Raw genomic sequence first — 57,671 nt, forward strand, 5'->3', positions numbered from 1 at the left:
CACCCTGGGCTTGCGCGGAGCAGGACTGCGCAGCGCAATGTTGGTCGGAGCAGCAGCTACAGGGACGTACAAGCAGGCCGACACGCGATAGCGTGTCGGAGGCGGGTGCGCGGTGCCGGGAGGAGGTAGCACCCCCTAGCCTGCGCAAACCACCAACGCCCTCTTACTCCGCCCTCTTACTCCGTTCTCTTGGCCGCACTAACAACGACCTGCACGCGACGAAGCGAGGCATCTTCAACGCCCTTCGCCCGCTTCACCTCATCCTTCCAATGCACGTCGTATTTGACGTCAACCAACCCGGCGCCCCGAAGAAGCTCCGCCACCTGCTCCGCCCGCCGACGCCCGATCTCCTTGTCTTCCTGCATCAGCTGACCATTGGAAAGCAACGTAGCCGCCCGATAGCCAGTGATAGAAATATTCGTAGCGCCCGTCTGCTTCGCGTGTTCGAAGATCTGCTGTAACGGCTGGGCATGCCGGAACATCACCATGGAATCGAACTCATAGCGCAGTTCGAACGAGCGCGGGCCAGCGGCCTGCTCCGCCTTGGGCTTCATCACGGGATCACCGAAAGCAAGGCGGCCTTTGCTGGGCCCGGGCGGGCGGGGTGCTTCGAAGGGTAAGTTGTAGCGCTCTTCCGCGGGCAGGATCGTGTTGCATGAGCCATCGAGCTCGTGCATCACCGACAGTGTCACCGGCTTGAGCACGATGCCGCCGCAGATATTCGGCTCGTTGCTGATGGTCCCCTCCACCAGCACCTTGTGCCCCAGCCAAGGCGGATTCACCGGCGCACTCACGTCCGTCTGAATCGTGAGGAAGTACGTCTGACCTTCATACTCAGCCAGCCAGCACGGCACCGTGCTGGTATCTCGCACGATGGGGCAAGCAACGAAATTCCGATGATTCGCCGGCGGCGCAGCCGCCGAAGCAACGCCGATACAAGCGAACAACGCGAGCGAAACGACACGCCTGATCATAGTGCGCTCAAGAAATTGATCAGGTCGTCACGCTCCTGATCGGTATAACCGATGTTGAAGCGCCGATCGTAAAAATCGACCAGCTCACGCAACGACGACGCGGAGCCATTGGAGAAGTACGGCGCGCGAGCCGCGAGCCCACGGAACTGTTGCATGACGATCGCGCCGACGTCGTTGCACTTGCCAGAGATCAAACCTCTGCCCGGATCCTGTGTATAGAACACTCGACCCAGGAACGGATGCGGCGGCACGCCCGGCTTGCAGGTGATCTTGAACAGCGGCATCTGCGGCTTGCGCTCGTTCCATGGATTCAGCGGCTCCTCGCGAGCCCAGGGCAGATTGGTCGTGCCCAGATCCATCCAGCCGTTCACGATGTCCATGCCCATCATGTGCATGCCGTGACAAGTGGAGCACGTGCGCTTGGTTGGATTCCCCAGCCCGACTGTGTTCAAGTGCATGGTGTCCTTGATCCAGAACGTGCGGAACATGAACACATCGTGGCCGCGAGCGATCGACGCTCGCATTCGATTGCGATGCTCGATTTCCGGATCGGAGGAAGGAGCGGGATTCTTCCACTCCTCGCTCATGGGAATCACGAAGTTCGTGATGTTGTTACCGAGCAGCCCCTCGCGTCCCTTGACGAGGTTGTACACGCCCAATCCCGGCGGACTGTCCGGCTCGATAAGGCTGCCCGCTCCGACGTGCATGATCTGCGCTGTATAGAGCTGGCTCTCAAAGCTGACGATCTTCGCTAGTCGATCGTTATCCAACTTGCCGTTGAACTGCAGATGCGTGATCGCCGCCTCCACCGCCTGCGTCTTGAGCGTCGGCTGCCGAGCATCCGACAAGATGTTCATGCCAGACGGCAGACCTGTCTCCGGATCGCGCGTCGCCGGCAGGCCGTTCTTGCCGATGAACGAGAACACCCCGAAGCCCTGGTGCGTGAAGTATTTGGTGTTCGCCACCACCCGCGGACGGCGGTAGATCGACACCATCGGGTTCTCGCTGTGCAATCCATACTTCGGATGCAGATTGCAGCCGGTCGGGTCGCGCACCACTTCGATGGTGAACTCGGGCTCGATGGAGGTACCGTCAGCCGCCTTCGGCGGCCACGGCAAGAAGATTCGAAACAGCCCTCGCTCCAATAGAAGCGAATGTGACTTCCTATCTTCGGGCGGCAGATCCGGGCAGTTCATGCCGTCGATCGGCGCGAAAATCGGATCCTTGCCCTGCGTCTCGCGCCAGCGCTGCTGGATCATCTCGACGGACAGCGACATTGCATTCGCCGGCTGGTGACAGCTCACACACGCACGACCGTTCTCGCCGATCGGCTCGAAGAACGGATGACCCTGGGTCTCGACGACGCCGGCCGTGTTCAAGATGCCGACCTGGCCGAACGTGTTCGGATAAGGAATCAAAGGCGCAAGCGGCGTGCCCTCGCCCGGCGACCACCATCGATTCGCCGGCGGCGATTGCGAGTCCGTCACCGGCGCCTGCTGAGCCTGCCGGTTTTGATCGGGCACATGACCCGCGACGCTCCGCTTGCTCGCGCCCGGAACGTTACTGTCGGCGACTCGATCGACGGGCTGAGCAGCAAGCACGGCGCCGGCCAAGAGGCCGGCGCCGACGGACATCGCGATTCGAACGAACTCAGAAATCATACTTGGCGCGAACGCCGTACTGCCTCGGTGCGCCGTAGATGATACCTCCCCGCGCGCTGCTCGCATCCTGCACCTGCGCTGAGATGTACTCCTTGTCGAGCACGTTCGTGGCAAACGCTTCGATGCGGAGGTTCTCCATCGGCACGAGCGTCACGCGCAAGTCCGTTATCGTGCGCGACGGAACCGTGGTCGCGACGTAGCGGAACGGCGTCGACAGCTGCTCATCGAGGTACGACACCTGGATGCGCGGCGTCAGCGTCATATTGCCGAGCAGGAATTCATATTGAACGCCGGCGTTGGCGGTGAACTCCGGTGCGAACGGTACGATCGAGCCTTCGGGCACCAGTCGGTTCGTGTTGGTCTGCGAGTCGGTGAGCAGCGCATCCTCGGTGAACTCGCTCTGCAGCGCGCTCAAGCCCAGATTGAAGCCGAAGCCGCCGAATTGCCCGGTGAGCTCCAGCTCGGCGCCGTAGATCTCTGCCGGCGCTGCATTCAACGTGTTGGGAATGAGCGTCGACCCCAGAGGCACCAGCGCCGAGAGTTGAATGCCGTCGTACTCCGAATAGAACACGGCGCCGTTCACGCGCAGGCGGCCGTCGGCCAGCGTCGTCTTCGCGCCCAGCTCGGCCACTTCGTTGGTTTCGGGATCGTAGTTGGGCAGGCGCGGATCGAGATTGATGCCGCCTGCCTTGTAACCACGCGATACCGTGCCGTAAAGCATCACGTCGTCGCTCGCGAAATACTTCAAGCCGACGCGACCCGTCGTCTCGCTGGAATCCACGTCGGTGGTGCAAGGGAAGCAGCCCGGAGGCGGCGCGCCCGGAATCAGGAAGCGCGTGTACTCCTGTTTGTCTTCGGATTGGCGCAAGCCCACATCCACGGCCCAGCGATCGTTGAAGCGGTAGTCGACCTGACCGAACAGCGAGATCGATTCGTTGGTCAGCTCGGTGTCGATGGTCGAATTCGATTGCCGGAAGGTGTCGGTATTTCGATTGTCGCGATACACCTGGACGGGGCTCGTTTCATCCATGTAGAAACCGCCAACCACCCACTGCAAATCGCTCTCCCCGCGTGACAGGAAGTTCACTTCGGTGACGAACGTTTCGAGCTCCTGATGCGTGAAGCCGATGCGGCCCGGATAGAGAGTCGTATTCGCGCCGGAGGTTGGCAGATTCGCCGGCACCGCCGGCGAGGTGGCCGTGCGATCCCCATCCGCCTGATCGGACGTCTCGGCATCGAAGTACGACGTGAGCACGCGCAACTGCGTGTCTGCCGGCAGATCGAAGCGGCCTTCGAGCGATGCGCGGAAGCCATCCTGATCCAGGAACGAAATCGCATCTTCTTCGATGGTGAACGGATCGTTCGTCACCGCGTCGGCGCGGTTCTTGATCGCATTGTTGTCGGTCTCGCGCTCGAAGTACTCATAGCGCAGATCGAACGTCGCGCCTGGCGTCGGCTGATAACGCAGTGCTGCGCGCACGGCGCGATCTGTACCGCTGCCCGGCTCGCTCGCGCTGGGTCCGATGTTCTCGGTGAAGCCGCCGCGCTCGTCATAAACACCTGCCACCCGCAGTGCCAGCGTCTCGCCCATGGGCACGTTCACCGCGCCAACGGTTCGATACCAATCGTAGTCGCCGATGGTCTGATCGATGTAGCCGGAGAACTCATCGAAGTCCGGCGTCGGCGTGCGCACATAGATCGCGCCGCCGGTGGAGTTCTGGCCCGTCAACGTGCCCTGCGGACCACGCAGCACTTCGATGGATTCGAAATCGAAGAACGACTGCGCGATGAACTGCTCGTGCGGAATGAACACCCCGTCGATGTAGTATGCAACGCCCGGATTGGAGGTCGGGGCCGACTGACTGATGCCCACGCCGCGGATATTGATGAACGTCGAGCGATTGTATGTATTGATCGCCACGCTCGGTGCGACCTGCTGAATCTCTGCGACGTTGTCGATACCCTGCTCGGCCAGTGCATCCCCGGTCAAAACCGTCGCCGATGCAGGCGTATCCTGCAAGCTGACTTCACGGCGCTCGGCGGTGACCATGATCTCCTCCAGCACCGCTTGGCTTGGCGCCGCATTCTGCGCCAGCGCCGCGTTGCCGAGCACCGTGGCCACGACGGCGGCCAATGAGATCGAACGAGGTGACGTCGAATGACGGAACACGGAGTGCGCCGCCTTGCTGTAACCAACCATAGATTCCCCCGGGGCGAGGTTTATCGGCCGCCCTTGTCCGAATAACAAACCTTTGCTGCTGCGAGCGCCGGCCATGGCGCATTCCGCCAGGCGATTGTAGGAAGCGCGCACCGCACAGGAGTAACACCGAATTTGTCTGAAGCCATAAGCCGCGCCGATGTCTCTTCCATCTCACAATTTGCTAATGCGCGGCTTTTTCCGGCTCTTCCACGCGCAGCTCGGTGGCGATTTCACGCAACACGTCATAGACGAACTGCGCTGGCCGTGACAGGGCGGGTGTGCGCCGATGAGCCAGGAACATGGGGCGCATCGGGGACACCTGGCCCAGCGGCCGGCATTTCACCGTGCCCGCGTCCAGATCGGCCTTCACGGCATCGGCGACCATCGCGGCCACACCCAGGCCGCGGCGTACTGTTTCGATGACGTTCTGTAGCGAGTCCAGCTCGACCACGACATACGGCGACAGGCTCGCCGCCGCGAACACGCCATCCACCACGGCTCGAATCGAATGCGGACGCCGAGGCACGATCCAAGGCAGGGCCGCCAGATCTTCCAGTGGCGCATCGTTCGCGATGCTCCAGCTCGCCGGATACATCAGCATCAACGGCTCGCTCAGCAACTCCTCACCGACGATGAGCTCGTTGTCCGGCCGGGTCGGCGAGATCGACAATTCGATGCGGCCGTTGATCAGCAGCTCGTTCAGCACGGCGCTGCCTTCTTCGCGGATCTGCAGATGCATCTCCGGATGCTGGCTGCACACCTTCTCGATCAACGGAAGCGCGAAGCGAGTCACCATGGTTGGGGACATGCCCAGGTTGACCGCGCCCGACAGCGGCTGCATTTCGCGGTGGACCGCGTGCCGCATGTCTTCGACCTGACGCAGGATGGTCTGCGCGTGCGCGTAGAGAATCTTGCCGGCCGGCGTCGGCGTCACGCCGGACACCGAGCGATCGAGCAACTTCACTTTGAGCTCATTCTCGAGCACCGCGAGCTGCTGGCTCAGAGCCGGCTGCGCGATGCCGGTGACAGCAGCGGCGCGCGTGATGCTGCCGCTGTCGACGATCTGCACGAAATATTTCAGCCGCCTGCTATCCACGGATCGCCCTCCTCTCACTGACCCGCAACGACGCGAGCAGCAATGTGCCCGCGCCCATGACTGCAGCGACGAACCAGATCGGCGCCGAGAACGAGCCGCTCTCGGCGCGAATGACGCCGATCACGTACGGCCCGGCGAGGCTGCCGACGTTGCCGACGAGATTGATCAGCGTGATGCCGGCCGCCGCGGCCGCTCGATGGAAGAACGAAGTGGGAATGGACCAGAACACGCCCTGCGCGCCGCCCAGACCCAGGCCACCGATGAACAGCATCAGCAACGACCAGGGGCTCGGCGGAATCGCCGACGCCGTCAGCAGCGCCACCATGCCGATCGCCAGCGCGATGCCGAGGTGTCGATAACGCTCCTGCGTTTTGTCCGAGTGCCAGGAGTTGAGAACCATGCCGAGTGCCACGCCGACCCACGGCAGTGCCGACAGTACGCTCACGGCGAGCGGACTCAAGGACGACATTTCCTTGATGACTTGAGGCAACCAGAAGATCAGGCCATTCGCGCCGATCAGCGTCGTGCACCACACGCCAGCGGCGAGCCAGGCCCGAGGATCGAGGAGCGCCGTCTTGATGGAGGAGGATGCGGGCGCCTTCGCTTCTTTCTGCTCTTCGGCGAGCGCGTTCGAGATCCAGTTCTTCTCGTCGTCGCTCAGCCAGCGCGCATCGGCCGGCTTGTCGACGAAGATGAAATACGCAACGCCTGCCATGGCGACCGTGACGAGTCCTTCCATCAGCAGCATCCAGCGCCAGCCCGGCATGTCGAGCGGATTGCTCACGCCCATCAGCCAGCCGCACAAGGGTCCACCGATGATCACGGACGCGGGAATCGCAAGCATGGTCACTGCGATGGAGTTCGCGCGATAGCGCTTCGGCATCCAGCCGCTGCAGTAGTAAACGATGCCGGGCGCAAAGCCCGACTCCGCGCAACCCAACAGGAATCGCAGGACGAACAGCTCTTCGGAGCTGCGCACGAACGCCATGGCCGCGGCCACCGTGCCCCAGATACCGACGCAACCTGCGATCCAGCGACGTGCGCCAACGCGCGTCAAAACCCAGGTGCTCGGAAATTGAAACAGCAGGTAGCCGACGAAGAACATGCCGACGGCGAGCCCGTAGATGTGAGGATCCAGGCCGAGGTCCGCGTTCATCTGTAACGCGGCGAAGCTGATGTTCACGCGGTCCAGCGAGCTCAGGACGATCAGCAGCACGATGGGCGCCAGTACCCGCCACTGGAACTTGCTTCGCGCCGACTGTTCGACCGCCTGGCTCATCGATCCCCCCTCTGGCCGGCTCAGTCGATCTGTACGACTTGGGGCGGCGGCGTGGCTGCGTAGAGCGCAGCGACGCAAGCCGCGCGGTGACTCAACACCGCGCGCTGATTGATCGACCCCTTGTCGGTGATTTCTCCTTGATCGAGCGATGGCGGCGTGGGCAGCAACATCGCACGGCGCACGCAGCGCGTGCTGGCCGGATTCTGCTTGGCGTGGGCCGCCAGGCGTTGCTGGATCACGGCCAACAGGTCGCGATTGCCAGCGAGCATGTCGTAGGTCGGCGTGTCACTCGATCCGAGCACATGGCCACATCCCCGAAGCTCAGGGACGATGAGCACGGCGAGATGCTCCTCGTTGAGACCAGCGATGACGACATCCTGCGCCATCGGCGACAACGCAGCGATCAACTCGGCGCGCAATGGTCCAACGCTGACCCACGTGCCGTTAGATAGCTTGAAATCTTCGCCAATGCGGCCGTCGAATTGCAGGCCCCGCGTGGGATCGCTCTCGTCGAGCAATCGAACGGCATCGCCCAGGCGATAGAACTTTTCTTCGTCGAAAGCCGCGGCGGTCAGCTCGGGTTGGCGCCAATACCCCGGAGTGACATTCGGGCCCTGCACGCGAAGCTCCAGTTTTTCCGCGACCGGCGCGAGCTTCACGATGTTCCCTTTGGCCGGCAGACCAATGACGCCGGCGCGGCCTGCAGAAGGTGTCGTGAACGTCACAGACGGTCCTGTCTCGGTGGCGCCCAGCCCGGCGAGCATTGGAATGCGCACACCACGCTCCTTGAGGGCCGCCTCATCGAGTGCATCCCATGTGTGTTGAGCCAACGCCGCCCCACCGAAGAAATAGGCGCGCAGGCGGCTATAGAAGATGCGGCGCAGCTGCGCGTCATTGCTCAGATGATGCGCGAGCATTTCAAAGCCCTTGGGCACATTGAAATACACGGTGGGCGCGATCTCACGCAGATTGCGCAACGTCTCTTGAATTCCGGCGGGGGTCGGCTTGCCATCGTCGATGTACAGCGAGCCGCCATTGCTGACGACCAAACCCACATTGTGACTGCCGCCGAACGTATGATTCCAGGGCAGCCAGTCGAGCAGCACGGGCGGCTCCTCGACCAGGAACGGCATCGCTTGTCGCAACATGTGCGCGTTACTGCACAACATGCGATTGGTCGTGATCACCGCCTTGGGCTGCCCCGTGGAGCCGGAAGTCAATAGAAACTTTGCGATCGTATCGACGTTGGTGCGTGCGTGGCCGGCATCGAGCGTAGCGGTCGGCTCTGCTTCCAATGCCGCGAGCGTCGTCACTTTCCGGCCGGCAACGTCCGCATCGCCAACCACTTCAGTGGATGCCGGCACGCCTTGCAGCGCCCGTTGAAACATCGGCGTGTCGAACGCAACGATCAGACCTGGCGTCAGCAGCTCCAGCACGTACTTCAGTTTCGACAGGTCGCTGGACACTTGCGAATACGACGGCGAAACGGGGCAATAAGGTATGCCCGCCCACATCGCCGCGAACGCCAGCGTCAAATGCTCGATGCTATTGCCGGAGAGAATCGCAATCGGTCGCTCAGCAGACAAATCGCGCAAGAGCAAGCCCGCCGCGATTCGCCGTACACGAGTCAGCATCTGACGGTAGGTCACGGTCTGCCATTCGCCACCGCCAAGCCTTCTCGCAACGAGCACACGATCCGGCGCGAGCTTCGCCCAGTGCTCGAGCGAATCCATCAGCCTCTCGGGAAACGCCGACAGCGCCTCGGCCGGACGCAGATACATCGTGCCGTCGGATCGGCGCTCCACCTCCGTGCGGAACGGATCCGGCGTCCACGATAACGGTCCGGGCAACTGTTCGGCGTGCATGGCCACTCGGTCACCCCTGCGACAGACCCGCTTTATCCAAGCCGAGGGCCTTGATGGCGTTCTGCTTCAGGATCAGATCGTGCACCTCGGGCTTGAAGCCCGCTTCCTTGAAATCCTTGATCCAGCGGTCCGGGCTGATCAGCGGATAATCCGAGCCGAACAGCATCTTGGTCTTGAGCTGCGAGTTGGCGTACTGGATCAGCTGCGGCGGGAAATATTTGGGCGACCAGCCCGACAAGTCGATATACACATTGGGTTTGTGCAGGCACACCGACAACGCCTCGTCCTGCCACGGCCAGGACGGGTGCGCGATGATGACGGTCATGTCCGGAAAGTCCGCTGCGACGTCATCCACGTGAATGGGATTGGAATATTTCAATTTCAGTCCGCCGCCGCCCGGCATGCCCGTGCCGATGCCGGAATGGCCGCTATGGAAAATCGCCGGCAGCTTGTGCTCGGCGATGACCTCGTACAGCTGATACGCCATGCGGTCGTTGGGGAAGAAGCCCTGACACGTCGGATGAAACTTGAAGCCGCGAATCACGCCATCCTTGATCAGCGCGCGCGCTTCGCGCACGCCCATCTTGCCCTTGTGCGGATCGATGCTGGCGAACGCCAGCATGATGTCGCTGTTCTCGCGGGCCGCATCGGCCACTTCCTGATTGGGAATGCGCCTGGCGCCGATCTGAAATTCGGAATCGACGGTGAACATCACCAGGCCGATCTTGCGCTCCCGATAGTAGGCGATGGTCTCGGCAATCGTGGGCCGCTTGCCGGCCTTGAAGTACTTGCCCGATGCCTCCTCGAAGGGCTTCCACGCCTCGTCCGGCTCCTGCCGGCACGACACCTCGGCGTGGGTGTGGACGTCAATTGCAATCAGCTCGTCGATCTTCATCGCGCGGATCCTCGCTGCTGAGCTTCCCATTGGGAGATGGTAAGCCCGCGCTCGACTAATTCCACCAGCAGCGGCGCGGGCTGCCAGTGCATGGGACCGAAAATGTCACGATACTTGCGCATGCCGGCGAGCAGCACGTCCAGGCCGATGGTCTCGGCATAGAACGTCGGGCCGCCGCGATAACGAGGGAAGCCGTAGCCCGCAGCCCAGACCACATCGATATCGGAGGCGCGCAACGCCACGCCTTCGCCGAGGATGCGCAGGCCTTCGTTCAGCAGCGGATACAGGCAGCGCTCGAGAATTTCATCTTTGCTGTGCTGACGCTGCGGCACCTTCAACTGTTTGGCGCGCTCCTGCAGGATCGCAATCGCCTCCGGATCGTCGAAGCGCGCGCGATTGCCCGGCTCGTAGCGATAATAGCCTTTGCCATTCTTCTGACCGAGGCGGCCTGCATCATGTAATGCGAAGTCTGCCTGGTAGTACGCCGGGTCCAGCGGGAACTGTGAGGCATTCGCCTTGTGCACGTTCACACCGACATCGATGCCCGCCATGTCGAACACGGCGAGAATGCCCATCGCCATGCCCCACTCTTCCAGCGCCGTGTCGACCTGACGCGGCGTGGCGCCTTCGAGCACCATGCGCTCGGCTTCGCGGGCGTAACCTTCCATCATGCGATTGCCGATGAAGCCATAGCAGACTTTCGCGAGCACTGGCGTCTTGCGCAGCGGCTTGGCCAGATCCATCACCGTGCGGATGGTCTCATCCGACGTGCGGGTCGTGCGCACGACTTCGAGTAGCGGCATGACGTTGGCCGGCGAGAAGAAGTGCATGCCGATCACATCTTGCGGACGCTTGGTGGCGTCGGCGATCTGCTCGATATCGAGCGTCGACGTGTTGGTCGCAAGCACCGCACCGGGCTTCGCGACCCGATCGAGCTCGGCAAAGATCTTGCGCTTCAGGTCCATGCTCTCGAACACGGCCTCGATGATCACATCGGCATCACGCAAGGCGTCGTAGGACAGCGAGGAGCTGATCAGCGCCATGCGCTTGGCTTTATCGTCTGCGCTCAGGCGACCGCGATCTACCATCGACTGATAGGTGCGATCCACGTTCGCCATGCCCTTCGCGAGCCCCTGCTCGTTCGCGTCGAGCAAAGTCACTTTGATGCCCGCATTGGCGAAGCAGATAGCGATGCCGCCGCCCATGGTGCCGGCGCCAATGACGCCCGCCGATTTGATTGGCCGCGCTTTGATGCTGTCAGCCAGGCCTGGAATGCGGCGCGTTTCGCGTTCGGCGAAGAACACATGCACGGCGCCCTTGGACTCGACGCTCTGCTTGCACTCGTTGACGCGCTTGGTCTCGTACTCGAGCCCTTGCTGGAACGGCATCGTCGTGGCGGCCTGCACGACTTCCACTGCAACCTGCGCAGCGTTGCGATTCGGATAGAGCTTGCGCGCCTGCTGACGTTGACGCTCGAAGATCTCGGCCGTCGCACTGGCGGCCGGAACGGTCATTTCACCCGTGCGGCGCGGGCCCTTGCCCGCCTTGATCAAGGCGCGGAGATGAGTGATGGCGCCCGCACGGAGATCGCCTTCGATGATTTCATCGATGAAGCCCAGCTCGCGGCCCTTGGACGCATCCACTGGACGTGCGGTCACGATCAGTTCGAGCGCCTGCTCAGCACCGATCAGGCGAGGCATGCGCTGCGTACCACCCGCGCCGGGAATGATTCCGAGCGTGACCTCGGGCATGCCGAAGCGCGTGCCGGCAGCGGCGACTCGATAGTGGCACGCAAGCGCGATCTCCAGGCCACCACCCATCACGGTGCCATGCATGGCCGCGACGACCGGGACGCTCAACGCTTCGTACCCGTTGAACAGGAGGCGATATTCCTCTTCCTTGGGCGGGCCGCTGAATTCGCCGATGTCGGCGCCGGAAAAGAACGTGCTGCCCTCACACAGCAGCACAACGCCGCGCACGTCTTTGCTTGCCTGGATCTGAGTGAGGGCCTGTTGCAGGCCCGCCCTGACTTCCGCGTTGATGGTGTTGACCGGCGGATTGTGGACGATGACTAGCGCGAGCTCGCCGTCGCGTTCCACGCGCACGACGTTGGACGATGACATCATGAACCCCCTGATTCGGCTATGAGGCTCAATTTCGCCCGCCTCGCGCTCATTTGGAAAGACCAGGGACAGGTATATAAGATATAAGCACCATGGATATCGCAGATGCCGACCTGAACCTGCTCGTCGTGTTCGACGCCCTGCTCCGCAATCGCAGCGTCAGCGGCGCCGCACGGGCCCTCAACATGAGCCAGCCGGCGACCAGCTTCGCCTTGAACCGCCTGAGGAAAATGTTTGGGGAGCCGCTGTTCGTGCGCACCTCCCGAGGGATTCACCCGACACCTTATGCCGAGAGCCTGAGCGCGCCGCTCGAGGCCATCCTCGACCGGATCCGCTCCGACCTGCTGCAGCAGCCGACCTTCAACCCCGCCACCGAGCAGCGCTCGGTGACTTTCAACATGCAGGACATCGGCGAGTTGGTATTCCTCCCGCGCATCCTGGCGCGCTTGAACGAGATCGCGCCGGGGGTGCAATTGCGCACCGTCAACCTGCCCGCGCCGTTGATCGAACCGGCGTTGCGCTCGGGTGAAGTGGACATCGCGCTGGGGCATTTTCCGGATCTGGACAGCGCGATGCTGTTTCAGCAGCGGCTGTTTTCGCATTCGTTCGTTTGCATCGTGCGAGCCGACCATCCGACCATCAAAGACGAGATGACGCGTCGTCAATTTCTCGACGGCCTGCACGCCGTGGTGCATCCGGCCGGGCACATGAACGATTCGCTGGAAGCGGAACTGGAGGCGCAAGGGCTGCAGCGGAAGGTGTCGGTTCGCATCGAGCACTTCCTCGCCGTGCCGACCATCCTCAGTCAATCCAACTTGATCTTCACCGTGCCCTACGCGATCGGCGCGAGCCTGGCGAAGCTCGCGGATATCAAGCTGGTGAAGCCGCCGTTCAAAGCCAAGCCGCGCATCATCAAACAGCATTGGCACGCACGTTTTCAGCACGACGCGGCGAATCGTTGGCTGCGCTCGGTCGTGGCGGAGCTATTCATGGATAAAGAAACGCGGCCGCGCGTGCGGGCGCGGCGCTGATTACAGCGGCAGGCCGACGTAGTTCTCCGCCAGCTTTCGCTGAGCCGCTTCGGATGAGAACAAGTATTCCAACTCGGCGACCCGGATGCGGCTGGTAAACGGATCTTCGCCGGGGAACCGGTGCAGCAGCGACGTCATCCACCAGGAGAACCGCACTGCCTGCCACACACGGCGCAACGCCCTTCCTGAGTAGTGATCCAGGGCGACGCGCGAATCGCCTTTGTAATAACCGGTCAAAGCCTCGTGCAGATAAAACACGTCGCTCGCAGCGAGATTGAGGCCCTTCGCCCCGGTTGGCGGCACGATGTGCGCGGCATCGCCGGCAAGGAACAGTTGGCCGTAACGCATCGGCTCGGCCACGAAGCTGCGCAACGGCGCAATGCTCTTTTCCAACGAAGGTCCGATGGTCATGCGTGCGGCTACGTCTTCGCCGACGCGGCGCTTGAATTCGGCCCAGAAGCGATCGTCGCTCCACTCTTCGACCTTGTCATCCAATGAGCACTGCACGTAACAGCGCACGCGAGTCTCCGAGCGCATGCTGGCTAGTGCGAAGCCTCGCTCTGAGTCGGCGTAGATCAGTTCGTCCCAGGCGGGCGGCACGTCGGCCAGCACGCCCAGCCAGCCGAACGGATACGTTCGCTCGAACAGGGACAATGCTTCGGGCGGAATCGAACGGCGGCTGACGCCGTAATAGCCGTCGCAGCCGGCGATGAAATCGCATTCCAGGCGTTGTTTGACGCCCTTGTGAACGAAGGTGACCGACGGGTGCGCGCTCGTGATGTCGTGGAGCTCGACGGACTCTGCTTCGTAAATCGAGGGCGCCCCGCAGGCGGCGCGGGCGTCCATCAAGTCGCGTGTGACTTCCGTCTGGCCGTATACCGTAACAACTTTGCCGACGAGTTCCTTCAAGGCGATGCGATGGCGCTGACCCCCGGCGCCGATCTCGACGCCTTCATGTATCAGCGCGTGCGCATGCAGGCGCTCGCTCACGCCCGCAAGATCCAGAATGTCGACGGTGCCCTGCTCCAGCACACCCGCGCGGATGCGACCCAGGACATAGTCCGGCGTCCGCTGTTCCAGAATCACCGCATCGATGCCGGCCTTGTACAACAACTGACCCAGCAACAGTCCCGCCGGTCCCGCGCCAATGATCGCAACTTGTGCTCGCAACGCCCGTCCCCCTGAAGACGCGCACAAGATGCCGCGCCGGGGCGATCGGTGACGATGGAGAAAAAACACAACTTATTGGATATTTCCCAACCTGCCGCGGCTGACGCGAGGTAGGATGCTCGTCGAGCAAGGGTGGAGAGTGCCGGGTGGCGCGACGCGGGATTCCACAATATTTCCTGTATGGCGAGGCGACTCACGACGTCGATGAGCGGTTTCTGCACATCGAGTCCATCGCCGAGCGCAGCCGGCTGCACGATTGGACGATTCGGCCGCACGCCCATCAGGACCTGCATCACCTGCTGCTGGTGGTGAGGGGTGGCGGTGTGTTTTACGCCGAGGGCGAATCGAATCCGTTCGGTTACGCGTCGTTGATTTCAGTGCCGCTGGCGTGTGTGCACGGTTTCGACTTCAAGCCGGGGACGGATGGCTGGATCCTCACTGCGTCGGGGGCGCTGATCGAGCGCATCGCTCATGAGAATCCCGAGCTGCGGCCGGCGCTGTCGGATGCGAATGCGATGTCGCTGCCCGCGGATGCGAGCGCAGCCCTGGCTTCTCAGTTCGAATCGCTGATGGTGGAGTTCAGGAGCAATCTGCCAGGACGGCGCACGGCGGCCGAGGCGCTTCTGATCAGCATTCTGGTGGCGACTCTGCGTCGGAAGTTGCAACTGCTGCCGTCGACAGAACGCAATACGGGTGCAGACTCCGTGCTTGCTTCGAAGTATCGGGCGCTCATCGAAGAGCACTTTCGTTCGTCGCTCAAAGTGTCCGATTACGCGCGCCGCCTTTGCGTCAGCTCCGAACGGTTACGCCAGGCTTGCGTTCGCAGCACCGCCAGCTCGCCCCTCGCCTTGCTCAACGCTCGTCGCTTGCTCGAAGCGAAGCGGACGTTGCTTTATACGGGGATGAGTGTGGGGATGATCGCCGAGGCATGCGGCTTCCCTGACCCGGCTTATTTCTCGCGCTTCTTTGCACAGCGCACCGGATTGTCTCCGATGGCATATCGGACGAAGCAGCAACGCGCCGCCGCCCAAGCCTAGAGGCGTGCGGGCTCGCTCAACCGGCGCGCGGGGTTTCCTCGGTGTCGATCTCGGCTAATGTTTCTGGTGGATAACGCGGGCCACTGACGGTGTCGGCGTTGATCAATCGTTCGAGGGTGTTCAACGTTTCCGCGGAAACGCGAACCGTCGAAGCCGCCAGGTTCTCTCTCAAATGATCGAGCGACGTGGTGCCAACGATGGGCAAAACAAACGGCCCCTTGCTGAGCAGCCACGCGAGCGCCAGCTGCGCGGGCGTGCAGCCTGCTTCCCAGGCGACGCGATTGAACTGGTCGAGCAGCTTCCGGTTGCGGCCAAAGTGCGGCGACTGAAAGCGCGGCATGGCGCGTCGGATGTCCTTCTCCACGAAATCGCGCGGGTCCGTAACGCTGCCGGCAAGGAAACCTCTCGCGAGCGGCGAGAAGGCGACGAGCGCGATGCCCAGCTCGCGGCATGCAGTCATCAGATTGATCTCAGGGTTACGCGTCCACAGCGAATATTCGCTCTGCACGGCCGCGACCGGATGAACGGCATGCGCCTTGCGCAGCGTCTGCGCCGAAACTTCCGACAAGCCGATGGATCGAATGTGACCTTCCCGCACCAGATCCGCCAACGCGCCAACGCTCTCCTCGACCGGCACTCGCTTGTCCCACCGATGCAGGTAATACAGATCGATGACATCGGTTCGCAGCCGGCGCAGCGATTCCTTGCAAGTCTGCTTCAGCGTCTCGGGCCGCCCGTCGATGACGCGCTTGCCATCGACACCCGTCATGCCGCACTTGCTGGCGAGGAAGATGCGCTGACGAAACGGCTGGAGCGCCTCGCCGACCAGCTCTTCGTTGCGACCGAAGCCATACAACGCGGCCGTATCGAAATGCTCGACACCAAGATCCAGCGCCGCATGCAACAACGCCTTGCCCACCGCCGGCTCCGGCGGCACGCCGTAAGCGTGACTCAGATTCATGCAACCGAGGCCAATCTCAGCCACCGCGCGACCGGAGAGTTTTCGCTGATTCATAGGCTCAATAAATTCCACCACGCCGTCGGCGACTGTCGTCAAAGCGCAGCGGCCTATCCTTGAGCCATCAAATGTTTCTCCAACTCGTGCAGCGTCCGATAACACGGCAGCACCTGATGCACGCTCGAATTCGGCTCGCGCTTGTCGCGAATCGCCGAGAAGAACTCGCGGTCCTGAAGTTCGATGCCATTCATCGAGACATCGACTTTGGATACGTCGATCTTCTCCTCGCGGCCATTCACGAGATCGTCGTACCGCGCGATGTAGGTCCCGTTATCGCAGATGTATCGGAAGAACGTGCCCAGCGGACCATCGTTGTTGAACGACAAGGACAGCGTGCAGATCGCGCCGGAGGTGGTCTTCATCTGAATCGACATGTCCATGGCGATCCCGAGCTGAGGATGCTTCGGCCCCTGGACAGCGTGAGCGATGACGATCTCCTCGCCCGTCTGATAACGGAACAGATCGACCGTATGCGCCGCGTGATGCCACAGCAGGTGGTCCGTCCACGACCTCGGCTGACCCAGTGCATTGGTGTTCGTGCGCCGGAAAAAATACGTCTGCACGTCCATCTGCTGAATCTTCAGCTCCCCGCCCCGCAGCCGCTTGTTCAACCACTGATGCGATGGATTGAAGCGACGCGTGTGGCCGACCATGCACACCAGCCCCGTCTGCTTCTGCAGATTCGCGACCGCCTGCGCGTCCTCCCAGCTATCCGCCAGCGGAATCTCGACCTGCACATGCTTTCCCGCCTTCATGCAAGCCAGCGCCTGCGACGCATGCATCTGCGTCGGCGTGCACAGGATGACGGCATCGACATCCGACCGCGACAGGCTCTCAGCAAGCTCGGTCGTCACGTGACCCACCGAAAACTTCTTCGCCACCTCCTGGGTCTTGTCCAGCTCGCGCCCGACCAGCGAAGTCACCTGCACACCCGGAATGTTCTTGATGCCTTCGAGATGCTTGACGCCGAAGGCGCCGGCGCCGGCGAGCGCGACTCTGATAGTGCTCATTGAGAATTCTCCAGGATCAAGTGACCGACGGCCGTGTTGCTCGCCGGCACATGGTAGAAACGGTGCGCGACGCGCGGCGCCTTGTCGCTCATCGCGCCGCGCGCGATCAGCCACATCACGAGCTCGATGCCTTCCGATCCCGCCTCCTTCACATATTCGATGTGCGGCACATCGGCGAGCTTCTCAGGCTCGGCAATCAGCCGATCCAGAAACTTGTTATCCCATTCTCGATTGATCAGGCCCGCACGCGGCCCCTGCAGTTGATGGCTCATGCCGCCGGTGCCCCAGATCTGCACCTTCAACGGCTCATCGTAAAGCGACACCGCCTTGCGAATGGCGCGACCCAGATTGAAACAGCGCCGTCCCGAGGGCACGGGGTACTGCACGACGTTGACCGCAAATGGAATCACCGGGCAGGGCCACTCGGACACCTGGCCACACATCAACGACAGCGGCACGGTCAGCCCGTGATCCACATCCATCCGATTGACGATGGTGAGATCGAAATCATCTTGAATCACCGACTGCGCGATATGCGCCGCCAGCTCCGGATGACCTTTTACGACAGGCACGGGCCGTGGCCCCCACCCCTCGTCCGCCGGCCGATACTCCGCCGCGCAGCCAATCGCAAAGGTCGGAATGAAATCCAGACTGAACGCCGTCGCGTGATCGTTGTAGATCAGAAAGATCACATCGGGCTTGTTGTCCTCGAGCCAGGCCTTCGACGGCTCGTAGCCCGCGAACAGCGGCTTCCAATAGTCCTCGCCGGTCTTGCCCAGATCCAGCGCCGCGCCGATGGCTGGAACGTGCGAGGTGTAGACACTGGCGGTAATGGTGGCCATCAGCGATTCTCCCCCGGGTCGCGCACCGGGCTGCCGGGCGTGCGACCGCCTTGTAACATCATCCTGGCGTATTCCTCTTGGGTCATGCCGGTCATGCTGGCCGCCATGAATTGGAAGCTCTTGCCGTCGGTCGCGCCGATCTTGGCGAGGAAATAAATATTGCCGCCGAGCTCGATGCAGCGATTCAGATCGCGGGCGAGAACAGCCAGCTTCTGCTCCTCGCTCATCGGCCACTCATCCAGATACGCGCGCTCATTTGCCTTGAAGCGTGCGCGGTTCTCCGCCTTCATCAGCGACATGCAGAACTGATTCAGGTGGTAACCCTTGCGCGCCTGCTCGGCGTCGAAAATGGTCGTGCCGGGAATGCCTTGGTACGGTTTATCGAGCGCCATATCAGCGACTCCAGTACAGAGCCATCGGGTTGTCGACCAGCAGCTTACGCTGCAATTCGGCGGTGGGCGCGATCTTCGGAATGAAGTCGACCAGCTTGCCGTCGTCCGGCATGTGCGACTTCATGTTCGGATGCGGCCAGTCGGTGCCCCACAGCACGCGGTCCGGGAATATTTCGACCACGCGGCGCGCGAACGGCACCACGTCCTCATAAGCATCCGGCCCGGTCTTCGACAGCCGTTCCGGACAGCTCACCTTGGACCAGAAATTGCGGTTCTCGCGCAGCAAGCGAATGAACAGCTCGAACTCGGGACCGTCGACCGGCTTGGTGACATCCGGCCGGCCCATGTGATCCACCACGACGGTCGTCGGCAGCGAGGTGAAGAAATCGTACAGCTCCGGGAGCTCCTGCGCCTCGAAGTAGATGACGATGTGCCAGCCCAGCGGCCTGATGCGCTCGGCGATCGAGTACAGCACGTCGCGCGGCGTCGTATCGACCAGACGCTTGACGAAGTTGAAGCGAACGCCGCGCACGCCTGCGGCGTCGAGCGCCTTCAGCTCTGCATCAGAAACGTCCTGCTTCACGGTCGCGACACCACGAGCACGACCATTCGATGCCTCGAGCGCATCCACGAGCGCTCGATTGTCCGCGCCATGGCAGGTCGCCTGCACGATCACGTTGCGCTCGAAGCCGAGATAGTCCCGCAGCTCCCACAACTTCTCCTTGGGCGCATCGCACGGCGTGTACTTGCGCTCTGGCGCGTACGGAAACACATCGCCCGGGCCGAACACGTGGCAATGCGCATCCACCGCCCCCGGCGGCGGCCGGAACGTGGGCTTGCTAGGCGATGGGTGAAACACCAGCCAATCGCGATCCATCTGAAACGCTGCCATGTGCTTATTGACCCCGCGCTTTCAAGATCGCGTCCAACCGCGGGAACACGCGCCGGGCGTTGCCTTCAAAAATGCGACGCTTGTCGGCATCCGGGATGCTCAAGGCATCGATGTAACGCTTGGTGTCATCGAAATACTGCCCCGTCTCGGGATCGATGCCGCGCACCGCGCCGACCATTTCCGAGCCGAACAGGATGTTGTCGATATCGATGACCTTCACGAGTAGGTCGATGCCTGGCTGGTGATACACGCAAGTGTCGAAGAACACGTTCTTCATCACGTGCTGAGCGAGCGGCGGACGCTTCAGCATGTCGGCGAGGCCGCGATACCGGCCCCAGTGATATGGCACTGCCCCGCCCCCGTGTGGAATGATGAAACGCAGCGTCGGGAAATCTTTGAACAGGTTGCCCTCGATGAACTGCATGAACGCCGTGGTGTCGGCATTGATGTAATGCGCGCCGGTGGCATGAAAGTTCGGATTGCAGGACGCCGAGACGTGAATCATCGCCGGCACGTCGAGCTCGACCATCTTTTCGTAGAACGGATACCAGTGCTTGTCGGTGAGCGGCGGCGCGGTCCAATGACCACCCGATGGATCGGGATTCAAGTTGCAGCCGACGAATCCCAACTCCTTCACGCACCGCTCCAGCTCGCGTACCGAGTGCGAGATGGGCACGCCCGGCGACTGGGGCAGCTGACACACGCCCACGAAGTTCTGCGGATACAGATCCACGACGCGCTTGATCAGATCGTTACACGCCCGCGTCCACTGCTGCGACACTTCTTCGTCGCCCACGTGATGGGCCATCGCCGAAGCGCGCGGCGAGAAAATCGTGATGTCCGCCCCGCGCTGCTTCTGCAGCTTGAGCTGATTCTTCTCGATGGTCTCACGGATCTCATCGTCGCTGATGCGAGCGGGAGTCGGCGTCGGCGCCAGCGGATCCTTCAGTTTCGCCAGTTGCTGATCGCGAAACTTCTGATGGGCATCGGGTGCGGTCGTGTAATGACCGTGACAATCGATAATCAGCATGAGGTTTTCTCCGCCTTCACGCGTGCGAGCACGGCGTCCAGCATCGGTTCCAAGTCTTCGATCGAGGCCGTGTCACGAAACGCCGCTGCCCAATCCTGACGCTGCGCGGACGCGGCGCTCATGTGAGGTTGCAGGCCCGCCTCAGTCACGGTCTGCGCCACTTCCCGCATTTCCTCGGCCCGGCGACGGCCATGGATGAGCGAGCGCGAGATCATGTAGCGCGCGAGCGTCGACCAGTCGGCGGCCGGGAACAGGTTTCGCAACGAATCGATCACCGTAGCTTCCACGCCATAGTGGCGCGCGGCGAGCAGCGATTCGGTCAACAACGACTCCATGCCTTTGATCATGACGCTGCGACACATCTTGGCCGCCGACGCTTTGCCCACCTGCTCGGAGAAGAACTGCGCTCCTGTGAAGCCCAGCTTTTGCGCCAACGGTAGAAACGCCTCCGCGTGCTTCCCGCCGAACAGCATCGGCGAGCCGACGCGTTTCGGCGAAATCGGCGACATGATGGCGGCTTCGACATAGCGGCCGTCGCTGCCATCGATCAGATCCGCCGCCTGCGCCTTGACGCCGGGAGACACAGAGTTCACGTCGAGAAAATAGGCGTCCGTCTTCAGTGCGCCAACAACCGAGCGGGCGGCGACGAGATCCTGCGCCGCTGTGACCGCACTGATGATCAGATCGGCACCCGAGGCGGCTTCAATGGCGCTGCTCGCGACATGCACGTCAGCGGCTCGGGCCGCACGCGCGCAGACGCTCTCCGGATCTTTGAACAACAAGTCGAAGGCAACGAGCTCAGTGACACCCGCCGACTGGAAGTCCGCCGCGAGTGTCTGCCCGACTTCACCAAAACCCAGCAGGCAAATTCTTCGGATCGTGCTCATGCGCCGCTCCACAGCCGGCCAGGCACGAACACTTGGCCGCTCATCAGCTTGCGCGCCGTGCGTAACAACGCGGAGCGACGGACGTTGATCTTGCCCGCCTCGACCGCGACTTCGATATCGACGGTGAAAAATCCTGTCGGATGCTCGACCTCGATGCGTTGCGCCGACTTGTCACTGGCGAGCTTCGCCACTTGGGCAGCAACCGACCCTGGGATCACGCAAGCGGTGGCGACGCTGACTGCGCCGAGCACACCGATCGCTTCATGCACCCGATGCGGAATGAACGTGCGGGTGGAGATCGCTCCTCCTTCGCAAGGTGGCGACACGAGCGTCATTTTCGGCACGGTCTTTTTGGTCACATCGCCCAGATTCATCCGGGGACCGACGGCGAGCCGGATCGCCTCGATTCTTGCTTTCAACTCCGCATTGCTCTCCAGCTGCTCGGGCGTCTCGTCGCCGGACAGGCCGAAGTCTTCCGCCCGCAACACGACCACCGGCATACCATTGTCGATGCAGGTCACCGATACGCCATCGATCTCATCGACCGCCGAGCCCGTGGGCAACAACGAGCCGCAGCTCGATCCCGCCACATCGAGGAATTCCAACGGAATCGCAGCCGCGGTGCCGGGCACACCATCGATGCGTGCGTCGCCTTCGTACTCCACGGCTCCATTTGGTGTAGACACGTAAGCCACCGCGATGCTCGCGGTGTTCAGCATATGAATGCGTACGGGCGTCACGTCACCCGCGATGGGCACGAGTCCATTCTCGATGGCCCACGGCCCGACGCCGGCCAGAATATTGCCGCAGTTCTGGCTGTCGCTGACTTCAGCTTTGTCGACCACGACCTGCAGGAACAGATAATCGACGTCCGCGTGAGGCGCGCTCGACTTGCGGATGACTGCCACCTTGCTCGTCAGCGGATGCGCACCACCCACGCCGTCGATCTGCCTGGGATCCGGTGAGCCCATCGCCGCCAGCAGCACCCGATCGCGAAGCTCGCGTTCGGCGGGAAGATCACGCTCGTGGAAGTACAACCCCTTCGAGGTGCCCCCGCGCATCAACGTACAAGGAATGGACTTCAACATTGCCGTCATTCCAGAGAATCGACGTACTTCAGGCCTTTCTCCGCGAGGCGCTGGCGCATTCCATAGATATCCAGGCCGAGCTCGCCGGCTTTCAGCCGTGCACGCACGCCTGCTTCCTTCTTCTCGCGCGCGGTCGATGCTTCCAGCACGCTCGCCGCCTTCTCGCGTGGCACGACGCAAACGCCGTCATCGTCGGCGACGATCACGTCGCCCGGCTTGATGGCCGCGCCCGCGCACACGACCGGCACGTTGACGCTGCCCAATGTTTCTTTGACCGTGCCCTGCGCGGAGACGTATTTCGACCAGACAGGAAAGCCGATGGCTGTCAGGTCTTTCACGTCACGCACGCCGGCTTCGATGATCAAGCCGCGTACGCCGCGAGCCATGAGCGAGCACGCCAGCAATTCGCCGAAATATCCCGCATCGCAGGCCGACGTGGGTGCGACCACCAGGATGTCACCTTCCGAGCACTGTTCGACCGCGACGTGGATCATCCAGTTGTCGCCCGGCGGAATACTCACGGTTACGGCGGACCCGGCGATGCGCGCGCCTGCGTAAATCGGACGCATGAAAGGCGCCAGCAGGCCCGTGCGGCCTTGCGCCTCGTGCACGGTGGCGACCCCGGACTCGGCCAGTCCGTCGATCACGCGACGCTCGGCCCGCTGAATGTTTTTGACTACGACTGACATTCCAACCTCCAGTCTCGAGTGTGGCGCGAGCCTGCCCTGCCCGACCAATTCAATTTCGCGCCGAGCTATTAGCCGACGCTATAGATCCAGCCCGTTACTCGGACGGCCGGCGGAAAAAGCTCAAGCCCAATACCGCTGCGCCTGCCAACGCGGCGACTGGCACCATGTACTGCACGACGCCACTGGCGCTCGTGCCCGAGCCGAGCAGAATGCCTGCCAGCAGCGGTCCCACGATGGAGCCGACACGGCCGACGGCGACGCTTGCGCCCGAGCCCGTGCCTCGCACGCTTTGCGGGTAATAAGTGGCCGCGACACCGTAAAGCGCATAATTCGCGCCGAGCAGGAAAAAGCCCGCCGCGCCGCTCAAGAGCAGCGTCATTCCCAGTCCGCTCGCGTTGCTCAGAGCGATGAGCGCCACGATCAATCCGACGTACGCCGACGTCATCGGCCAGCGGGTGTCCAGACGATCGACCATCTTGCCGAATACCAGCGCGCCGGCGACGCTCGCGAAGTTGAACGCGAGCGATGCCTGTGGCGCGACGGCGCGATCGAGACCGTTCGCCACGACGAGCGTCGGCAACCAATTCAAGATGAGATAAAGAATCAGCAGCGTCGGCAGGAACGCGAGCCATAACAGCAATGTCACCGGCGTGCGGCCATCGCCGAACAACGCCCCGATCACATCCGCGCGTGGCCGGCCAGCAGCCGCGCTCTTGTCGAGCGTTTCCTGCATCAAGAAGTAGATGGTCGGCGCGAGCAGCAACGGCAGAATGCCGCCGATCTCGAACAAAATCCGCCAGTCGAAATCGGGCGGCAGCAACTGCGTCAGCAACGCCGACGTGCCGCCACCAAGCGGCATGCCGCAAAACATTACAGCCGCCGTGGACGCCCGCTTCTCCGGCGAGCTCACCTCAGCCGCCAATGCCATCATGTTGGGCAGCGCCGCGCCGAAGCCGAGGCCGGCGCAGAAGCGCACCACGAACAACGCCTCGAAGCTGCCGACCAGCGATGTGAGCAAGGTGAAGACGCCGAACGACACTACCGCGCCGATGAACACCGGCTTGCGGCCGACCTGGTCCGCGAGCCAACCACCGAGGCTCGCGCCGATGACCAGGCCGATGTTGCTGATGGCGAAAATCCATCCCATCTGCTCGGGATCGAAGCCGAACTGAGGCGCAAGACGGGGCGCGGCCACGCCCATCGCCTGGATATCGAAGCCTTCCACCACGGCGACGAGGAAGCACAGCGCCACCGTGATGGCCACGTTGGGCGCCTGTACGAGCGCAGTCCGCTCTTGAATCATTGCAATCCCCCAGCTGATGACTCGCGGGCGGCGAGCCGCGTTTGTTTCCTGCTGCAGAGCTCGGCGGCCTACCCCACTTTCCGGATTCTGTGGCAGCGGCGCGCCGGAGGCCTATTCAAAGTCGCGCCGTGGTATTAGAGATTGCTATAGTCGACTTGGCAATCGCAGCCACCAATCGGCCATGACATTCCCCAATCTACGCCATTTGCAGGCCTTCAACGAAGTCGTCGCCACCGGCAGTATCAGTGCGGCGGCAGTGAAGATGCATCTGACGCAATCGGCCGTGACCCAGGCCATCGCCGCCATCGAACGCCACTTCGGCGCGTCGTTGTTCACGAGAACCAGTTCAGGAATGCAACCCACGGCGGCCGGCGCGATCTGTGCGGATCGTATCGCACGCGCCCTCGCCCAACTGCGGGATGGAATGCAGGAGGTGGCCAAAGCTGAACTGACCGCTGCCGAGCGCGAGCAGTTATTCCGACGCGTCAGCGGCGCTCAGCTGGCATCCCTGACCAAACTGGTCGAGTTCCGCAACTTCACCCACGCCGCGCGTGCCAGCGGAGTTTCCCAACCGACCATGCATCGGGCCGCGCGCACGTTGGAGCAAACATTGGGCGCTACGCTGTTCGAGAAGACCAGTTACGGCGTCGTGCCGACGCGAGAGGCAGAGAAACTCGCCCGCCGGGCGCATCGTGCATTCGTGGAAATCTCACAAGCACAAGCAGACATCGACGCACTACGCGGGCGCGAATCCGGCAGCACCGTGATCGGCGCGATGCCGCTGGCTCGCAGCTTTCTCATTCCCAGCGCGCTGATCCAGTTCACGCGCGAGCATGCCGAGCATGCCGTCTCCATCATGGAAGGCACGTATGAACATCTGCTGGCCGCGCTTCAATCCGGCCAGGCCGATTTTCTCATCGGCGCGTTACGCGACCTGCGGGTGAGCGCCGGCATCGTACAGGAGCACCTGTTCAACGATCCGTTGTCGATCGTGGTTCGCGCCGAGCATCCTTTGGCCAGGCGTCGCAGGCTCACGGCCAGCGATCTCACGAGTTATCCCTGGATCGCGCCACGAGCGACCTCGCCCTTACGCGCCCACTTCGACGCATTGTTCAACGATCTAGGCGTCGAGCCGCCGCACAGCTTCATCGAATGCAATTCGCTGGGAGCGGCGCGCGCCTTCCTGATGGAAGGCGATCACATGATGCTGTCTTCGACCAACCAGGTTCACTATGAGCTGCAAGCAGGCATGCTGGTGTGCCTGCCCCACCCGGCCGGCAAGGTCATACGAAGCATCGGGCTGACGGTGCGGGACGACTGGCGTCCCACCCAAGCACAGGCCCGCTTGCTGACAATCGTGCGCGAAACCGCGCAACAGTTGGGATGAAGTCAGCGGAGCGGCCCGATGCCGCCCCGCTGTGAGCTTCCGCTGGCAATTGCTCCATGCTTTGCCAACATTTCCGCCATCCCTGGCGGTCCGCTGGCAATTGCTCCTGCATTGCCAACATTTCCGCCATCCCTGGCGGTCAAAACTTATAACCCACGCCAAATTCGTAATTGCGGGGCGCGGCGTAATAGCCGACCTGATACAGGCTGGTGATGTATTTCTCGTCCGTGATGTTGCGCACGTTGGCACGCAGATGCAGATTCTGCGTCACTTCCCAACGTGCGAACGCATTCAACGTCGCGTAGCTGTCCTGTCGCACGAGCACGTTGGTGTACTCATCCACCTTGGAGATGTCGCTCTGCCAACGGCCGTTCACGCCGAACGACACAGCGGTGAAGCTCGGCAGACGCGCGCTCAATGCGATGTTCGCGGTTCGGCGCGGCACCCACTGGTACACGTCCCGATTCTGCTGGTCTTCGAGCTGCAACGTGGTGTAGCCGACCACCAGATCGACGTGCTCGCCGATGCGACCGGCGACCTCCAGTTCGATGCCCTTGGAATCGACGTCCACGCCTTCGTAGTAGTACTGCCCGTCGGGATGCTGTCCGGCGAACGTGGCCAAGTCCTCCTGCTCGGCTTTGAACAGGGCCACCGTCGTCAGCAAACGCTGGTCGAGCCATTCGCCCTTCAGGCCCACTTCGTAGTTCAGGCCTTTGGAGGAGATGAGATAGCGATTGTCGATGTCATACTGGTCCTGCGGCTGATAGATATCCGAGTAGCTGCCGTAGAGCATGAGATTGTCGATGAGCTGGTAGGTCAGACCGGCGTACGGGCTGAGCTCGCTTTCGCGCTGATCGAAGAGCACCTGGCTCTCATGACCGTCACGCTCATACTCGGCGAAGTTGAAGCCGACGATGGCGCGCAGCTTGTCGGTGACGCTGAGTCGCGTGGCGCCGAAGGCGCGCTTGAGCGTCTGATCCGTGGCGCCGTATTCCTCCGCCGGTCCCCAGACAGGTTCGTCGAACGCGTCGCCAGGATAAGGAAACGGCGGCAGCTCGCCCCAAGCGGGATCGTTCGGATCCGTGGGCCGATACTCTTGCAGATGCTCGCTGCTCGAATGGTTGAGCGCGAGCATTGCTTCGTGCTCGCGACCGAACAGCTCGTACCGGCCGTTCACGGCGAGCTCGAACATGTGCGCCTCGTCCTGCGTCGGCCAGCTGCCGGGATTACCCAGCAGCCCAAGGCCGGTGTCACGATCGATGCCGTCGTTGGTGTACGCGAAGAACAACTTGCTGTCGTCTTCGTACTTGCGATAGTTGTAAGTGAGCTTCAAATCCCAGGCGTCGGCGAGCTTGAACGTATATTCGACGAACGCCGTGGTGTTCTCGGTGTCCCAGAACGTCCAATCGAGCGACGTCGAAGCGCTGCGGCCGAACTCGGCCTGCGTGCCATCGGTATACGCGAGCACGAGCGCGCCCCACATGTTTCCATCGGTGTTTGCATCCTGATAGGAGGCGCCGAGGGTCAGCGTGGACCGCTCGCCGAGCTGACCGTCCACGACGCCGTAAACAAACATGCGATCGTTGCTCATGCCGCGCACGTATGAGTCCTGATCTTCGCCGGCAACCACCACGCGGCCGGCCCACTTGCCATCGGCGGTAAACGGTGTCGAATAATCGGCCTCGACGCGGCGCTGCTCGAACGAGCCCGCACTGGCCGCAATGCTGCCCTGGGCGACGTTGGTGGGCCGCTTGCGAACGTAGTTGATGGTGCCCGACGCATTGCCGACGCCGGTCAGCAAGCCGTTCGCGCCGCGGATGACTTCCACTTTCTCGTAACCGAAGGAGTCCATCGCGCCGGTGACGATGCCCCAGTCATTCGGCAGACCCACGCCGTCGACCTGCGTGTTCTTGATCTCGAAACCGCGCGCCATGTAATTGGTGCGGTTCGTTTCCCATTCCTCGACGTTGATGCCGGTCGCGAGGCGCAAGGCGTCGTTGATGTTGTCGGCGCCAAAATTCTCCATCTGCTCGCGGGTCACGACGCTGATGGACTGCGGAGTCTCGGCAATGTCCATATCGAGACCCGTCGCGCCTTTGCTGACACGATCGTCGCGCTTGGCGGTGATCAGCACCGTCTCGAGCGTCTGTCCGGACAGATCCTTGTTGGTTTGAGCGTGGCTGACGCCACTGGCCGTGGCGATGGCCAGCGCCACCGCCTTCCTGACTCCGATTCGCATTGTTGTCTCCCAGCATTCCTGAACGGATAGGCTGGCTGGGTTCGGTGCGAACCGGGCTGGCTTGGTGAACCTATACTACCGCAAAGGCAATCAGCGCCGCGCGACGAAGAACGCCCTGAGCATCTCCGCGCAGCTTTCGCCCAGCACGCCGCCCTCACATTCGAGGCGATGGTTCAGCGCTGAATGCTGAGTGATATTGAAAATAGATCCCGATGCGCCCGCGCGCGGATCGGTCGCGGCGTACACCAGACGTTTCACCCGAGCATGAACCATGGCGCCTGCGCACATCGCGCACGGCTCCAATGTCACATAGAGCGTGGTGTCGAGTAATCGATAGGTCGAGAGATTCTGCGCGGCGTTTCGTAACGCGATGATCTCGGCGTGCGCCGTGGGATCATTGGTGCTGATGGGCCGGTTCCAGCCCTCGCCGACGACGATCCCGTCTTTGACGATCACCGCGCCGACCGGCACCTCGCCCGCACGTTCGGCCTCGCGCGCCAGTTCGATGGCGCGCGCCATGAAAACCAGATCCGCGTCAGACGCCATCGAAGAATTCGACCACACCCGTTTCCAGGGAATATTCTGCGCCGACCACCATCAAGCCTTCGTGCCGGATCAACTGTTCGAGCACCGCCGAGCCATGGCGCAGATGATCGACCGAAGCGCGCACGTTGGAGCGCACGGCGTGACCCACCAGCGTGTGCAGATCGTTCTTGAGCTCGGTGCGCAGCAGCCCTTCCACCGAGGGCCGTACGCGATCGACGATGGACCGCAGATTGATCGACTGGTTTTCCGCGGGCCGCTGCAATTCTTCGATCGTGGCCAGGACGGCGCCACAACGTGAATGCCCCAGCACCACCACCAGTCGTGTGTTGAATCGAGAAGCGGCGAACTCGACGCTGCCGACCTGCGACGGCGCGACGACGTTGCCGGCCACGCGAATCACGAACAAATCGCCCAGGCCCTGATCGAACACGATCTCCGCGGGCACGCGTGCATCCGAGCAACCGAGAATGATGGCGATGGGCTGTTGTTCCTGAGTCAGCTCCACGCCCCGCGCGAGGTGCAGGTGCATTTCGCCGCTGCCAATGCTCGCCACGAAACGACGATTGCCGTCGCGCAGGCGTTGCAGCGCTTCTTGAGCGGAGATCATTCCTTCAAGCCCTCCCGACCGGTGTGCACCGGCTGATTCGATGAATGGTGACCGCGGATTGTACCGGGCTAACCCAGCCCACGCTCGTCCATGCGAGGAAACAGGCGCTGCAGGACATCGCGGTAAATGCTTTCCAGCAGCGCCGGGGACGCAATTTGTTCGGTAACGCTGCGAAACGCGCTACCCTCCGACAGCACCCTGACGAACTCGACCCGCGCGGCGGCCTCGTCCTTGGAAAGCTCTGGATAACTGTTACAAACGAGCTCGACGGCCTGATCGCGCAAGCGGCGGTCGGCGGCTCGGGCGATTTCGGCCACCGCGGGATTTCGTGTCGCCTCGGCGGTGATTTCCAGCAGCAGGACGCGTTCGCTGCGCTCGTCCTCGGAGGCATGCACATGACTGCGATGAGCAAAGCGAGCCGCGAAATCGATCTGCCGGTCCGTGTCGACCATCCACTTCAGGCGTCGGGCGACGATGTCCTCGACGATGGCGTGGACAATGGCTTCCTTGCTGGGAAAGTAGCGATAGATCTGCCCCACGCTCATGTGCGCTTCGGCCGCGATCTGACCCATGCTGGCAGCGTGGAAACCGTGACGAACCACACAGGCGCGCGCCGCCGAGACGATCTGGTCGCGGCGGACCTGGTCGCGCAACTCTTTGACGGGGCGTTTCTTTTCCGTAACTACAGACATGTTCACAATGTTTTCACAATCTGCCCCTGGGCGTTTGCCTCGGGCCTCGGCATACTAGAGTGAGAATGAACGTTCACACTCAGTTTCGGTCGCAGATTAGTCCAATGGCTTTTTCCCTGTCCAGTCCGATGACCCGCCCGATGCAGCGCTCTGCCCCCAAGTCCCTGACTCGATTCGCGCTTCTCCTCGCCGCCATGAGCATGGCTCTGGCCGGCTGCGGTAAGGATCAGGCCGGTGGTCCGCAGCGTCCCGCCACCGAAGTTGGCTTCATCACCGTGCAGCCGCAGCCACTGGTGCTGCAGTCGGAGCTGGCCGGTCGCACGACTCCTTATCTGGTGTCGGATGTCAGACCGCAGGTGTCGGGCATCATCAAATCGCGCCGCTTCGAAGAAGGCTCGCAGGTCAAAGCCGGCCAGGTGCTCTATGAAATCGACCCGGCACCCTATGAAGCGGCAGCCGCCGAGGCCAAAGCCGCGCTAGCGAACGCGAAGGCCGCGGTCGATGCCGCTCGCTTGAAAGATCAGCGCTACAGCGAATTGCTCGCCATCGAAGGCGTGTCTCAGCAAGAAGCGGACGACGCGAAGATGGCGCATGCGCAGGCGGTTGCTCAGGTCGCGCAGATGCAAGCGACGCTCGCGAGCGCGCAGATCAATCTGGATTACACAAAAGTGCGTGCGCCGATTTCAGGCCGCATCGGCAAGTCGTCGGTGACGCCAGGCGCGCTGGTCACCGCCAATCAGGAAACGGCGCTGTCCACGATCCGCACGCTCGATCCCATCTATGTCGACATGACGCAGTCGAGCGCCGAGCTGTTGAAGCTGCGCCGGCTGATTGGCGAGACCGGCATGAAGTCCGGCCGCGCCAAGGTGAATTTGAAACTCGAAGACGGCTCGACGTACAGCCACTCCGGCTCCATGAAATTCGCGGAAGTGGCGGTCGATGAGTCCACCGGCTCGGTGACCTTACGCGCAGAGTTCCCTAATCCCGAGGGCGTGTTGTTGCCCGGGATGTATGTACGCGCGGTGCTCGATCAGGCGGTGAGCACCACTGCCATCCTCGCGCCCCAACAAGGCGTCACTCGCGATGTGAAAGGTAATGCGACCGCGCTCGTGCTCACGGCCGACAACAAGGTCGAACAGCGCACGCTGGTGGCCGAGCGCGCCATCGGCGATCGCTGGTTGATCAGCAACGGCCTCGCCGAAGGCGACCGACTGATCGTCGAAGGCACGAACAAGGTCCGCGTCGGCGACACCGTGAATCCCGTGGACGTAGGTTCTGGTACCAAAGCCGCTGCTGCCGAACCCGCCTCCGCTGCCTCGGGAGGCTGATCATGCTGGCTAGATTTTTCGTCGGGCGCCCCATCTTCGCGTGGGTGATCGCCATCGTCATCATGTTGGCCGGCACGGCGGCGATCACATCGCTGCCCGTCGCGCAGTATCCGGACGTTGCGCCGCCGACTGTTGCCATCAGCGCCACTTACACCGGTGCGTCGGCGGAAACGGTCGAGAACAGCGTGACTCAGGTCATCGAACAGCAGCTCACCGGTCTCGACGGCTTGCTTTACTTCTCCTCGTCCAGCAGCTCGAACGGTCAGTCGTCCATCCAAGTGACCTTCGAGCAAGGCACCAATCCGGACACGGCGCAGGTCCAGGTGCAGAACAAAGTGCAGCAGGCGCTGCCGCGTCTGCCCTCCTCCGTGCAGCAACAGGGTGTGACGGTCGTTAAGTCACAAAACGACTTCCTGATGATCGTGGCCGTTGCCGACACGACCGATCGCGCCACCGCGAGCGATCTGGCCGACTTCCTGGTCAGCAACCTGCAGGACCCGATCGCGCGCGTGCATGGCGTCGGCGGCGTGCAGGTGTTCGGCTCGCAATATGCGATGCGCATCTGGCTCGATCCTGCCAAGCTGCTTTCTTATAACTTGATGCCGAGCGACGTGCGTGCGGCGATCGAATCGCAGAACACGCAGGTGTCGGCCGGCAAGATCGGCGGGCTGCCGTCACTGCCCGGCCAGCAGCTCAACGCCACCGTGACGGCGCAATCGAAGTTGCAAACGCCGGATCAGTTCCGCGCCATCATCGTGAAGCACGATCCCAGTGGCGCGACGGTTCGACTCGGCGACGTCGCTCGCGTCGAGCTCGGCAGCGAAAACTACGACTCCGTGCCGCGTTCCAACGGCCACCCCGCATCCGGCTTGGCCGTGAAGCTCGCGCCCGGCGCGAACGCGCTCACCACGGCCGAAGGCGTGCGCAAAGTCGTCGAAGAGTTGAAGTCCGCGCTTCCCGAGGGCTACGAGGTCGGTTATCCGCGCGACAGCACCGCGTTCATCAAGATCTCCATCGAAGAAGTGGTGAAGACGCTGATCGAGGCCATCGTGCTGGTGGTCATCGTGATGTTCGTGTTCCTGCAGAACTGGCGGGCCACGTTGATCCCGGCCATCGCGGTGCCGGTCGTGCTGCTCGGCACGTTCGGTGTGCTGCAGGTGTTCGGTTATTCCATCAATACGCTCACCATGTTCGCGATGGTTCTGTCCATCGGCTTGCTGGTGGACGATGCCATCGTCGTGGTGGAAAACGTCGAGCGCATCATGCGTGAGGACGGGCTTGGGCCGCGCGATGCGACGTTGAAGTCCATGGGCGAGATCACGCCGGCGCTGATCGGCATCGCCACCGTGCTCTCGGCCGTGTTCCTGCCGATGGCGTTCTTCAGCGGCTCGACGGGCGTCATCTATCGACAGTTCTCGATCACCATCGTGTCGTCGATGATCCTGTCGGTGGTCGTGGCGCTGGTGCTCACCCCTGCCCTGTGCGCGCAGCTGCTCAAGCACGTGCATGGCGCACCCGAGCATCGCGGCTTCTTCGGCTGGTTCAACCGCACGTTCGATCGGGCGGTGAATCGATATGAGCACGGCGTCGTCAAGGTGCTGAAGCGCCCACTGCAAGGCATGTTGGTCTTCGGCGCGATCACGGCTGTGATGGCCCTGCTGTTGCTGCGCCTGCCGACCGGCTTCTTGCCCACCGAGGATCAAGGCCAGGTGATGGTGCAGTTCACGCTGCCGCCCGGCGCGTCGGTGACGCGCACACTGGAAGTAGCCAAGACCATCGAGAAACATTTTCTCGAGAAGGAAAAGGCTAACGTGAAGATGATGTTCACGATCTCCGGCTTCAACTTCAGCGGCAGCGGTCAGAACGCGGGCATGGCGTTCGTGAACCTGAAGGACTGGAAAGAACGCAAGGGCGTGGAGAATCGCGCCGACACCATCGCGCGGCGCGCCACCATGGCGTTTTCGACGATTCGCGATGCGCAGGTGTTTTCGCTCAATCCGCCGTCCATTGCCGGTCTGGGTCAGTCCGGCGGCTTCGAATTCCAGCTGCAGGCCAGCGCGGGCACTACTCGTGAAACGCTGAGGCAGATGCGCGATCAGTTGCTCAACAACGCGCGTGCCGATGCCACGCTGTCCGCCGTGCGCCTCGGCGCCCTGCCGGATACGCCGCAGCTCCATGTGGAAATCGATCAGGCCAAGGCTAGCTCGTTGGGATTGTCGTTGGCCGACATCAATACGTCGCTCAGCGCAGCGTGGGCCGGCATCTATGTGAACGACTTCATCGATCGTGCACGCGTGAAGCGCGTGTATATGCAGTCTGATGCGCCGTTCCGATCCTCACCCGAGGATCTGGCACAGTGGTACGTGCGCAGCGAGAGCGGCACGATGACGCCCTTCTCCGCCTTCGCGACCACGAACTGGACTTACGGTCCCGAGAACCTGAGCCGTTACAACGGTCTTGCTTCTTATTCCATCCAGGGGTCGGCGGCGCCCGGCGAGAGCTCGGGCACCGCCATGGACAAGATGGAAGAGCTGGTGGGCAAACTGCCGCCGGGCGCAGGCTTCGATTGGAGCGGCCTGTCGTATCAGGAACGCCTCGCCGGCGGTCAGAAGGCTCTGCTCTACAGCATTTCGATTCTGGTCGTGTTCCTGTGTCTCGCGGCCTTGTATGAAAGCTGGTCGGTGCCGTTGTCGGTCATGCTCGTGATCCCGCTCGGTGTCGTCGGCGCGGTGCTCGGTGCGACGCTGCGTGGGCTGGAGAACGATGTTTACTTCCAGGTGGCGCTGCTCACCACCATCGGTCTGTCGGCCAAGAACGCCATTCTTATCGTCGAGTTCGCGGAAGCGGCTTACATGCGTGGCGCGAACCTGGTCGATGCTGCCATCGAAGCTGCCCGGCTGCGTCTGCGGCCCATCATCATGACCTCGCTGGCCTTCGTCGCGGGCGTGATGCCGCTGGCTGTGTCCACTGGCGCGGGCGCGAACAGCCGTATTTCCATCGGCACTGGCGTGGTCGGCGGCACGCTGACCGCGACTGTGCTCGCCATCTTCCTGGTTCCTTTGTTCTTCGTTCTGGTGCGCAAGTTGTTCAAAGATCGCTCCGTTGTCGAGGGTGAGACGCAGGACGCCGGCGTGCGCGTCCACGGCGAAGGAGCTCAACATGCGTAAGCAAGCTGTCACGTTGACTTTGGCTGCCGCGGTGTCGGTGGTGTTGGCCGGCTGCACGCTGGCGCCACGTTACGAGCGGCCTGCCTCTCCGGTTGCGGACACGTGGCCGAGCGGCGCGGCTTACGAGCCAGCGGCGGCGAGCGAGAAGACAGCTGCCGATCTGCCGTGGCGTGAGTTCATCGTCGATCAGAAGTTGCAGAAGGTCATCGAGCAGGCGCTCGCCAATAACCGGGATCTGCGTAGCGCGCTGGCGAACATTCAGTCCGCGCGGGCGCAGTATCGGATTCAGCGGGCTGATTTGTTTCCGCGGATCGATGGCGATGTGAGCGCGACGCGGTCCAAGAGCGTCAACACGTTTACTGGCGCGGGCACACCGATTGAGAACGAGTTTTATACAGCCAGCGTTGGCTTGAGCGCGTTCGAGATCGACTTGTTCGGTCGCGTGCGCAGCTTGTCCAAGGCGGCGCTGGAATCGTATCTCGCCACCGAAGAGGCGGCCCGGGCTACGCGCATCAGTTTGATTGCCGAGACGGCCAGTGCGTATCTCACGTTGGCAGCCGATAACAGCCAGCTGGAGTTGTCTCGCCGTACGGTTGAGAGTGCCCAGCGGTCGATGGAAGTGACGCGCAAACGACTTGAAGCCGGTGTGTCCTCGCGGCTGGATGTGCGGCAGGCTGAGACGATCTATCAGCAGGCTCGCGCGGACCTTGCGAGCACGACGGCGTTGATCGCGCAGGATCGGAACGCCCTGGAGTTGCTGACGGGGAGTCGGCTGCCCGATGAGCTGCTGCCGACGGAGTTGCCCGACAATCATCAGTGGCTCGCCGACGTGCCGGCGGGCTTGTCCTCTTCTGTGCTCTTGTCACGTCCTGATGTGTTGCAGGCCGAGCATCAGTTGAAGTCGGCCAATGCAAACATTGGCGCGGCCCGTGCCGCTTTCTTTCCATCGTTGTCGCTGACTGCGAGCACCGGGCTCGCCAGCACGGAGCTGTCCGATCTGTTCAGTGACGGCGCATCGACCTGGTCCGTGGGACCGAGCCTGACGCTGCCCATCTTCAACGGTGGCGCCAATATCGCGAACCTGTCTTACGCGAAGGCGCAACGCGATTTGTTCGTCTCTCAATACGAGCTGGCCATCCAAACCGCCTTCAAAGAAGTCGCCGACGCCCTCGCCGTCCGCGGCACCATCCAGGAACAGTTGGATGCCCAACGCGCGTTGGTTGACGCGGCTGCCGATAGTTATCAGCTGGCCGAGGCTCGTTATACAAAAGGTGTAGACACGTTCCTCGAAGCGCTCGACGCTCAGCGCACGCTCTACAACGCCGAGAAGTCGCTGGTGTCCACCCGCCTCACCGCGAGCGACAACGTCGTCACGTTATATCGCGTGCTCGGCGGCGGACTGGCTGACGGGGAGTAAGCGTACTTGAGGACTGCCGGAGCCCTCACTTTTCTTGGCAGTCTTCTTCTTAGCCGTTTTCTTGGCGCTCTTCTTGACCGCGCCGCGGGCCCGCCTGTCGGTACAAATCGCGCCGTCTTGGCTCCGAGTGCATCGGCCTGAGCGCGTGGTGTAACCTGCAATGCCCTGAATCGACCTTCACGAGCACGGCCATGAGCGAGACCACCAATTTGCAGCTGCGATCCTTGATCACTGCCGGCGGCGAGCTGCAGCTGTCGCTGCGACAGGCGAAGATTCCCGAACTCGCCGCGGATGAAGTACTCATTCGCGTGCTCGCCTCGCCCATCAATCCATCGGACCTTGGGCTGCTGCTCGGTCCGGCGGATCTGTCGACGGCACGCGCCGGTGGCACGCCCGAAAGCCCAACCATCACAGCGACGATTCCGCCGCAGTCCATGAACAGCGTGGCGCAACGAATCGATCAGTCGATGATGGTCGGCAACGAAGGCGCAGGCGTCGTCGTCAAGGCGGGCGCCGATGCGCAGAAACTGCTGGGCAAAACGGTCGCCGCGCTGGGCGGCGGCATGTATGCGCAGTACAGAGTTGCCAAGGCCGCCATGTGTCTGGTGCTGCCGGAGGGAACGACACCCGCTGAAGGAGCGTCCTGCTTCGTCAATCCGCTCACCGCGCTCGGCATGGTCGAAACCATGCGCCGTGAAAATCACACCGCGTTGGTGCACACCGCCGCTGCGTCGAACCTCGGCCAGATGCTCAACAAGATTTGTATGAAAGACGGCATCGCGCTCGTGAACGTCGTGCGCAGCTCGGAACAAGCGGCGACGTTACGAGCCATCGGCGCAAAGTATATCTGCGACAGCACTTCCCCCGACTTCATGAAGGAGCTGACTGATGCAATCGCGCAGACCGGCGCGACGCTGGCCTTCGATGCAGTGGGCGGCGGCAAGCTCGCGAATCAGATCCTGATCTGCATGGAGGCTGCCATCCTTCGCAAGAGCACCAGCTACAGCCGTTACGGCTCGCCGATCCACAAGCAGGTCTACACCTATGGCGTGCTCGACACTCGCCCGATCGAAATCGATCGCAGCGAGGTGGGCATGGCGTGGGGCGTCGGCGGCTGGCTGCTGACCTGGTTCCTTGAAAAGATCGGCCCGCAAGCGACGCAGAAGTTGCGCGAGCGCGTCGCGAGCGAGCTGAAGACGACCTTTGCGAGCCACTACACTGCCGAGATTTCCCTGGAAGAAGCTCTGCAGCTGGATGTGATCAAGGCCTACAACCGGCGGGCGACCGGCGAGAAGTACCTGATCAATCCCAACAAGCGGTGATGGCGAACAGCATCTCTAATTCCGCTTAAAAAAATATAAAAACTAAGTTCCCCCTCCCGTCCACGGGAGGGGGTCAGGGGGTGGGTCTTCTGGCCGCGTTTGACGCGCGCTCAGTTCTTCTGCGGCCGCGGGGGAATCGTCAATCCGGTTTCGACCGCCGGCCGCTTCAGAAACGCGTTCAATACGCGCTGCACGTTCGGGAAATTCTTGAAGCCCACCAGCTCGGCGGCTTCATAGAAGCCCACGAGGTTACGCACCCAGGGGAAGATCGCGATGTCGGCGATGGTGAACTGATCGCCCATCATCCAGGTCTTGTTCTCGAGATGTTTGTCGAGCACGCCGAGCAGACGCTTGGACTCGTTCACGTAGCGATCGCGCGGCCGCTTGTCCTCGATCTCCTTGCCGGCGAATTTGTGGAAGAATCCGACCTGGCCGAACATGGGCCCGATGCCGCCCATTTGAAACATCACCCACTGGATGGTCTGGTAACGCAGGATCGGATCCTGCGGCAGCAACTGGCCGGTCTTTTCCGCCAGATAAATCAGGATGGCGCCGGACTCGAACAAGGGCAGCGGCTTCCCGCCCGGCCCGTTCGGATCGATGATGGCGGGAATCTTGTTGTTCGGGTTCAGCGACAGGAATTCCGGCGACAGCTGGTCGTTGGTGTCGAAGCTCACCCGATGCACTTCGTAGGGCAGCCCGATCTCTTCCAGCGCGATGGACACCTTGACGCCGTTGGGCGTGTCCAGCGAATACAGCTGCAGGCGGTCCGGGTGTCGGGGCGCCCACTTCTTGGTGATCGGGAAAGCTGAAAAATCTGCCATGACGGACTCCTTGCTGGAGCCGGCATTCTCGCATCATCCGGGCGCCGGGCGACTGCCCGGCGTCGGAATAAGTGTCATGTCAGAGTTTCTTGAAAGCTGCGTTATGCACGATCTGCAAACGCCCGTCGGCTTGAACGGTGGATTGCAAGCTCTTGAAATCCGCACGCATCAGGTGTCGAGTCTCGAGTGGATGCTGGTGAGTCGCCGTGATGACTACAACCGGCGCTCCCGCCGCCTCGCCTGCTCTGATGCCCGCCGGCGCGTCTTCGAACACGAGACAATCATCGGCGGTGAACCCCAGGTTGCGAGCGGCGAGTTGATAGCACGCCGGATCGGGCTTGCCGCGCGGAATATCTTCGGCGGTGATGAAGACCGACGGTGGCGTGAAGCCCGCCGCTTCCAATCGGCGAACCGCCAACGCTCGCGGCGCTGACGTAACGATGGCCCACCGCTCCTTCGGCAGCATCGCTACAAACTCACGCGCGCCGGCAATGGCACGTACACCCTCCACATCCTCGATCTCGGCCGCCGTAATCGCTGCCGCCTCGGCTTCCGCGTCGACGCCCGGGATATTCAAGCGTCGCACGGAGTCGACAGCCCGTCGCCCGTGAATGTCGGGCAGGAAGGTTCTGGCATCGATGCCAAACTGCGCCGCCCAGCGAGTCCAGACTCGCTCGGCCGCCTCGATGGAACTCAGTAAAGTGCCATCCATATCGAACAAAATGGCCGCGAACGAGCGGCCGTCGAACAAAGCATCCAAATCAGTCATCCAGTGCAGCTCTCCTCAATCGCGGCGTAAAATAACACGCCGCGTAGAGTTACTGCCGATTCTTGCCCGCGCGCGGGCAAGCCTCATTGAAGCCGCCTCGGTGATAATGCCGATACAGTTGGTGACTCGGTGTCCGCTGCCATCACTCTGCGGCCCTCATTGAAGCCCCCCTCCGGCGACATCTGCAGGGCATGCTCAGCATCCGCGGCGTTATCACTGCAGGCCCCGTTGAAGCGCGAACGGCAGAATGAAGAGGACGTCACCAGATCGTTTCGACGTGTCCCCAGCGAGTAATGCGCTCATCTCTCGTAATGACGGGCACCTTCATTTCGAGCGCCGCTCCGACGATGAACCGGTCAGCCGGGTCCCCAGGAAATGCTCCGCCGAGTCCTGCTGCTCGAATTGCGGCCGCCGGTGTGAACGGCAGGAGCTCAATTTTCGGCCGCTCCAGCGCATGGCCAACCCACTTTGTAATATCGATGCTCAGCTTGAGTCGTCCGTTCTGCGCCAGCATCGCGACTTCCCAGCACGAAACCGGATGTACACCGATCGCGGGTGCGCGCTGAATCCTCCCCCTGGCTCGTCTGGAGAGTTGCGGATCCTCCGTCGCGTACCAGATCCACGCGTGGGTATCCAAAACAATCACGGCGCGCTGTCCCACTTCTCGTCGATCGGCGAGGTCAGATCACCCTGGTAAATGACGCTGCCCTTCAATGGATTCGTCTGCGCGGAGTCCTTGGGCGCGTAGGGACAAATCTCCACGACGGGCCTGCCATGCCGTGTGATCAGCAGCGGCTGGCGAGTCGCGCGCACCTCTTCTAGCAATGTCAGGCAGTGCGCCTTGAATTGAGTTGCGGGAACCGACTTTGGCGCTTTCATGGCACCTCGAGTGGGGCCAAAATATGGCCCATAAATTGTGGACAACTATTCTGAACCATCCCATACTGGGCGCGCAACTCGACGGAAGCGGCGCCTGGAGGTGCTGAGAACACCTGCCGGGCGCCTGACCACAGCCAACCCTACGAGGAAAGCTGACCATAGCTATTGAAGAGTGTACGACGCCCCGGATGGGCAAAGATGCGTCTATTCCCTCGCAGCCCTGCGAAACGCCCGAATCGCGCCGGCTGAAATCCGGGACTTCCGTCCCTACAAACGCTTACTACAAGGCAACGAGCCCGCGCCGATGCCTTCTCTGCACCCAGGTCGTGCACGGCGTTTCTCGCCGCGGGCTCATGGAGTGTCGTGTTCGCCGGGAGCGATCGCCTCTCCGCGTGAGACGACTTGGCTCGCAAATGCGATTGTAGAATCCGTCTAATTTGACAGTTGGCGTTTCTGCAGAAACGTGTGGGAAGATCGGTGCGAGATAAGCCGACGATCGAGCGGACGGAAGTGCTCGCAGCTGCGGCTTGAGAATTCCAAGATTTCACATCGCCTTCGGATGTACGAACTACGCATGTTCGAATCGGAATGACGATGATCCATTCGGACAGCGCCCGCATGTTCGTCGACATCGGAGAGGCCGATCATGTCGAAGCATCGTCGATGGTCACGTTACCATTGCCACGCCGAGTGACCTGTTCCACATTTTGGGGAAACGCGTAGGGCCGTCGCGACGGAATCGGGCGCGCGTGTCAGACTACCCGTCCGATTCTCCGCAGGCGCACGCATGGTCATTCACCTGGTCGATGGCACGTACGAGTTGTTTCGCCATTTCTATGGCTTGCGTCGCTTCAACAAGGGCCAGGACAAGCCGCTCGGCGCGGCCAACGGCGTGTTGCACACGGTGCTGGAGCTGATCGAGCAAGGAGCGACTCACATCGGCGTGGCGACCGACCACGTCATCGAGTCCTTCAGAAACCAGCTCTGGCCCGGCTACAAAACGGGCGACGGCATCGAGCCGGCACTGTGGGCGCAATTTCACCCGCTGGAGCGCGCATTGAAGGCGATGGGCGTGGTGTGCTGGCCGATGGTGGAGCTCGAAGCGGATGACGCGCTCGCCTCGGCGGCGCATCTGGCTGCTCAGGATGCGCGCGTTCAGAAGGTGTGCATCTGGACGCCGGACAAGGATCTCGCGCAATGTGTGCGTGACGAGCGGGTCGTGCAGATGGATCGGAAGAGCAAACAGATGCGCAACGCTCAGGCGGTCCACGAAAAATTCGGCGTGCCGCCGGCGCTGATTCCCGATTTCCTGGCATTGGTCGGCGACGCCGCGGATGGTTATCCGGGTCTCGAAGGCATCGGTAAGGTGAGCGCCGCCCGGATGGTCAACAAATTTGGCGCCATCGAAGAGTTCCCCGCCGGAACGCTGGGTGAGCGACTGGAACTTGCGTTGCTGTTCAAGCGGCTCGCGACGCTGCGCACCGACGCTCGCCTCTTCGACAGCGTCGACGCACTCGAATGGCGCGGGCCGACGCCGGAGTTCGTGGCCTACGCCGACCAGTCAGGCGATGCGCGCCTGTTGGACCGCTGTCGAAAGGCGGCAGCGAAGCTCGCGTCAGCGACCTGAGCTTCCTGCGACATACTGTCGAGCTTCCTTGACTTGCAGGCGCGGCGAATCGGGCGCCGCTATCTCGATCAATTCCGCATAGAACGCCTTCGCCCTGGCGGTATCGCCGATGTTTCGAGCCGACTGAGCAGCGCCCAGCAAACTGTTGAACCGCCGGGGATAGGACTTCAGCGAGCTTTGATAGGCGGCCAACGCTTGGGCGGGTTTGTCCTGCGCGATGTACAAGTCGCCTAGAAGCTCAAAGGCAGGCAGCGTCGGACCCGGCGTCACGGCATGTTTCGGAGTGACGCTCTCCAACTCCGCTGCCTCACGCATGATCTCGATGCTTCGCGCGTTCTGGCCTCGTTCGTACGACGACCAAGCCGTCAGTTCGAGCTGGAGCACTTTGATACTGCGTGCAAACAGCTCTTCGTTGGCCTTGCGAGCGACACCTTCCAACTCCGAGAGCCGCTTGATTGCCATTTGCGCTTCATCGTTCTTCCCGAGGTGCGCGGCGCCGAGGCCATGCGCGAACTGCGCGATGGCTTCTGCCCACATGAAACGATCCCAATCGAGGTAGGCGGGGGTGCGCGGCTGAATCTGCAACGCTTCGTCCCATGCACGCCGCTCCAGTGCAAAGCGCGCTTGTGTGGACGCCAGATGAAATGCGGTCTTGAACGTCGGCTCCATTCGTTGCGTCCGCCGCAGGCGACTCAGTTGCTCGGCGGCCTGTGCGTCCGCGCCCTGCTGCAAATACGCGTACATCAGATATTCGATGGCGTGCGCGAATTCATCCCAAACCAATTCGCCCTTCTCGCCCGCCGGATGCAGCAACGACGCTTCGGCGGCGCGCAGATTTCCTTTGATCGAGCCGTTCCAGTCGCCCAGCCGCGTATAGATATGAGTGGGCATGTGCAACGCATGCGGATTATTCGGCGCGATGGCGTCGTACTTTCGCGTGACGTCCAGCAACTCGCGCTCGCGACCGGGTACATCATTGGCGTGCACCAGATAATGCATGGCGCCTGGATGGTCTGGCTGCTTGTCATAAACCGCTAGCAGAATTTCCGCCGCCTTGTCTGCGTGCTCGCGAGAGCTGCTGCTCGCTGGTGTGGTCGCGAGATGCGAGAGCGCGTAGAACAGTGCCGCTTCGTCATCGCCTGACAACGCCTCGTAGGCTTGCTTTGATGCCGCTTCCCAACGACGAATGCGCACCCAATAATCCGGCGACTCGGGCTGCGTAAAGAATGCCTCGGCCGCGGCAATGAACTGTCGCTCGCGCGGACTCGCCTGCAAGCGCTTCGCTTTCTGCACCTCCTCCCAACCGCGCGCCAGTGCCGCCGCATTCGGCCGCGTCGGCCAGAGCGGCTGAAACAAAGTCATCGCCACGCCCCAATGCGCCATCGCGCACTCTGGCTGGATCTGGATGGTTTTTTCGAAAGCCTCCCGAGCTTGCGGGTAAGTCATGTGATGAAGCAGCGCCATCGCATGATTGAACTGCGCCTGCGCCGGCGCCGAGCACGAGACAGGAAATTCCACTTTCCCGAGCGCGTGACGGTCGTGCTCGGCAGTGAACGCCGGCGCTGCCGCCAGCACGGTAGTCAGCAACGCCAGTTGCACTCTGCTCATGGTCGCACCCATTGCTTCGTGACCGCACCAGCCTGGGCGCACCTCGGCCGAGTTGCAATCGTCCAATCGCTCCGCCCCCGAGACCTGACAAATGCGATCCGTTCGCATTTGACTTGACTAGTGACTGACCGCCAGTCATTATTTGCCGGCATGACACAGCATGACGTCAGTCAGTGGCCCCTGGTCGTCTCCATCATCGACGGTCGCAGGAAAGCAGAGGATCTGCGGGATGTCGCGGCCCGGTGGCGCGACTGGTTGTCATGGAACGAGCCGTTCGCGGCCCTGCAGATTTTTCCAGGCGGCGACACCGCCCTGCTCGCCGAGCGCGACCGGTGGTTGCATTGGTGGCTCGATGGGCAGCGGCGCGCCATCCGTTGCAATGTCATGGGCCTCGCGTCCGTCATCCCTGGCGCCTATTACGAGAAGATGCCTCAAATCAGTACACACTCCCTGTTGGGCGTGCCCGCCGCCACGTTCGGCTCGGTCAGCACCGCATTGTGCTGGCTCGAAGCACGCGCGTTCCGGCCGCACGAGCTCGTGATCAACCGCACGGCGATCGAAGCCAATCTCGCCGGTGTCGCATAGTGACGGCGCCAGCCCGAGCCCGGGGTCGGCCCCGTACCAAGCCAGCGGAGCTGCGTCGTGAAGAGTTGCTGGATGCAGCTCAACAGCTGTTCCTCGAAAAAGGCATCGGCGGCACCAGCATCGACGACATCGTCAGCGCCGCCGACGTCGCCAAAGGCACGTTCTACCTGTACTTTGCCTCCAAGGAAGCCATCCTCACCGCGCTCCAGGAGCGATTCGTCAACGACTTCTGCGCCCGTCTCGACGCCGCCATGGAGAAATGCGGCGCGAATCAATGGCGCGCCCGGTTGCAGGTGTGGGTGAAAACCATCGTCGAGGGCTATCTCGACCAGGTCGCCCTCCACGACGTGATCTTCCATGAAATCGAGCATTACGATCGCAAGGCCATGAGCGACAACCCGGCGATCGATCAGCTCACGAAAATGTTGAGCGAGGGTGCGAAGCACGGCGCGTGGAGCGCGGAGCAGCCCCGCTCCACTGCGATCATGTTGTTCCATGCATTCCACGGCGGCGTCGACGCCGCCATCGCCGACAACCCCAAGGTCAATCGCGCCCGCTTGATCCGCATGCTGACGACGTTCGTCGAGCGCTCGCTCGCCGTGCGTTAAGATGCGCGCCGTCTCCTCGCACACGGTTGTCCCATGAAGCATTGGAAGATCTGGTTGAGCCTGCTGGGTTGCTCGGTCGCGCCGGTCACGATGGCGCAGCAGTTCAGTGTCGCGGTCTACAGCCGGACCGGCACCTGGCATCACGAGTCGATTCTCGAAGCCGTCACCGCGATTCGCGGGCTGGGCAAGCTGCATCACTTCGAGGTGTTCTGGACGGAAGACCCCAATCGCCTGTTCAAGGACGAGATGCTCTCGAAGCATGCCGTCGTCATTTTCGCGAACACCACCGGCGACGTTCTCGACGACGAGCAGCAAGCGATCTTCCAACGCTACATTCGCAACGGCGGCGGCTTCGTCGGCGTGCACAGCGCGGCGGACACCGAGCATGACTGGCCCTGGTACAACAAGATGCTCGGCCATATGTTCGTCCGTCATCCGGCCATCCAGACCGCGACGATCAACGTCGAGAACCGGAATTTCCCGGGCATGGAGCGCTTCGCACCGCGCTTTTTGACCACCGAGGAATGGTACGAATTCGACGCCTCGCGCTCGCCGGGCCTGCATTATCTATTGTCGGTGGACGAGTCGACGTATCAGCCTTCGGAGCAGCGACGCGCGGAAGCGAAGACGGCGCCCTTCCATCCGATCAGCTGGTATCAAACCTATGACGGCGGCCGCGCCTTCTACACGGGGTTGGGACATCTGCCGGCGACCTACGCCGACCAGCAGTTCTTGCACCATCTCTACGGCGGCATCTATTGGGCAGCGACGGGCAAAGGTCTCAAGGCGCCTTGAGCCTGCGAACGCGGATCCCGAGCAACACCAGCGCGCCGCTGATCATCACCACGAGCGCGACGTAGCCGGCGTTCTGCGACTGCGCGTAAGTGATGCTGGAATAAAGCAGATAAGCGCAGGTCGCGACGAACACCAGCGGCAGCAGCGGATACCAGGGCACGCGAAACGGCCGAGGTTTTTCGGGATCTCGGCGCCGTAGCACCAGCAACGCTATGCCGCTCAGCATGAAAAAGAACCAGAACACCGGAGCGGTGAACTCCACCATGGTGGAGAAGCCATCCTTCTCGATCGCACCGAACACGATCAAGGCGAGTGCAATCGCGGCTTGAACGATGAAGCCGACGACGGGTGCGTGACGCTCGCCCTGCCATTGCCCCATGAAGCGCAGCACGGGCCAATCCTGGGCCACCGAGTAGTTGCTGCGCGCACCGACGAGCATGGTGGAGTTCATCGAGGTGAGCGCTGCGATGGCGACGATCACGCCGATCATCTGCCCGCCGACCGGTCCTAAAGCCCGCTCGATCACATCCACGCCGACTGCCTGGCTGGCCTTCAGCTGCTCGAAGCCGAGTCCGTGCAGCACGCCCATCACAAAGATCAGATAAGCCAGCGTGATGACGCCGATTGAAATCACCAGCGTACGTACGACCGAGCGAGGCCCGCCACGCACCTCCGCCGAAACGTACGCCGCCTCGTTCCAGCCGCCAAACGTCAGCAGCACGAACACCATCGCCAGGCCGAAAGCCCCTGAGCCTTCCGAAGCCGACGCGGTAGCGACAGGCGCCGCAGGTTCCAGCGTCATGCCTGCAATTGCGACCAGCAGCACGCCCGTGATCTCGAGCAACGTCAATGCGTTCTGCATTCGCGAGGAGCCGCGCAGCCCGATCAGATTGATGACGGTCAACACCATCACGGCCAGCGCCGCATACATCGCGGAGGAATACGGCCCAAGACTGAATAGCCGAGACAGATAATCGCCGAGAATGAAACCCAGCAAGGCGATCGAGCCGGTGCAAATCACCATGCTGCGCGCCCAGGCAAACAGGAAACTCACATTCCGGCCGTAGGCGCGCGTCAGAAACGTGTAATCGCCACCGGCGCTCGGATACGTCGTGGCCAATTCGGCATAGGTGAGCGCGCCCACTAGCGAAAGCACACCACCCAACACCCACGCCGTGAGCATCGCCGTGGGCGAGCCAGCGATGCCGGCCACGAGCGACGGCGTCTGGAAGATCCCGGCGCCGATCACGATGCCGACCGTAATCATGGTCGCATCGAAGACGCTCAGCGTCGGCGTTGGAACGCCGGGCTCCGGCCAGCGCGTCGTGATCTCCTGCGCGGCTCGATCGCGTTCAAAGGTCGTGCTCATGAGCTAACGACGGGTGCCGATGTAAGTGGAGCTCTTGTCGTTCCGAGTCACGTCCGCCTCGATCCGGTCTCCTGTCAGCTGGCCGACGACACGTGTGTGAACGTCGCCCTCCGAAAACATCATTTCGATGCGATTGCCCCGCATCTCGGCGTTGGTGATTTCCTCCTTGCCCTTGCCGGCGGTGCCGCTGAGCTTCTGGAAAGTCTGTGTGAGCTCCACATCGAAGCTGTCTTTGCCGCCCTGCTGTTTGAACGTCCACTTGCCGGCGACGTCGGCCGGAACGATCCACAGATAAGCGGCGCCATCGGTGGACACCGAGCTCTCATCCGGACGCCAGTCGTCCATGAGGAAGGAATGGGACACCACGCGCGTGCCCGGCCTCATTTTCAAAAGCGTGGGGCGCAGACGCATGTTCAGCTCGGGCAAGAGATACAGCGTGACCACGCTCGCCTTGCTGAAATCCGTCTCGAAGATATCGCCCTGGATCACGTTGACCTTCTCGGTGACGCCTTCGGCGCGCACCATACATTGCGCCAGCTGAGCCATGTCCGGGTTGTATTCGACGCCCACCGCGCGAGCGCCGAACTGCTTGGCCGCCGCGATGGCAATCTTGCCGTCGCCCGCGCCCAGGTCATACACGAGGTCGTTCTTGCCGACTTTGGCCATCTCCAGCATGCGCGTGACCAACGCATCGTTGGTGGGCACCCACACCACGTCCTTGCCGGGTTGCCCGGTGCTGGGCTTGAATGATTTTTCGCACTGGTCCCGCGCGCTTTGCGGACTCGGGGTCGGGTTGCTCTGTGCCTGGACGGTGACTCCACCGATCAACAGCAGTCCCAAGCCGCAGGCGCGCGCCCACGACTGCAAGCGATGTCGCTTCGACACTGGCATGGCTCTCCTCCCCTAGCGAGCTAATTGGATCTAACGCAGCGTTCGATAAGAAAGTTCACCGACAGTCACGTCAACGATCGACCATTGTGGCGCACGGATTGCGCATCCGTCGGCAGCTCACGCTCTCAGTACTTTGCGCAGCCCGGGCAAAACCAGGAACCGACCAGGCACACAGGCGTCCTTGTACGCCAGCCCTCAGCCCTTCCGGTCCTGGGAGATCTGTATGCCCGCCCTCACCGTCAATGGCAAATCCCATTCCGTGGATGTTGCCCCCGACACACCACTGTTATGGGCCCTCCGAGATGTCATAGGACTCACCGGCACAAAGTTCGGCTGTGGAGTTGCCGCCTGCGGAGCGTGCACGGTGCACGTCGACGGTCAGCCGACGCGCTCGTGCGTCACTCCAGTTCAGGCAGTGGCGGGCAAGAAGATCGTGACGATCGAGGCCATCGAGCAGGATCCGGTCGGCCGGCGGGTGCAGGCGGCCTGGCGTGACCTGGACGTGGTTCAGTGTGGCTACTGCCAGTCGGGACAGATCATGGCGGCCACCGCCTTGCTCACCGCCAAGCCCCGCCCCTCCGATGCGGACCTCGATGCAGCCATGACCGGCAATATTTGCCGCTGCGGCACCTATGGACGGATTCGTGCAGCCATCAAGCGTGCGGCGGAGAAAACAACATGAACGAGCAATTGACGGCGTCACGCCGCAAGTTTCTGCAAGCCGGCGGCGGCCTGCTGCTCGGCTTCACGTTACCGGGCTTCGGCGCAGAAACACCGAAACGTAACGAGAAGCCGCCGGAAGCCGCGGTCGGACATGCGACTCGAAACATGACGCAGGAGTCCTCGGGACTTGCGCCGAACGCGTTCATTCGTATCGATCGCGCCGGTGAGGTCACGCTCATCATTCATAAAGTGGAAATGGGCCAAGGCACGTTCACTTCCTTGCCGATGCTGCTGGCCGAAGAGCTCGAAGTCGATCTGGCAAAGGTGAAGCTCGAACAGGCTCCGGCCGACAACAAACGTTATGGCGATCCATTGCTGGGCGGTCAGGTGACAGGCGGCAGTACCTCGATACGGGCCACCTGGAAGCCGCTGCGACAAGCGGGCGCGACCGCGCGAACCATGCTGGTCACGGCAGCGGCGCAACAATGGAAGGTCGATCCGTCCACATGCGTGGCTCGCAATGGCGTGATCACGCATCAAGCAAGCGGCCGCGCCCTCAACTACGGCGACGTCGTGGATGCCGCGGCGAAGCTGCCGGCGCCCAAGGAAGTCGCGCTCAAACAACCCAAGGACTTCAAACTCATCGGCAAGCCCCTCAAACGTCTCGACTCGGCCGACAAGGTCAATGGCCGCACTGTCTTCGGCATCGATGTGAGATTGCCGAACATGAGCGTCGCGAGCGTGGCCATCTCGCCCGTGCCTGGCGGCAAGTTGCAATCGGCCGATGACAAGAAGGCGCTCGCCGTCAAAGGCGTGCGACAGGTCATCAAGCTCGACCACGCGGTGGCGGTGCTCGCCGATCACATGGGCGCTGCCAAACAGGGACTCGCGGCAGCGGCGCCGACATGGAACGATGGCAGCAACGCGACCATGACTACGCAGAGTCTGGTTGCAGGGCTGCGCACCGCCTCGGACAAACAAGGCGCGGTGGCTCGTAACGATGGCAAAGCGCTCGACGCGATCGCCCGCGCGCCTCGCAAGATCGAGGCTGTTTATGAGATGCCCTATCTCGCGCACGCCACCATGGAGCCGATGAATTGCACCGTCGATCTGCGCGGCGGCATGTGCGAGTTGTGGGTGGGCACGCAAGTGCCCGCGTTGGCGCAAGGCATCGCGGCGAAGCTCACCGGTTTGCCACTGGATAAAGTGCGAGTTCACAACCATTACCTGGGCGGCGGCTTCGGTCGACGGCTCGAAGTGGACTTCGTCGGCCTCGCGGTGGAATTCGCCAAACAGGCGCGCGGCCCGGTGAAATTCATCTATTCGCGCGAGGAAGACATCCAGCACGACATGTACCGGCCCTATTATCTCGATCGGATCTCGGCGGGGCTCGACGAGAAATCCAATCCGGTGGCCTGGTTCCATCGCATCACCGGCTCCTCCATCATGGCCCGCTTCGCGCCCGCGGCCGTGCAGAATGGCATCGACGGCGATGCCATCGAAGGCGCCAAAGACCAACCTTATGCAATCCCCAACGTGCGCGTGGAGTACGTGCGCCATGAGTCGCCGGTGGCGACCGCGTTCTGGCGCGGCGTGGGTGCGACTCACAACATCTGGGTCGTTGAAAGTTTCATCGACGAACTGGCGGCCGCGGCCAAGCAGGATCCGCTCGCTTATCGACAGCGGCTGTTGCAGAACACTCCTCGGATGCGCACCGTGCTCGATCTCGCGGCGGAAAAAGCTGGATGGTCGCGGCCCCTTCGCGCCATGGAAGGCAAGCGCGTGGGCCGAGGTATCTCCGTGCAGTTTGCCTTCGGTAGTTACATGAGCCAGGTGGCGGAAGTTTCAGTCGGACCGGACGGCGAGGTTCGGGTCCATCGCGTGGTGTGCGCTCTCGACTGCGGGCAGGTGGTCAATCCGGACACCGTGGTCGCGCAGATCGAAAGCGGCGTGAACTTCGGCCTCACCGCCGCCCTGTGGAACGAAATCACCTTCGACAAGGGCCGCGTGCAGCAGAACAACTTCACCGACTATCGCATGATGCGGATCAACGAGGCGCCGGTTATCGAAGTGCACATCGTCAAGAGCAGCGATGCTCCCGGCGGCATCGGCGAGCCCGGCACATCGGCCATCGCGCCGGCGTTGACCAACGCGATCTTCGCCGCGACCGGCAAGCGGCTCCGCAAGTTGCCCGTGACGGCGACGTCGCTGAAGGCTTAATGGCCTTCAGTCCATGCTCGTGAAAACAGACGGCGCGCGTTGCCTTGGTAGATCTTGTCGATTACGTCACGAGGCAACGATAGTCCGCGGAATGCCGTGGCGAACTCCGTCGATTGCATCGTGTCTGCACTGGTGAGGAAACGCCAGTCATCGAGCCAGGTATCGTGCGCCTGAGCGGCGCAGGCGCTGTCTTCCTGCGGCCCCTGGCACGCGATGTCAGTCGCGTACAGAATCCGATCCTGGAATTCGAGAAAGAAACGTCGCACCTTGTCGCGATCCAGACTGGCCTGCAGCTGCACGTGCGGCAGGCGGGCTGCGAGGTCCACCGAGGCGTTCGGGTAGCGCCGGAGGAAATCCGCCACGCGATCGAGGTTCCATTCGAGCGAGGCCAGGTGGACGCCGACGAAGCGCAGCTTCGGATGGCGATCGAGCATGCGATCGCGCGCGGCGATCTGCTGCTCGTAGGTCGGCCATTCCGAATGCGAGAACATGTGGTAGTGCGGATGGGCGGTGAAATATTCGCGATCGCCGCGAATGGTCATCTCGGGAATCGGAAGCCAGGCATTACGCGGCTCGCCCAGGTGGCCGAGGACGACGACGCCTCGCTTTTCGAGCATCCCAAAGATGGGCGTGAAGCGAGGATCATCGATCATCACCGCGCGACCATCGCCGTCACGCTGCTGCATGCCGATGTCCTTCCACACCTTCACGGCTACCGCGCCTGCATCGAGTGCGCCAGCCAACTGCCTCTCCACCTTGCGCTCCCAGCCCGGCTGTTCGCTGCCACCGGCATCGAAGGTCGTAGCGAACGCCACACGATGCGGGTGCGCGCGAACGAACGCCAAGGCATCGCTCCGCTGCTGAGCGAGTGGCGGGAAGTCGGCGTAGTTCACGTTGATCGTCAGCAGCCGGATGTTGTCCTCGGCGGCGCGTGACATGAACGTCGGCAGGGTTCCGTGCAAATGGACGTGAGCGTCGATCTTCTCGACGCGGACGAAATCGTCACTTCGATAGGGAGGTTGTTCGGCGCTGAGGGCTGCCGTCGGCATGGCCATGCCGAGGACGCTTACCGCAGCCCAAAGCTGCGCTGATCTCAAGCTGCCGAGCATTGCTCTCTCAGGGTATTCAAAGCCGTGTCATCGAGCGGCTGACCCGCGAGTTGTGCCGCATACAGCGCCGCGCCGAATTCAGGCGAGTACAAGGGCGATCGATACTCGAACCCGAGATTCGCATGCTCGAGCGCGGAACGGAATGCATCGCAGGTGAGTGCGGCTCCATTGAACACGCCGCCACTGTGAGACACCGGAATGCTCGTGCCGGAAGGAATCGACAACGAGCGTCGGACCGCGGCCACGCAGTCGACCAGCTCTCTTGCCGCCCTCTCGAAAATTGCGGCCGCCTGCGTATCGCCTGCTTTCGCTGCCTCGTGAACCAGCACAGCGAACTGGGCGAACACGCTACGCACGCTGCCCGACTCGCCGTAGATTCGAGCGCACAGATCGAGATCGATGGAGATGCCGAAGCGAGCACGCACGAGCTCATACAACGGGCCTCGCTGCGTGCGCCCATCGCTCATGCGCGAGAACAGATTCAATCCCTCGCGGGCGATCCAATACGCAGAGCCTTCATCGCCGATGATCTCGCCCCAGCCCCCTGCCCGCGCCTCGCGCCCGGCGTATTGGCCGTAGGCGATGGAGCCCGTGCCTGCGATCACGCTGATGCCATTCTTGCATCCCAGTGAGCCGGCCCAGCTGCACACCGTATCGTTGCCGCAGCGATAGCGCGTCGCATCGAGCAAGGAGGATGGCATGGCATCCATGGCAGGCGTCGTCGCGCTGTCCTCGCCGTACGAGGGCAAGCCGACGAAAGCAAATGTCACATTCGCAGGCGCACAGGCTGCTTTCGCCAACGTCGTGCCGATGCCGCCAATCAACAGTTCCGTGGCTCGCGCGAAGCCTTCGGACAAGTGGCTGACGCTGGGACCGACATGCCGGGCGCGAATGCGGCCGGCGATATCGATCAAAGCATACGCAGTCTTGGTGCCGCCGCCGTCAACGCCGAGGAACATGATCGCGCAGCCCCGGCCAAGGATGGATGTTCACTCCCTGAACCACTCGATTGACCACGCCTGCGGCGTTCGGACGGTCGGGGGTCAAGCCAAGCGCGAGTGACTGCAGCAGCGCATAGGTCTGGCCGACGACGATGTGCACGAGTGCGAGCTCGAGGTCGCCAGCATCGCGCATGCCTTCATAGATCAAGTTGTCGCCCTCCGGCAGGCCTTCCTGCCTCGCACCGAGCGCCAGGATAGCGCCAGCGCGCCCGTCACGCCGCAACTCGGCGAGTAGCTCCAGATCATAAGCGCGCGTGTAGGCGTCGTTCGAGAGCATCACCACCGCGAGCGTCCGGTCGTTGATCACCGTCTTGGGGCCATGCCGGAAGCCGAGCGTCGATTCCGCAAGCGCCACGACTCGTCCGTCGGTCAGCTCCAGCAGCTTGAGCGCGGCCTCCGATGCCAGACCTCGCAGCTCATTGCTTCCGAGATACACCACACGCTGAAACTCGCGCCCCACCAGGCGCTGAGCCAGCGGCCATGCTTGCATCAACACAGTGTTCGCACAAGCGGCCACGGCCTGGACACCTTCCGGACGCACCACGCCGAAGGCCAGCGCGGCGGTCAGCAGCATGGAAGTGAAGCTCGAGGTCATTGCGAAGCTTCGATCGTGAGTCACTTCCGGCAGCACGATGGAGACCGCGCTTCGTAATCCCGGCGCACGCCTGGCAAGCTCACCCTCTACGTTGCACGTGATGATCAAATGATGGACGTCGCCCAACGCGCGCTCCGCAAAATCCACCGCGGCCACGCTCTCCGGGCTGTTGCCCGAACGCGCGAAGGAAACCAGCAACGTAGGCACTTCACGCTGCAATCGCAGATGCGGCCCGCTGACGAGGTCCGTCGTGGCAATGGATTCGACGCGACGATGCAACTTCGCGGACAACGCCGGCACGAGACAATCGCCAATGAACGAGGACGTACCCGCGCCGCTCAGCACGATCCGCAAATCGCCCTTCGCCAGCAGCGGCGCCAGAAAACGATCGAGCTGCGCGCGGTGCGCAGCCACCAGCCGCTCGATCTGCGGCCATACGGACGGCTGCTGCGCGATTTCGCGTGCCGTCCATTCGGCGCCGCGGGCTTGCAACTCTGCGTGCCCGACGCCGGGAAAATCAGTCGCCATTGACCTTTACTCCTGGGGACCTGGTACGCCGCATGCGCGCATATAAGGACGCAGCGCCACGGCGATACCTTCATTGAGCAACTCGTCGACGTTGGCCTGCAGGCGGCCGTCTCGAACTGCCTCGTATTGATGGGGCATGAACTGGCTCAACAGCGTGAGCGGCAGCGAGACATTGCGCAGTCTCGAAAGCAACGACTCATACGCTCGTTTCACTCGCGGATGCGGCCAGTAATAACGGATGCGATCGCTCAGACTGAACTGTAGATCGAGCGTTTCGCGGTCGCTGTCGTGATAGTAGTTGCGCCAGTAGCGCGGATCGCTGCGCATGACTTCGATAGCGGTGGTACGCAGATCTTCCTGCGCGGCTCCACCGGGCAGTTCGTGCGCGACGGCAGCCAGCGCCCACAGCGTCTCGCGCAGTGCATACGTTGCACCTGGGCCCACTTTCAGGATGGCGAAGTGATCGCGCACCAGCGCCTGAAGGTTCGGCGCGGTCTGATAGTCCGTCGAGTGCGCCTCGAAGATGAATTGGCTGTCGCGCGAGATGAACGTGCTCAGAGCCTGCGCCTTGTGAGGTCGATAGTCGATCACCTTGTGATGATCGAACTCGACGCCCGGCTGGACCACGAGCGCGATGACTCGCGACCACGCACTGTCCAGGCCGATATCGGCAAACGCCGATTGATGAGCCTGGATTGTTGCGCGGGCCGCGTCCGGGCTCGTGACTGCCAGCTCTCCGAGCGACTCCGTCGCCCCACCGGGCACGGGCACTTCCGTGCCGATGACATAGACCGGCGGCTCGCCCCCCACCTCACGCCATGTATTCTCAGCAACGGCGCACAGGCGCGCGGCTCGACGGGCAATGAGCGCTTCGGGCAGAGGGTGCGGATCGCCACCACAGGCCATGGAACAATCGAGATGAATCTTCCGGAAGCCGGCGGCGACATACTGCCGAATCATCTCGGCGGACTTCGCCAGCGCCACATCGGCAGGCTCATGCTGCCAGGCATTGGGCCCGAGATGATCGCCGCCCAGCCACAACTTTTCCTCACCGAAACCCGCGTCACGCGCGATCTGGAGCACGAAGCGACGGAAGTCCGCAGGCGTCATCCCTGTATAACCGCCGAATTGATTCACCTGATTCGACGTGGCCTCCACGAGCAGCGGCGCATCGCAGGCAGCCGCCTCTCGCATGGCGCTTTCAATAACCCGCGGATGCGCCGAGCACAAGGAGTAAACACCGGCCTGCTCTCCCCGCTTGTGTCGCGCCACGATATCGAGCAACGTTTTCATCGCTGCGACGACTCCTCGGGCTGGACGGCAAGCAGCAGCGCCGCGGTCAAGGCCAGCGCGATGCCGGCGATCTTGTAAGGCCCGGGCATCGCGCCTGCGAGCAACAGCGACAACAGCGCGGTCAACAACGGCGCGCCGGCATTCACTAGCGGAGACACGATGATGGCCTTGCCGTAACGGAATGCGAACACGAGTGTGAGCGCACCAACAGCGTTCAACAGCTGAATGGCCGCGGCCAGGCCGGGCCCGTCCAGGGAATAATTGATGGGCTGCGAGAAATCCGTCATGGCCAGCGCCACGGGACTCAACAGCAGACCGCTCAACATCATGTAGAAGAAGATGCTCGCGGCATCCATGCTGGCGTTGGCCAGTTTGATCACATACGCCTGCACACCCCACGCCGCCAGAATGAGCAGCGCCATGGCGAACCAGCCGCCGTAGCCCGTGGGCTCACCGCCGGCGCGATAGTCAAACAGTGGCAGCGACAGCAGTGCGAGCAAGATACCCAGCACGCCTAGCGTGCCAGTGCGTTCTCTCAACAGCGCGAACGACAGGCCGATCGTCAATGCCGGAGACAGAGAGATGATCGGAAAGATGAGATACGGCGGCCCGATGCGTACCGCATGAAACAACAGCAGCTGCCCGCCCGCGCCCAGCAAGCCGATGCTCAGCCCCAAGGCGATCGAGCGACGATCCCGCTGCAACGGTTGGCCGCTGCGGCTCAGGACGAAAATCGCGGGCGGGATCATCGTCAGCGACCAGACGACGTAGTTCAAGGTTTCGGGCACGCCGTTGGCGCTCGGCAGTCCGGCCAAAGCGCCCCACACCCCCCAGAGGAGTAGCGTGGTCACGGCGTAAAGCAACCATGCCTTCATTGCGCGGACCCAGACTGAGCCGCATCGAGGACCGAGCGCCCGTTGGCGCTGGTCGCCAGCTGACGGATGCGGAATACGCGAGCTTCGTGACTCTGCACTTCGGCAGTGAACGGAATGTCGTACGTGCCGAGATCTTGATGCCGCCAGAGGTCACGGATGCTGTAGCGATCCATGGGCGCTTGCAGATCGGCGCGCGGGCTGAACGTCATGGTCGCCGTGGCGGCGCCTCGGTTGAGCAACAGCACCGCATGGCTGCCATCCGCCAGCTCCTTGGCGAACACTTCCAGATCGCCGTCGTCACGCACTTTGCGAGCGACGTTGCCGGCGGGATCCTGGTTGAGCGCAATGATTTCCTTGTTGGTGAGTGTCTCCAACGAGAAGGCGTCGAGCTTGCGCACGTCCGCGCCCACCAGCATGGGCGATGACACCATGGCCCACAGGCTGAAGTGCGTTCGATATTCCGTGTTGGATGCGCCAGTGCCGACCAGCTGTTTGCTCTTGCCGTCGAGGCCGACGATCAGCATGTCATAGTCGTTCCAGTGTCCGGGGCCGGAGTACTTCTCGAGGCCCACGCCGCGATCCAGCTGATCGAGCACGTCGAAGTAATATTGCTCGCGGTTGCCGGGATAGTTGAAATCATCGGAGATGTCCTGGCCGATGCGCCAGTGATTGACGCCGAGATCGGCCGCCCACTCCCAGATGTCGCCCCAGCCGCAATGACAGGCATGCAGCACGATGCCGCGCTTCTGCGCCATCAGCGCGTTCGACATGGTACGGAAGATCTTCTGCAGCTCCTCCTTGGGCGCTTCACGATGCGAGCAGCAGCTGTCGTACTTCAGATGATCCACGCCCCAGCTGGCCAACATCCGTGCATCCTCTGCTTCGTGACCTTCACTGCCGGTGTAGCCCGCGCAGGTGGTCTGTCCCGGCCCCGAGTACATGCCGAGCTTCATGCCCTTCTGATGCGCGTAGTCAGCGAGATAGCTGATGCCGCGTGGAAATTTCTTCGGATCGTATTCGAGCGGATGATCCCGCCGCTGACCCTTGTAACGCTGCCAGCCGTCATCCAGATTCACAAATATATAACCGGCATCGCGCATGCCGTTCGCGACCAGGGCGTCGATGGTCTCGATGACCAACTGCTCATTGATGTCATCGCCGAAGTTGTTCCAGCTGCTCCACCCCACCGGCGGCGTCTGCGCCAGGCCGTTGCTGCGTGGGGCCGGCTGTGCCGCCGGCGATGCCGAAGCAAACGCCAGCGAGCTGACGGCGAGCAGCCATGCCAAGACGACGGGGCGACGCTGCGAATGATCGATCACGATAGCTCCTCTTTAGAATTTGGCGCTGGCGCCCAGCAGGTACGAGCGGCCCCAGGTCTCGAAGCCACCCTCGTTGCTCAGCATGTCGCTGCGGCCATCGAGATAGGAGACGTAGTACTCATCGAGCAGGTTGCGGCCTTCCAGCGACACGCTCACTGCTTCGGTGATCTTGTAAGCCACCGAGGCGGTCACCCACGTGATGGGCTCGGCCTTTTGCGACATGTCGGCCACCGCGTCGCTGAGCTCGGTGTACTCGCCGCTGTAGTCAGCCGCGAGCTGGGCATCCCAACGATCGTTCTCGAACAACAGCGCCACCGAATAGGCGGATTCGGAAACATTCTCGAGCGGCCCCACGTGCACACCGCCGACATAAGATTTGGTATCGGTGTACGTGTAGTTGGCGCGCACGCCGAAGCCATTGTCAAAGAAGTGCTGCAATCCCAGCTCGACGCCGAGCACCTTTGCCTTGTCGCCATTGATGGGGCGGCTGATGTCGTAGAGCACGGGCGCTTCGCCCGCCCCACCGATGTTGCCCACCACGCCGATGTCGACGTTCTCTTCCAGCTGCGTCGTGATGAAGCCGCTGATGTCTTTCCAGAACAGCGCGCCGCTCAACACCGACTTGTCGGCGAAGTACCATTCGGCCGACAGATCCGCTTGATCCGCCTCCACCGGCTGCAGATTGGCGTTGCCGTCGTAGATGACCGCATAGGTGCGATCCAACGTGTTGTCGATGCGGGTCGGCGCGAGTTGATTGAGCGAAGGTCGCGCCATCACTTTGGCCGCGGCCACACGCAGCAACAGATCGTCACGCAGCCAGTAACCGACGTTGAGCGATGGCAGGAATTTGTCGTAACTGCCCTTCTGGGTCAGCGGCTCGGCCGGGCTGTAGGTGACATCGGGGCTCGACGTGGGGATCTCCGGCG

The 57,671-nt window shown here is 62.4% G+C and carries 50 protein-coding genes (1 of these 50 running past the window's edge); 13 read left to right on the plus strand and 37 right to left on the minus strand.

The features are described from left to right. Positions 1 to 176 precede the first annotated feature (176 nt). From VGD45_RS31850 to VGD45_RS31885, 8 genes are all read right to left on the minus strand, one after another. Positions 177 to 974, minus strand: a complete 798-nt coding sequence (locus VGD45_RS31850) for a hypothetical protein (protein WP_331159451.1) — start codon at positions 972 to 974, stop codon at positions 177 to 179. Further along, positions 971 to 2,635, minus strand: coding sequence for a hypothetical protein (locus VGD45_RS31855; protein WP_331159452.1), 1,665 nt, complete (start codon positions 2,633 to 2,635; stop codon positions 971 to 973). Before VGD45_RS31855 ends, VGD45_RS31850 begins: the two co-directional genes overlap by 4 nt. After that, a complete protein-coding gene (locus tag VGD45_RS31860) occupies positions 2,625 to 4,835 on the minus strand; it encodes a TonB-dependent receptor (protein WP_331159453.1) in 2,211 nt (736 codons plus the stop codon). Before VGD45_RS31860 ends, VGD45_RS31855 begins: the two co-directional genes overlap by 11 nt. Positions 4,836 to 5,016: 181 nt before the next feature. Then, complete coding sequence (locus tag VGD45_RS31865; RefSeq protein ID WP_331159454.1) at positions 5,017 to 5,931, minus strand: LysR substrate-binding domain-containing protein; 915 nt, start codon at positions 5,929 to 5,931, stop codon at positions 5,017 to 5,019. Then, positions 5,924 to 7,210, minus strand: coding sequence for an MFS transporter (locus VGD45_RS31870; RefSeq protein ID WP_331159455.1), 1,287 nt, complete (start codon positions 7,208 to 7,210; stop codon positions 5,924 to 5,926). Before VGD45_RS31870 ends, VGD45_RS31865 begins: the two co-directional genes overlap by 8 nt. Before the next feature lie 20 nt (positions 7,211 to 7,230). Beyond that, positions 7,231 to 9,075, minus strand: coding sequence for a feruloyl-CoA synthase (locus VGD45_RS31875; RefSeq protein WP_331159456.1), 1,845 nt, complete (start codon positions 9,073 to 9,075; stop codon positions 7,231 to 7,233). A 10-nt stretch (positions 9,076 to 9,085) separates the two neighbouring features. Continuing rightward, a complete protein-coding gene (locus VGD45_RS31880) occupies positions 9,086 to 9,970 on the minus strand; it encodes an amidohydrolase family protein (protein ID WP_331159457.1) in 885 nt (294 codons plus the stop codon). Then, the gene (locus tag VGD45_RS31885; RefSeq protein ID WP_331159458.1) at positions 9,967 to 12,096 is read right to left on the minus strand and encodes a 3-hydroxyacyl-CoA dehydrogenase NAD-binding domain-containing protein; all 2,130 of its coding nucleotides are present in this window, start codon (positions 12,094 to 12,096) and stop codon (positions 9,967 to 9,969) included. The genes VGD45_RS31880 and VGD45_RS31885 overlap by 4 nt, the downstream gene beginning before the upstream one ends. 89 nt (positions 12,097 to 12,185) lie before the next feature. On the opposite strand from VGD45_RS31885, the gene VGD45_RS31890 reads away from it, so the two are divergent. Continuing rightward, the gene (locus VGD45_RS31890) at positions 12,186 to 13,124 is read left to right on the plus strand and encodes a LysR family transcriptional regulator (protein ID WP_331159459.1); all 939 of its coding nucleotides are present in this window, start codon (positions 12,186 to 12,188) and stop codon (positions 13,122 to 13,124) included. On the opposite strand, the gene pobA is transcribed toward VGD45_RS31890, so the two are convergent. Continuing rightward, on the minus strand, positions 13,125 to 14,294 hold the full coding sequence (gene pobA, locus VGD45_RS31895) for a 4-hydroxybenzoate 3-monooxygenase (RefSeq protein WP_331159460.1): 1,170 nt from the start codon (positions 14,292 to 14,294) through the stop codon (positions 13,125 to 13,127). Positions 14,295 to 14,440: 146 nt separating this feature from the next. Here pobA and VGD45_RS31900 point away from each other — a divergent pair, with 146 nt between their 5' ends. After that, on the plus strand, positions 14,441 to 15,331 hold the full coding sequence (locus tag VGD45_RS31900) for a helix-turn-helix domain-containing protein (protein ID WP_331159461.1): 891 nt from the start codon (positions 14,441 to 14,443) through the stop codon (positions 15,329 to 15,331). A gap of 16 nt (positions 15,332 to 15,347) precedes the next feature. Here the strand turns inward: VGD45_RS31900 and VGD45_RS31905 are convergent, their stop codons facing one another. From VGD45_RS31905 to mhpT, 10 genes are all read right to left on the minus strand, one after another. Next, positions 15,348 to 16,346: an aldo/keto reductase gene (locus VGD45_RS31905; protein WP_331159462.1), complete on the minus strand. Its 999-nt coding sequence runs from the start codon at positions 16,344 to 16,346 to the stop codon at positions 15,348 to 15,350. Positions 16,347 to 16,399: 53 nt separating this feature from the next. Continuing rightward, positions 16,400 to 17,359, minus strand: coding sequence for a Gfo/Idh/MocA family oxidoreductase (locus tag VGD45_RS31910; RefSeq protein WP_331159463.1), 960 nt, complete (start codon positions 17,357 to 17,359; stop codon positions 16,400 to 16,402). Further along, positions 17,356 to 18,201 carry a class III extradiol dioxygenase subunit beta gene (locus VGD45_RS31915; RefSeq protein WP_331159464.1) on the minus strand — a complete coding sequence of 282 codons (846 nt, stop codon included), beginning with the start codon at positions 18,199 to 18,201 and terminating at the stop codon, positions 17,356 to 17,358. The genes VGD45_RS31910 and VGD45_RS31915 overlap by 4 nt, the downstream gene beginning before the upstream one ends. After that, on the minus strand, positions 18,201 to 18,593 hold the full coding sequence (gene ligA, locus VGD45_RS31920; protein WP_331159465.1) for a protocatechuate 4,5-dioxygenase subunit alpha: 393 nt from the start codon (positions 18,591 to 18,593) through the stop codon (positions 18,201 to 18,203). Before ligA ends, VGD45_RS31915 begins: the two co-directional genes overlap by 1 nt. Before the next feature lies 1 nt (position 18,594). Next, positions 18,595 to 19,485, minus strand: a complete 891-nt coding sequence (locus tag VGD45_RS31925; RefSeq protein WP_331159466.1) for an amidohydrolase family protein — start codon at positions 19,483 to 19,485, stop codon at positions 18,595 to 18,597. A gap of 4 nt (positions 19,486 to 19,489) precedes the next feature. Further along, positions 19,490 to 20,512 carry an amidohydrolase family protein gene (locus VGD45_RS31930; protein WP_349263405.1) on the minus strand — a complete coding sequence of 341 codons (1,023 nt, stop codon included), beginning with the start codon at positions 20,510 to 20,512 and terminating at the stop codon, positions 19,490 to 19,492. Continuing rightward, on the minus strand, positions 20,509 to 21,402 hold the full coding sequence (locus VGD45_RS31935) for an NAD(P)-dependent oxidoreductase (protein ID WP_331159468.1): 894 nt from the start codon (positions 21,400 to 21,402) through the stop codon (positions 20,509 to 20,511). Before VGD45_RS31935 ends, VGD45_RS31930 begins: the two co-directional genes overlap by 4 nt. Further along, the gene (locus VGD45_RS31940; protein ID WP_331159469.1) at positions 21,399 to 22,490 is read right to left on the minus strand and encodes a 4-oxalomesaconate tautomerase; all 1,092 of its coding nucleotides are present in this window, start codon (positions 22,488 to 22,490) and stop codon (positions 21,399 to 21,401) included. The genes VGD45_RS31935 and VGD45_RS31940 overlap by 4 nt, the downstream gene beginning before the upstream one ends. A gap of 5 nt (positions 22,491 to 22,495) precedes the next feature. Then, complete coding sequence (locus VGD45_RS31945; protein ID WP_331159470.1) at positions 22,496 to 23,179, minus strand: 4-carboxy-4-hydroxy-2-oxoadipate aldolase/oxaloacetate decarboxylase; 684 nt, start codon at positions 23,177 to 23,179, stop codon at positions 22,496 to 22,498. Positions 23,180 to 23,273: 94 nt separating this feature from the next. Beyond that, entirely contained in the window at positions 23,274 to 24,482 is a 1,209-nt protein-coding gene (mhpT, locus tag VGD45_RS31950) for a 3-(3-hydroxy-phenyl)propionate transporter MhpT (RefSeq protein WP_331159471.1), read from the minus strand. Positions 24,483 to 24,663: 181 nt separating this feature from the next. Here mhpT and VGD45_RS31955 point away from each other — a divergent pair, with 181 nt between their 5' ends. Further along, complete coding sequence (locus VGD45_RS31955) at positions 24,664 to 25,869, plus strand: LysR family transcriptional regulator (protein WP_331159472.1); 1,206 nt, start codon at positions 24,664 to 24,666, stop codon at positions 25,867 to 25,869. Positions 25,870 to 26,008: 139 nt separating this feature from the next. Here VGD45_RS31955 and VGD45_RS31960 read toward each other — a convergent pair whose 3' ends face one another. From VGD45_RS31960 to VGD45_RS31975, 4 genes are all read right to left on the minus strand, one after another. Beyond that, positions 26,009 to 28,108 (minus strand): TonB-dependent siderophore receptor, encoded by a 2,100-nt coding sequence (locus VGD45_RS31960; RefSeq protein WP_331159473.1) that lies wholly within the window; start codon positions 28,106 to 28,108, stop codon positions 26,009 to 26,011. A 90-nt stretch (positions 28,109 to 28,198) separates the two neighbouring features. After that, the gene (gene tadA / locus VGD45_RS31965; RefSeq protein ID WP_331159474.1) at positions 28,199 to 28,654 is read right to left on the minus strand and encodes a tRNA adenosine(34) deaminase TadA; all 456 of its coding nucleotides are present in this window, start codon (positions 28,652 to 28,654) and stop codon (positions 28,199 to 28,201) included. Continuing rightward, the gene (locus tag VGD45_RS31970) at positions 28,644 to 29,261 is read right to left on the minus strand and encodes a carbonic anhydrase (RefSeq protein WP_331159475.1); all 618 of its coding nucleotides are present in this window, start codon (positions 29,259 to 29,261) and stop codon (positions 28,644 to 28,646) included. Before VGD45_RS31970 ends, tadA begins: the two co-directional genes overlap by 11 nt. Positions 29,262 to 29,329: 68 nt before the next feature. Then, positions 29,330 to 29,953 (minus strand): TetR/AcrR family transcriptional regulator, encoded by a 624-nt coding sequence (locus VGD45_RS31975; RefSeq protein WP_331159476.1) that lies wholly within the window; start codon positions 29,951 to 29,953, stop codon positions 29,330 to 29,332. A 140-nt stretch (positions 29,954 to 30,093) separates the two neighbouring features. On the opposite strand from VGD45_RS31975, the gene VGD45_RS31980 reads away from it, so the two are divergent. The 4 genes from VGD45_RS31980 (at position 30,094) to VGD45_RS31995 (ending at position 37,187) form a co-directional block, all read left to right on the plus strand. Continuing rightward, a complete protein-coding gene (locus tag VGD45_RS31980; protein WP_331159477.1) occupies positions 30,094 to 31,281 on the plus strand; it encodes an efflux RND transporter periplasmic adaptor subunit in 1,188 nt (395 codons plus the stop codon). 2 nt (positions 31,282 to 31,283) lie between these two features. Continuing rightward, positions 31,284 to 34,448: an efflux RND transporter permease subunit gene (locus tag VGD45_RS31985; RefSeq protein ID WP_331159478.1), complete on the plus strand. Its 3,165-nt coding sequence runs from the start codon at positions 31,284 to 31,286 to the stop codon at positions 34,446 to 34,448. Next, a complete protein-coding gene (locus VGD45_RS31990; RefSeq protein ID WP_331159479.1) occupies positions 34,441 to 35,865 on the plus strand; it encodes an efflux transporter outer membrane subunit in 1,425 nt (474 codons plus the stop codon). Before VGD45_RS31985 ends, VGD45_RS31990 begins: the two co-directional genes overlap by 8 nt. Positions 35,866 to 36,056: 191 nt before the next feature. Continuing rightward, on the plus strand, positions 36,057 to 37,187 hold the full coding sequence (locus tag VGD45_RS31995) for a zinc-binding dehydrogenase (protein ID WP_331159480.1): 1,131 nt from the start codon (positions 36,057 to 36,059) through the stop codon (positions 37,185 to 37,187). 110 nt (positions 37,188 to 37,297) lie between these two features. Here the strand turns inward: VGD45_RS31995 and VGD45_RS32000 are convergent, their stop codons facing one another. The 4 genes from VGD45_RS32000 to VGD45_RS32015 form a co-directional block, all read right to left on the minus strand. Then, a complete protein-coding gene (locus tag VGD45_RS32000) occupies positions 37,298 to 38,011 on the minus strand; it encodes a glutathione binding-like protein (protein ID WP_331159481.1) in 714 nt (237 codons plus the stop codon). Positions 38,012 to 38,090: 79 nt separating this feature from the next. After that, positions 38,091 to 38,780 (minus strand): HAD-IA family hydrolase, encoded by a 690-nt coding sequence (locus VGD45_RS32005; protein ID WP_331159482.1) that lies wholly within the window; start codon positions 38,778 to 38,780, stop codon positions 38,091 to 38,093. Positions 38,781 to 39,039: 259 nt separating this feature from the next. Further along, positions 39,040 to 39,441, minus strand: a complete 402-nt coding sequence (locus VGD45_RS32010) for a type II toxin-antitoxin system VapC family toxin (RefSeq protein WP_331159483.1) — start codon at positions 39,439 to 39,441, stop codon at positions 39,040 to 39,042. Further along, positions 39,423 to 39,659, minus strand: a complete 237-nt coding sequence (locus VGD45_RS32015) for a type II toxin-antitoxin system Phd/YefM family antitoxin (RefSeq protein ID WP_331159484.1) — start codon at positions 39,657 to 39,659, stop codon at positions 39,423 to 39,425. The genes VGD45_RS32010 and VGD45_RS32015 overlap by 19 nt, the downstream gene beginning before the upstream one ends. Before the next feature lie 787 nt (positions 39,660 to 40,446). Between VGD45_RS32015 and VGD45_RS32020 the strand changes: the two genes are divergently transcribed. After that, complete coding sequence (locus VGD45_RS32020; protein ID WP_331159485.1) at positions 40,447 to 41,286, plus strand: 5'-3' exonuclease; 840 nt, start codon at positions 40,447 to 40,449, stop codon at positions 41,284 to 41,286. Here VGD45_RS32020 and VGD45_RS32025 read toward each other — a convergent pair. Further along, the gene (locus VGD45_RS32025; RefSeq protein WP_331159486.1) at positions 41,275 to 42,894 is read right to left on the minus strand and encodes a tetratricopeptide repeat protein; all 1,620 of its coding nucleotides are present in this window, start codon (positions 42,892 to 42,894) and stop codon (positions 41,275 to 41,277) included. The two genes, VGD45_RS32020 and VGD45_RS32025, sit on opposite strands and share 12 nt — an antisense overlap. Before the next feature lie 150 nt (positions 42,895 to 43,044). Here VGD45_RS32025 and VGD45_RS32030 point away from each other — a divergent pair, with 150 nt between their 5' ends. The 3 genes from VGD45_RS32030 to VGD45_RS32040 are packed head-to-tail and all read left to right on the plus strand — an operon-like array spanning position 43,045 to position 44,882. After that, the gene (locus VGD45_RS32030) at positions 43,045 to 43,479 is read left to right on the plus strand and encodes a hypothetical protein (protein WP_331159487.1); all 435 of its coding nucleotides are present in this window, start codon (positions 43,045 to 43,047) and stop codon (positions 43,477 to 43,479) included. Then, the gene (locus VGD45_RS32035; RefSeq protein ID WP_331159488.1) at positions 43,479 to 44,087 is read left to right on the plus strand and encodes a TetR/AcrR family transcriptional regulator; all 609 of its coding nucleotides are present in this window, start codon (positions 43,479 to 43,481) and stop codon (positions 44,085 to 44,087) included. Before VGD45_RS32030 ends, VGD45_RS32035 begins: the two co-directional genes overlap by 1 nt. 33 nt (positions 44,088 to 44,120) lie before the next feature. Then, the gene (locus VGD45_RS32040; protein ID WP_331159489.1) at positions 44,121 to 44,882 is read left to right on the plus strand and encodes a ThuA domain-containing protein; all 762 of its coding nucleotides are present in this window, start codon (positions 44,121 to 44,123) and stop codon (positions 44,880 to 44,882) included. On the opposite strand, the gene VGD45_RS32045 is transcribed toward VGD45_RS32040, so the two are convergent. Both VGD45_RS32045 and VGD45_RS32050 read right to left on the minus strand, forming a co-directional pair. Next, complete coding sequence (locus VGD45_RS32045; RefSeq protein WP_331159490.1) at positions 44,869 to 46,251, minus strand: APC family permease; 1,383 nt, start codon at positions 46,249 to 46,251, stop codon at positions 44,869 to 44,871. The two genes, VGD45_RS32040 and VGD45_RS32045, sit on opposite strands and share 14 nt — an antisense overlap. Positions 46,252 to 46,254: 3 nt before the next feature. Beyond that, positions 46,255 to 47,142 carry a class I SAM-dependent methyltransferase gene (locus tag VGD45_RS32050; protein WP_331159491.1) on the minus strand — a complete coding sequence of 296 codons (888 nt, stop codon included), beginning with the start codon at positions 47,140 to 47,142 and terminating at the stop codon, positions 46,255 to 46,257. Between the two features lie 223 nt (positions 47,143 to 47,365). Between VGD45_RS32050 and VGD45_RS32055 the strand changes: the two genes are divergently transcribed. After that, positions 47,366 to 47,824, plus strand: coding sequence for a (2Fe-2S)-binding protein (locus tag VGD45_RS32055; protein WP_331159492.1), 459 nt, complete (start codon positions 47,366 to 47,368; stop codon positions 47,822 to 47,824). Next, positions 47,821 to 50,025 carry a xanthine dehydrogenase family protein molybdopterin-binding subunit gene (locus VGD45_RS32060; protein ID WP_331159493.1) on the plus strand — a complete coding sequence of 735 codons (2,205 nt, stop codon included), beginning with the start codon at positions 47,821 to 47,823 and terminating at the stop codon, positions 50,023 to 50,025. Before VGD45_RS32055 ends, VGD45_RS32060 begins: the two co-directional genes overlap by 4 nt. Here the strand turns inward: VGD45_RS32060 and VGD45_RS32065 are convergent. The 7 genes in view from VGD45_RS32065 to VGD45_RS32095 are tightly spaced (at most 44 nt apart) and all read right to left on the minus strand, a layout consistent with a single transcriptional unit that may run on beyond the window. After that, a complete protein-coding gene (locus VGD45_RS32065; RefSeq protein WP_331159494.1) occupies positions 50,022 to 51,074 on the minus strand; it encodes an amidohydrolase family protein in 1,053 nt (350 codons plus the stop codon). The genes VGD45_RS32060 and VGD45_RS32065 overlap by 4 nt on opposite strands. 44 nt (positions 51,075 to 51,118) lie before the next feature. Further along, the gene (locus VGD45_RS32070) at positions 51,119 to 52,093 is read right to left on the minus strand and encodes an N-acetylglucosamine kinase (RefSeq protein ID WP_331159495.1); all 975 of its coding nucleotides are present in this window, start codon (positions 52,091 to 52,093) and stop codon (positions 51,119 to 51,121) included. Then, complete coding sequence (locus tag VGD45_RS32075; RefSeq protein WP_331159496.1) at positions 52,077 to 53,258, minus strand: SIS domain-containing protein; 1,182 nt, start codon at positions 53,256 to 53,258, stop codon at positions 52,077 to 52,079. The genes VGD45_RS32070 and VGD45_RS32075 overlap by 17 nt, the downstream gene beginning before the upstream one ends. Before the next feature lie 6 nt (positions 53,259 to 53,264). Next, the gene (locus VGD45_RS32080) at positions 53,265 to 54,551 is read right to left on the minus strand and encodes a D-tagatose-bisphosphate aldolase, class II, non-catalytic subunit (protein WP_331159497.1); all 1,287 of its coding nucleotides are present in this window, start codon (positions 54,549 to 54,551) and stop codon (positions 53,265 to 53,267) included. Next, complete coding sequence (locus VGD45_RS32085) at positions 54,548 to 55,426, minus strand: EamA family transporter (protein ID WP_331159498.1); 879 nt, start codon at positions 55,424 to 55,426, stop codon at positions 54,548 to 54,550. The genes VGD45_RS32080 and VGD45_RS32085 overlap by 4 nt, the downstream gene beginning before the upstream one ends. Next, entirely contained in the window at positions 55,423 to 56,745 is a 1,323-nt protein-coding gene (locus tag VGD45_RS32090) for a glycoside hydrolase family 27 protein (protein ID WP_331159499.1), read from the minus strand. Before VGD45_RS32090 ends, VGD45_RS32085 begins: the two co-directional genes overlap by 4 nt. A gap of 12 nt (positions 56,746 to 56,757) precedes the next feature. Next, a protein-coding gene (locus VGD45_RS32095) for a TonB-dependent receptor (protein ID WP_331159500.1) crosses the window boundary here: on the minus strand, positions 56,758 to 57,671 show its 3' end. Its footprint extends 1,897 nt past the window's final position; only the last 914 of its 2,811 coding nucleotides appear in the window; its start codon lies off the right edge, out of view — the gene reads right to left on this strand; the stop codon is at positions 56,758 to 56,760.

This window comes from Steroidobacter sp. (genome assembly GCF_036402275.1).
GTDB lineage: Bacteria > Pseudomonadota > Gammaproteobacteria > Steroidobacterales > Steroidobacteraceae > Steroidobacter.

Excerpts from the sequence above, each read along its gene's own strand:
- VGD45_RS31850 (WP_331159451.1), bottom strand. The coding sequence starts at position 974 with ATGATCAGGCGTGTCGTTTCGCTCGCGTTGTTCGCTTGTATCGGCGTT.
- VGD45_RS31855 (WP_331159452.1), bottom strand. The coding sequence starts at position 2,635 with ATGATTTCTGAGTTCGTTCGAATCGCGATGTCCGTCGGCGCCGGCCTC.
- VGD45_RS31860 (WP_331159453.1), bottom strand. The coding sequence starts at position 4,835 with ATGGTTGGTTACAGCAAGGCGGCGCACTCCGTGTTCCGTCATTCGACG.
- VGD45_RS31870 (WP_331159455.1), bottom strand. The coding sequence starts at position 7,210 with ATGAGCCAGGCGGTCGAACAGTCGGCGCGAAGCAAGTTCCAGTGGCGG.
- VGD45_RS31875 (WP_331159456.1), bottom strand. The coding sequence starts at position 9,075 with ATGCACGCCGAACAGTTGCCCGGACCGTTATCGTGGACGCCGGATCCG.
- VGD45_RS31880 (WP_331159457.1), bottom strand. The coding sequence starts at position 9,970 with ATGAAGATCGACGAGCTGATTGCAATTGACGTCCACACCCACGCCGAG.
- VGD45_RS31885 (WP_331159458.1), bottom strand. The coding sequence starts at position 12,096 with ATGATGTCATCGTCCAACGTCGTGCGCGTGGAACGCGACGGCGAGCTC.
- VGD45_RS31890 (WP_331159459.1), top strand. The coding sequence starts at position 12,186 with ATGGATATCGCAGATGCCGACCTGAACCTGCTCGTCGTGTTCGACGCC.
- VGD45_RS31905 (WP_331159462.1), bottom strand. The coding sequence starts at position 16,346 with ATGAATCAGCGAAAACTCTCCGGTCGCGCGGTGGCTGAGATTGGCCTC.
- VGD45_RS31910 (WP_331159463.1), bottom strand. The coding sequence starts at position 17,359 with ATGAGCACTATCAGAGTCGCGCTCGCCGGCGCCGGCGCCTTCGGCGTC.
- VGD45_RS31915 (WP_331159464.1), bottom strand. The coding sequence starts at position 18,201 with ATGGCCACCATTACCGCCAGTGTCTACACCTCGCACGTTCCAGCCATC.
- ligA (WP_331159465.1), bottom strand. The coding sequence starts at position 18,593 with ATGGCGCTCGATAAACCGTACCAAGGCATTCCCGGCACGACCATTTTC.
- VGD45_RS31925 (WP_331159466.1), bottom strand. The coding sequence starts at position 19,485 with ATGGCAGCGTTTCAGATGGATCGCGATTGGCTGGTGTTTCACCCATCG.
- VGD45_RS31935 (WP_331159468.1), bottom strand. The coding sequence starts at position 21,402 with ATGAGCACGATCCGAAGAATTTGCCTGCTGGGTTTTGGTGAAGTCGGG.
- VGD45_RS31940 (WP_331159469.1), bottom strand. The coding sequence starts at position 22,490 with ATGTTGAAGTCCATTCCTTGTACGTTGATGCGCGGGGGCACCTCGAAG.
- VGD45_RS31945 (WP_331159470.1), bottom strand. The coding sequence starts at position 23,179 with ATGTCAGTCGTAGTCAAAAACATTCAGCGGGCCGAGCGTCGCGTGATC.
- mhpT (WP_331159471.1), bottom strand. The coding sequence starts at position 24,482 with ATGATTCAAGAGCGGACTGCGCTCGTACAGGCGCCCAACGTGGCCATC.
- VGD45_RS31955 (WP_331159472.1), top strand. The coding sequence starts at position 24,664 with ATGACATTCCCCAATCTACGCCATTTGCAGGCCTTCAACGAAGTCGTC.
- VGD45_RS31960 (WP_331159473.1), bottom strand. The coding sequence starts at position 28,108 with ATGCGAATCGGAGTCAGGAAGGCGGTGGCGCTGGCCATCGCCACGGCC.
- tadA (WP_331159474.1), bottom strand. The coding sequence starts at position 28,654 with ATGGCGTCTGACGCGGATCTGGTTTTCATGGCGCGCGCCATCGAACTG.
- VGD45_RS31970 (WP_331159475.1), bottom strand. The coding sequence starts at position 29,261 with ATGATCTCCGCTCAAGAAGCGCTGCAACGCCTGCGCGACGGCAATCGT.
- VGD45_RS31975 (WP_331159476.1), bottom strand. The coding sequence starts at position 29,953 with ATGTCTGTAGTTACGGAAAAGAAACGCCCCGTCAAAGAGTTGCGCGAC.
- VGD45_RS31980 (WP_331159477.1), top strand. The coding sequence starts at position 30,094 with ATGCAGCGCTCTGCCCCCAAGTCCCTGACTCGATTCGCGCTTCTCCTC.
- VGD45_RS31985 (WP_331159478.1), top strand. The coding sequence starts at position 31,284 with ATGCTGGCTAGATTTTTCGTCGGGCGCCCCATCTTCGCGTGGGTGATC.
- VGD45_RS31990 (WP_331159479.1), top strand. The coding sequence starts at position 34,441 with ATGCGTAAGCAAGCTGTCACGTTGACTTTGGCTGCCGCGGTGTCGGTG.
- VGD45_RS31995 (WP_331159480.1), top strand. The coding sequence starts at position 36,057 with ATGAGCGAGACCACCAATTTGCAGCTGCGATCCTTGATCACTGCCGGC.
- VGD45_RS32000 (WP_331159481.1), bottom strand. The coding sequence starts at position 38,011 with ATGGCAGATTTTTCAGCTTTCCCGATCACCAAGAAGTGGGCGCCCCGA.
- VGD45_RS32005 (WP_331159482.1), bottom strand. The coding sequence starts at position 38,780 with ATGACTGATTTGGATGCTTTGTTCGACGGCCGCTCGTTCGCGGCCATT.
- VGD45_RS32015 (WP_331159484.1), bottom strand. The coding sequence starts at position 39,659 with ATGAAAGCGCCAAAGTCGGTTCCCGCAACTCAATTCAAGGCGCACTGC.
- VGD45_RS32020 (WP_331159485.1), top strand. The coding sequence starts at position 40,447 with ATGGTCATTCACCTGGTCGATGGCACGTACGAGTTGTTTCGCCATTTC.
- VGD45_RS32025 (WP_331159486.1), bottom strand. The coding sequence starts at position 42,894 with ATGAGCAGAGTGCAACTGGCGTTGCTGACTACCGTGCTGGCGGCAGCG.
- VGD45_RS32030 (WP_331159487.1), top strand. The coding sequence starts at position 43,045 with ATGACACAGCATGACGTCAGTCAGTGGCCCCTGGTCGTCTCCATCATC.
- VGD45_RS32040 (WP_331159489.1), top strand. The coding sequence starts at position 44,121 with ATGAAGCATTGGAAGATCTGGTTGAGCCTGCTGGGTTGCTCGGTCGCG.
- VGD45_RS32045 (WP_331159490.1), bottom strand. The coding sequence starts at position 46,251 with ATGAGCACGACCTTTGAACGCGATCGAGCCGCGCAGGAGATCACGACG.
- VGD45_RS32050 (WP_331159491.1), bottom strand. The coding sequence starts at position 47,142 with ATGCCAGTGTCGAAGCGACATCGCTTGCAGTCGTGGGCGCGCGCCTGC.
- VGD45_RS32055 (WP_331159492.1), top strand. The coding sequence starts at position 47,366 with ATGCCCGCCCTCACCGTCAATGGCAAATCCCATTCCGTGGATGTTGCC.
- VGD45_RS32060 (WP_331159493.1), top strand. The coding sequence starts at position 47,821 with ATGAACGAGCAATTGACGGCGTCACGCCGCAAGTTTCTGCAAGCCGGC.
- VGD45_RS32065 (WP_331159494.1), bottom strand. The coding sequence starts at position 51,074 with ATGCCGACGGCAGCCCTCAGCGCCGAACAACCTCCCTATCGAAGTGAC.
- VGD45_RS32070 (WP_331159495.1), bottom strand. The coding sequence starts at position 52,093 with ATGTTCCTCGGCGTTGACGGCGGCGGCACCAAGACTGCGTATGCTTTG.
- VGD45_RS32075 (WP_331159496.1), bottom strand. The coding sequence starts at position 53,258 with ATGGCGACTGATTTTCCCGGCGTCGGGCACGCAGAGTTGCAAGCCCGC.
- VGD45_RS32080 (WP_331159497.1), bottom strand. The coding sequence starts at position 54,551 with ATGAAAACGTTGCTCGATATCGTGGCGCGACACAAGCGGGGAGAGCAG.
- VGD45_RS32085 (WP_331159498.1), bottom strand. The coding sequence starts at position 55,426 with ATGAAGGCATGGTTGCTTTACGCCGTGACCACGCTACTCCTCTGGGGG.